At 71.5% G+C, this 55877-nt stretch carries 55 protein-coding genes (2 of these 55 running past the window's edge); 29 read left to right on the top strand and 26 right to left on the bottom strand.

Annotated features, from left to right (window positions below; all coding sequences use genetic code 11):
* Window positions 1–1001, bottom strand: partial view of a helix-turn-helix domain-containing protein gene (locus ACFQO7_RS03180; RefSeq protein ID WP_376804946.1) — the 5' portion only. Its footprint begins 94 nt before the window's first position; 1001 of the gene's 1095 nt are visible here — the first part of the coding sequence; its start codon is at window positions 999–1001; its stop codon lies off the left edge, out of view.
* Between the two features lie 569 nt (window positions 1002–1570).
* Here ACFQO7_RS03180 and ACFQO7_RS03175 point away from each other — a divergent pair.
* Window positions 1571–2809, top strand: a complete 1239-nt coding sequence (locus ACFQO7_RS03175) for an MFS transporter (RefSeq protein WP_376804945.1) — start codon at window positions 1571–1573, stop codon at window positions 2807–2809.
* Between the two features lie 100 nt (window positions 2810–2909).
* Here the strand turns inward: ACFQO7_RS03175 and ACFQO7_RS03170 are convergent, their stop codons facing one another.
* The 3 genes from ACFQO7_RS03170 to ACFQO7_RS03160 all read right to left on the bottom strand — a co-directional run bounded on the left by ACFQO7_RS03170 (window position 2910) and on the right by ACFQO7_RS03160 (window position 5293).
* Window positions 2910–3344: a DoxX family protein gene (locus ACFQO7_RS03170; RefSeq protein WP_376804944.1), complete on the bottom strand. Its 435-nt coding sequence runs from the start codon at window positions 3342–3344 to the stop codon at window positions 2910–2912.
* A 105-nt stretch (window positions 3345–3449) separates the two neighbouring features.
* The gene (locus tag ACFQO7_RS03165) at window positions 3450–4697 is read right to left on the bottom strand and encodes an MFS transporter (RefSeq protein ID WP_376804943.1); all 1248 of its coding nucleotides are present in this window, start codon (window positions 4695–4697) and stop codon (window positions 3450–3452) included.
* Between the two features lie 20 nt (window positions 4698–4717).
* The gene (locus ACFQO7_RS03160) at window positions 4718–5293 is read right to left on the bottom strand and encodes a helix-turn-helix domain-containing protein (protein ID WP_376804942.1); all 576 of its coding nucleotides are present in this window, start codon (window positions 5291–5293) and stop codon (window positions 4718–4720) included.
* 264 nt (window positions 5294–5557) lie between these two features.
* On the opposite strand from ACFQO7_RS03160, the gene ACFQO7_RS03155 reads away from it, so the two are divergent.
* Window positions 5558–8158 carry a proprotein convertase P-domain-containing protein gene (locus ACFQO7_RS03155; protein WP_376804941.1) on the top strand — a complete coding sequence of 867 codons (2601 nt, stop codon included), beginning with the start codon at window positions 5558–5560 and terminating at the stop codon, window positions 8156–8158.
* Between the two features lie 52 nt (window positions 8159–8210).
* On the opposite strand, the gene ACFQO7_RS03150 is transcribed toward ACFQO7_RS03155, so the two are convergent.
* Window positions 8211–9122 carry a UTP--glucose-1-phosphate uridylyltransferase gene (locus ACFQO7_RS03150; protein ID WP_376804940.1) on the bottom strand — a complete coding sequence of 304 codons (912 nt, stop codon included), beginning with the start codon at window positions 9120–9122 and terminating at the stop codon, window positions 8211–8213.
* A 133-nt stretch (window positions 9123–9255) separates the two neighbouring features.
* Here ACFQO7_RS03150 and ACFQO7_RS03145 point away from each other — a divergent pair, with 133 nt between their 5' ends.
* Window positions 9256–10440 (top strand): pyridoxal phosphate-dependent aminotransferase, encoded by a 1185-nt coding sequence (locus ACFQO7_RS03145; RefSeq protein WP_376804939.1) that lies wholly within the window; start codon window positions 9256–9258, stop codon window positions 10438–10440.
* A gap of 9 nt (window positions 10441–10449) precedes the next feature.
* On the opposite strand, the gene ACFQO7_RS03140 is transcribed toward ACFQO7_RS03145, so the two are convergent.
* The gene (locus ACFQO7_RS03140; RefSeq protein ID WP_376804938.1) at window positions 10450–11529 is read right to left on the bottom strand and encodes a calcium:cation antiporter; all 1080 of its coding nucleotides are present in this window, start codon (window positions 11527–11529) and stop codon (window positions 10450–10452) included.
* 98 nt (window positions 11530–11627) lie between these two features.
* Between ACFQO7_RS03140 and ACFQO7_RS03135 the strand changes: the two genes are divergently transcribed.
* Complete coding sequence (locus tag ACFQO7_RS03135; RefSeq protein WP_376804937.1) at window positions 11628–12689, top strand: hypothetical protein; 1062 nt, start codon at window positions 11628–11630, stop codon at window positions 12687–12689.
* Window positions 12690–12698: 9 nt separating this feature from the next.
* On the opposite strand, the gene ACFQO7_RS03130 is transcribed toward ACFQO7_RS03135, so the two are convergent.
* Window positions 12699–13787, bottom strand: a complete 1089-nt coding sequence (locus tag ACFQO7_RS03130) for a winged helix DNA-binding domain-containing protein (RefSeq protein ID WP_376804936.1) — start codon at window positions 13785–13787, stop codon at window positions 12699–12701.
* A 69-nt stretch (window positions 13788–13856) separates the two neighbouring features.
* Here ACFQO7_RS03130 and ACFQO7_RS03125 point away from each other — a divergent pair, with 69 nt between their 5' ends.
* On the top strand, window positions 13857–14954 hold the full coding sequence (locus tag ACFQO7_RS03125) for a M20 family metallopeptidase (RefSeq protein WP_376804935.1): 1098 nt from the start codon (window positions 13857–13859) through the stop codon (window positions 14952–14954).
* A gap of 45 nt (window positions 14955–14999) precedes the next feature.
* Window positions 15000–15206 carry an RNA-binding S4 domain-containing protein gene (locus ACFQO7_RS03120; RefSeq protein ID WP_376804934.1) on the top strand — a complete coding sequence of 69 codons (207 nt, stop codon included), beginning with the start codon at window positions 15000–15002 and terminating at the stop codon, window positions 15204–15206.
* On the opposite strand, the gene ACFQO7_RS03115 is transcribed toward ACFQO7_RS03120, so the two are convergent.
* Entirely contained in the window at window positions 15175–15873 is a 699-nt protein-coding gene (locus ACFQO7_RS03115) for a DUF4184 family protein (protein ID WP_376804933.1), read from the bottom strand. The genes ACFQO7_RS03120 and ACFQO7_RS03115 overlap by 32 nt on opposite strands.
* 84 nt (window positions 15874–15957) lie before the next feature.
* Between ACFQO7_RS03115 and ACFQO7_RS03110 the strand changes: the two genes are divergently transcribed.
* Window positions 15958–16857, top strand: a complete 900-nt coding sequence (locus tag ACFQO7_RS03110; protein WP_376804932.1) for a GNAT family N-acetyltransferase — start codon at window positions 15958–15960, stop codon at window positions 16855–16857.
* Window positions 16858–16923: 66 nt separating this feature from the next.
* Here ACFQO7_RS03110 and ACFQO7_RS03105 read toward each other — a convergent pair whose 3' ends face one another.
* The 3 genes from ACFQO7_RS03105 to ACFQO7_RS03095 are packed head-to-tail and all read right to left on the bottom strand — an operon-like array spanning window position 16924 to window position 18553.
* Entirely contained in the window at window positions 16924–17691 is a 768-nt protein-coding gene (locus ACFQO7_RS03105; protein WP_376804931.1) for a DUF899 domain-containing protein, read from the bottom strand.
* Entirely contained in the window at window positions 17691–18107 is a 417-nt protein-coding gene (locus ACFQO7_RS03100; protein ID WP_376804930.1) for an ArsR/SmtB family transcription factor, read from the bottom strand. Before ACFQO7_RS03100 ends, ACFQO7_RS03105 begins: the two co-directional genes overlap by 1 nt.
* Window positions 18104–18553, bottom strand: a complete 450-nt coding sequence (locus ACFQO7_RS03095; protein WP_376804929.1) for an SRPBCC domain-containing protein — start codon at window positions 18551–18553, stop codon at window positions 18104–18106. Before ACFQO7_RS03095 ends, ACFQO7_RS03100 begins: the two co-directional genes overlap by 4 nt.
* Before the next feature lie 122 nt (window positions 18554–18675).
* On the opposite strand from ACFQO7_RS03095, the gene ACFQO7_RS03090 reads away from it, so the two are divergent.
* Entirely contained in the window at window positions 18676–19068 is a 393-nt protein-coding gene (locus ACFQO7_RS03090; protein ID WP_376804928.1) for a hypothetical protein, read from the top strand.
* A 118-nt stretch (window positions 19069–19186) separates the two neighbouring features.
* Here ACFQO7_RS03090 and ACFQO7_RS03085 read toward each other — a convergent pair whose 3' ends face one another.
* Window positions 19187–19900 carry an NRDE family protein gene (locus ACFQO7_RS03085; RefSeq protein WP_376804927.1) on the bottom strand — a complete coding sequence of 238 codons (714 nt, stop codon included), beginning with the start codon at window positions 19898–19900 and terminating at the stop codon, window positions 19187–19189.
* A 141-nt stretch (window positions 19901–20041) separates the two neighbouring features.
* On the opposite strand from ACFQO7_RS03085, the gene ACFQO7_RS03080 reads away from it, so the two are divergent.
* A complete protein-coding gene (locus tag ACFQO7_RS03080) occupies window positions 20042–20629 on the top strand; it encodes a hypothetical protein (RefSeq protein ID WP_376804926.1) in 588 nt (195 codons plus the stop codon).
* A gap of 206 nt (window positions 20630–20835) precedes the next feature.
* Window positions 20836–21393: a hypothetical protein gene (locus tag ACFQO7_RS03075; protein ID WP_376804925.1), complete on the top strand. Its 558-nt coding sequence runs from the start codon at window positions 20836–20838 to the stop codon at window positions 21391–21393.
* A gap of 4 nt (window positions 21394–21397) precedes the next feature.
* On the opposite strand, the gene ACFQO7_RS03070 is transcribed toward ACFQO7_RS03075, so the two are convergent.
* Window positions 21398–22057 (bottom strand): dienelactone hydrolase family protein, encoded by a 660-nt coding sequence (locus tag ACFQO7_RS03070; protein WP_376804924.1) that lies wholly within the window; start codon window positions 22055–22057, stop codon window positions 21398–21400.
* Between the two features lie 157 nt (window positions 22058–22214).
* Here ACFQO7_RS03070 and ACFQO7_RS03065 point away from each other — a divergent pair, with 157 nt between their 5' ends.
* The gene (locus ACFQO7_RS03065; RefSeq protein ID WP_376804923.1) at window positions 22215–24515 is read left to right on the top strand and encodes an alpha-amylase family glycosyl hydrolase; all 2301 of its coding nucleotides are present in this window, start codon (window positions 22215–22217) and stop codon (window positions 24513–24515) included.
* Window positions 24516–24564: 49 nt separating this feature from the next.
* Here the strand turns inward: ACFQO7_RS03065 and ACFQO7_RS03060 are convergent, their stop codons facing one another.
* Window positions 24565–25521, bottom strand: coding sequence for an endonuclease/exonuclease/phosphatase family protein (locus ACFQO7_RS03060; RefSeq protein ID WP_376804922.1), 957 nt, complete (start codon window positions 25519–25521; stop codon window positions 24565–24567).
* Window positions 25522–25784: 263 nt separating this feature from the next.
* On the opposite strand from ACFQO7_RS03060, the gene ACFQO7_RS03055 reads away from it, so the two are divergent.
* The 10 genes from ACFQO7_RS03055 to ACFQO7_RS03010 all read left to right on the top strand — a co-directional run bounded on the left by ACFQO7_RS03055 (window position 25785) and on the right by ACFQO7_RS03010 (window position 35297).
* Window positions 25785–26786: a hypothetical protein gene (locus ACFQO7_RS03055; RefSeq protein WP_376804921.1), complete on the top strand. Its 1002-nt coding sequence runs from the start codon at window positions 25785–25787 to the stop codon at window positions 26784–26786.
* A 1-nt stretch (window position 26787) separates the two neighbouring features.
* Window positions 26788–29073, top strand: a complete 2286-nt coding sequence (locus ACFQO7_RS03050) for a molybdopterin oxidoreductase family protein (protein ID WP_376804920.1) — start codon at window positions 26788–26790, stop codon at window positions 29071–29073.
* On the top strand, window positions 29070–29723 hold the full coding sequence (locus ACFQO7_RS03045) for a 4Fe-4S dicluster domain-containing protein (protein ID WP_376804919.1): 654 nt from the start codon (window positions 29070–29072) through the stop codon (window positions 29721–29723). Before ACFQO7_RS03050 ends, ACFQO7_RS03045 begins: the two co-directional genes overlap by 4 nt.
* The gene (locus ACFQO7_RS03040; RefSeq protein ID WP_376804918.1) at window positions 29720–30229 is read left to right on the top strand and encodes a QcrA and Rieske domain-containing protein; all 510 of its coding nucleotides are present in this window, start codon (window positions 29720–29722) and stop codon (window positions 30227–30229) included. Before ACFQO7_RS03045 ends, ACFQO7_RS03040 begins: the two co-directional genes overlap by 4 nt.
* Entirely contained in the window at window positions 30226–30528 is a 303-nt protein-coding gene (locus tag ACFQO7_RS03035; protein ID WP_360539996.1) for a DUF6755 family protein, read from the top strand. Before ACFQO7_RS03040 ends, ACFQO7_RS03035 begins: the two co-directional genes overlap by 4 nt.
* Entirely contained in the window at window positions 30525–31757 is a 1233-nt protein-coding gene (locus ACFQO7_RS03030) for a nitrate/nitrite transporter (protein ID WP_376804917.1), read from the top strand. The genes ACFQO7_RS03035 and ACFQO7_RS03030 overlap by 4 nt, the downstream gene beginning before the upstream one ends.
* 139 nt (window positions 31758–31896) lie before the next feature.
* Entirely contained in the window at window positions 31897–32259 is a 363-nt protein-coding gene (locus ACFQO7_RS03025) for an SCP2 sterol-binding domain-containing protein (RefSeq protein ID WP_376804916.1), read from the top strand.
* Window positions 32252–34351, top strand: a complete 2100-nt coding sequence (locus tag ACFQO7_RS03020; RefSeq protein WP_376804915.1) for an amylo-alpha-1,6-glucosidase — start codon at window positions 32252–32254, stop codon at window positions 34349–34351. Before ACFQO7_RS03025 ends, ACFQO7_RS03020 begins: the two co-directional genes overlap by 8 nt.
* A 114-nt stretch (window positions 34352–34465) precedes the next feature.
* A complete protein-coding gene (locus ACFQO7_RS03015) occupies window positions 34466–34915 on the top strand; it encodes a DUF6325 family protein (protein WP_376804914.1) in 450 nt (149 codons plus the stop codon).
* Between the two features lie 22 nt (window positions 34916–34937).
* Window positions 34938–35297 (top strand): SHOCT domain-containing protein, encoded by a 360-nt coding sequence (locus ACFQO7_RS03010; RefSeq protein WP_376804913.1) that lies wholly within the window; start codon window positions 34938–34940, stop codon window positions 35295–35297.
* A gap of 91 nt (window positions 35298–35388) precedes the next feature.
* Here ACFQO7_RS03010 and ACFQO7_RS03005 read toward each other — a convergent pair whose 3' ends face one another.
* The 7 genes from ACFQO7_RS03005 to ACFQO7_RS02975 form a co-directional block, all read right to left on the bottom strand.
* Complete coding sequence (locus ACFQO7_RS03005; RefSeq protein WP_376804912.1) at window positions 35389–36606, bottom strand: cation:proton antiporter domain-containing protein; 1218 nt, start codon at window positions 36604–36606, stop codon at window positions 35389–35391.
* 97 nt (window positions 36607–36703) lie between these two features.
* Window positions 36704–37816, bottom strand: coding sequence for an acyltransferase family protein (locus ACFQO7_RS03000; RefSeq protein WP_376804911.1), 1113 nt, complete (start codon window positions 37814–37816; stop codon window positions 36704–36706).
* Window positions 37817–38048: 232 nt separating this feature from the next.
* A complete protein-coding gene (locus tag ACFQO7_RS02995; protein WP_376804910.1) occupies window positions 38049–38678 on the bottom strand; it encodes a DUF899 domain-containing protein in 630 nt (209 codons plus the stop codon).
* A 48-nt stretch (window positions 38679–38726) separates the two neighbouring features.
* The gene (locus tag ACFQO7_RS02990) at window positions 38727–39191 is read right to left on the bottom strand and encodes a universal stress protein (RefSeq protein ID WP_376804909.1); all 465 of its coding nucleotides are present in this window, start codon (window positions 39189–39191) and stop codon (window positions 38727–38729) included.
* 49 nt (window positions 39192–39240) lie between these two features.
* Entirely contained in the window at window positions 39241–39513 is a 273-nt protein-coding gene (locus ACFQO7_RS02985; protein ID WP_360539979.1) for a DUF1876 domain-containing protein, read from the bottom strand.
* Complete coding sequence (locus tag ACFQO7_RS02980; protein WP_376804908.1) at window positions 39510–40097, bottom strand: phosphoribosyltransferase; 588 nt, start codon at window positions 40095–40097, stop codon at window positions 39510–39512. Before ACFQO7_RS02980 ends, ACFQO7_RS02985 begins: the two co-directional genes overlap by 4 nt.
* Window positions 39979–41880 carry a SulP family inorganic anion transporter gene (locus ACFQO7_RS02975; RefSeq protein ID WP_376804907.1) on the bottom strand — a complete coding sequence of 634 codons (1902 nt, stop codon included), beginning with the start codon at window positions 41878–41880 and terminating at the stop codon, window positions 39979–39981. The genes ACFQO7_RS02980 and ACFQO7_RS02975 overlap by 119 nt, the downstream gene beginning before the upstream one ends.
* A gap of 140 nt (window positions 41881–42020) precedes the next feature.
* Between ACFQO7_RS02975 and ACFQO7_RS02970 the strand changes: the two genes are divergently transcribed.
* The gene (locus ACFQO7_RS02970) at window positions 42021–42665 is read left to right on the top strand and encodes a hypothetical protein (RefSeq protein WP_376804906.1); all 645 of its coding nucleotides are present in this window, start codon (window positions 42021–42023) and stop codon (window positions 42663–42665) included.
* 193 nt (window positions 42666–42858) lie between these two features.
* Here the strand turns inward: ACFQO7_RS02970 and ACFQO7_RS02965 are convergent, their stop codons facing one another.
* On the bottom strand, window positions 42859–43782 hold the full coding sequence (locus ACFQO7_RS02965; RefSeq protein ID WP_376804905.1) for a universal stress protein: 924 nt from the start codon (window positions 43780–43782) through the stop codon (window positions 42859–42861).
* 4 nt (window positions 43783–43786) lie between these two features.
* The gene (locus ACFQO7_RS02960) at window positions 43787–46186 is read right to left on the bottom strand and encodes a phosphoketolase family protein (protein ID WP_376804904.1); all 2400 of its coding nucleotides are present in this window, start codon (window positions 46184–46186) and stop codon (window positions 43787–43789) included.
* Window positions 46187–46380: 194 nt separating this feature from the next.
* Between ACFQO7_RS02960 and ACFQO7_RS02955 the strand changes: the two genes are divergently transcribed.
* The 6 genes from ACFQO7_RS02955 to ACFQO7_RS02930 all read left to right on the top strand — a co-directional run bounded on the left by ACFQO7_RS02955 (window position 46381) and on the right by ACFQO7_RS02930 (window position 52133).
* Window positions 46381–46908 (top strand): (2Fe-2S)-binding protein, encoded by a 528-nt coding sequence (locus ACFQO7_RS02955; RefSeq protein ID WP_376804903.1) that lies wholly within the window; start codon window positions 46381–46383, stop codon window positions 46906–46908.
* Window positions 46895–47890, top strand: a complete 996-nt coding sequence (locus ACFQO7_RS02950; RefSeq protein WP_376804902.1) for an FAD binding domain-containing protein — start codon at window positions 46895–46897, stop codon at window positions 47888–47890. Before ACFQO7_RS02955 ends, ACFQO7_RS02950 begins: the two co-directional genes overlap by 14 nt.
* Window positions 47887–50118, top strand: a complete 2232-nt coding sequence (locus ACFQO7_RS02945; RefSeq protein WP_376804901.1) for a xanthine dehydrogenase family protein molybdopterin-binding subunit — start codon at window positions 47887–47889, stop codon at window positions 50116–50118. The genes ACFQO7_RS02950 and ACFQO7_RS02945 overlap by 4 nt, the downstream gene beginning before the upstream one ends.
* A 13-nt stretch (window positions 50119–50131) precedes the next feature.
* Window positions 50132–50713, top strand: coding sequence for a putative antibiotic biosynthesis monooxygenase (locus tag ACFQO7_RS02940; protein WP_376804900.1), 582 nt, complete (start codon window positions 50132–50134; stop codon window positions 50711–50713).
* Between the two features lie 156 nt (window positions 50714–50869).
* Window positions 50870–51814: a TolB-like translocation protein gene (locus tag ACFQO7_RS02935; RefSeq protein ID WP_376804899.1), complete on the top strand. Its 945-nt coding sequence runs from the start codon at window positions 50870–50872 to the stop codon at window positions 51812–51814.
* Window positions 51815–51908: 94 nt separating this feature from the next.
* Window positions 51909–52133, top strand: a complete 225-nt coding sequence (locus ACFQO7_RS02930) for a hypothetical protein (protein WP_376804898.1) — start codon at window positions 51909–51911, stop codon at window positions 52131–52133.
* 73 nt (window positions 52134–52206) lie between these two features.
* Here the strand turns inward: ACFQO7_RS02930 and ACFQO7_RS02925 are convergent, their stop codons facing one another.
* Entirely contained in the window at window positions 52207–53397 is a 1191-nt protein-coding gene (locus ACFQO7_RS02925; protein ID WP_376804897.1) for an FAD-dependent monooxygenase, read from the bottom strand.
* A gap of 169 nt (window positions 53398–53566) precedes the next feature.
* Between ACFQO7_RS02925 and ACFQO7_RS02920 the strand changes: the two genes are divergently transcribed.
* A complete protein-coding gene (locus ACFQO7_RS02920; RefSeq protein WP_376804896.1) occupies window positions 53567–54481 on the top strand; it encodes a GntR family transcriptional regulator in 915 nt (304 codons plus the stop codon).
* 86 nt (window positions 54482–54567) lie between these two features.
* Here ACFQO7_RS02920 and ACFQO7_RS02915 read toward each other — a convergent pair whose 3' ends face one another.
* A complete protein-coding gene (locus ACFQO7_RS02915; protein WP_376804895.1) occupies window positions 54568–55575 on the bottom strand; it encodes a hypothetical protein in 1008 nt (335 codons plus the stop codon).
* A gap of 244 nt (window positions 55576–55819) precedes the next feature.
* On the bottom strand, window positions 55820–55877 hold the final stretch of the coding sequence (locus ACFQO7_RS02910) for an MFS transporter (protein WP_376804894.1). 1136 nt of this gene lie beyond the right edge of the window; only the last 58 of its 1194 coding nucleotides appear in the window; its start codon lies off the right edge, out of view; the stop codon is at window positions 55820–55822.

The following is a 55877-nucleotide window of genomic DNA, read 5'->3' as shown; positions in this document are numbered from 1 at the left end:
TGCCCACGACGATAAAGGCTGCGGGCTGCGACAGGATCATCTCGCAACAGTCCCGGCCGCGCCGCCAGCAACGCCCACAGGGTATGGATCGACAGGTCCACGAAGTGGCGGCGGCCATCCACCCGCTCGACCAGGTGTCTGAGCAGCCGATGTCCTCGCCACCCGAGCCCGGCGTCCATCATGAAGCGGTCATCGTTCTGCCGGGGTGAGACTTCGCCGATCCAGTATGCCTCGTAGTTCAGCCCGGCAAGCTCGCAGCGGTCGTCCCCCTGCGTCGCGGCGATGAAGTGCCGCAACGGTTCCGGATCCCCGTGCCGCGCCTTCGACGCGGCCGCCGAGCGCGCCTCTGCCCAAAGGAGTGACCAACCGCTCCCGCCGGGCACTACGCTCCTCCGGGTGTCCGGTTCGGTTGCCCCGGACCTGTCGTGCAGTGCGCCGAGGAAGCGCGCCTGCCTGCGAAGCAGCACATCCGACAAGCCCGAGCCGCTCGACCACTCCTGCATCGACCGCAGGTTTCTAGCGAGTATGTCGATCTCTGGCCGGTCCAGGGACGGACTCTCGGCCACGGGCCCCCGCCGCCGTGGCCCGGCGCGCTCGGCAGATCGCAGCGGGTCGGGCACCCTCCCGGTGACGGGCCACTCGATCATCTCCATGACTGATCGAGTCATCACGACCCAGCCGACCGGGTGTTGGGGCAGGTTCTCGCGACGAAGATCAGGCAGCAGCAGGCTGGCGAGAAGGTAGTCCGCGAGGGCGGCGTCGTCCAGGAGACCGAGGAGCTCAGCCTTCGCACCGAGTACCGCGAGTCGATGCCTCAATCCCGTCGACTGCTCCACCGACAGCGCGGTGAGCGAACGCCGGCCGCTCTCCCAGCCTTGCACCGTTCCCCGGTCCACCGCGAGGCGCTCCGCGAGTGCGTCCTGGCTCAGCAGCAGTGACTCCCTGATGAGTTTGACCACGTACCCGGAGATCACGGCGCGACGCCGCCGTCGATCGGGCATGCCCCCTCCACAACGCATACCGGTGGTCGGCCTTCTCCGTGGCGACAGGCACGCCGTCGAGCAGAAGCAGCGTGACAACGCCTACCACTGGTCAGTCCTATGCAGACTGCCCGCTGACTAGCGTGTATGTCAACTAACTCGTCATATGTACACGACCTGCGGAGGCAGCCATTTCTGCGACGATTGCGGAGGAACAGTTCCGCCAGTACGCGCACGCTCAGGCCGCATACGGCCGACACCTGCTGACTGTGCACCGCCGCGAGCCGACCGGGTGCTGCGTTTCCTGTGGACGGGTCCATCCGTGCGACGAGCGCGTGCGGGGCGGGCAGCTCATCGCACATTTCGAGGATTGGTCAGGCGACGAGTCGCCACTCGTACGCCCCTATGTCGCTCCCTGACTCGGCGCGTACCGGAGACCGGCGGGCGCGTGCGCCATGGCTCGCACCCCACGTGCACGCGTCCGCCCCCTCTTGTCCGCACGCGCTGCGCGGGCGGATGACGCCGGCGCGTGACGCGGAGCACGCAAAACGGGTGCACACAGGTCCGCGCATGCGGGCTAACCTGCCCACGTGCTGACCCGGATGATCAAACTGCTGCCCGACCACCCCGCCACCCGTGCGCTCGTGTTCAGCACACTCGCCGGGTCGACGTCGCGCGGCCTGTTCATCACGATCAGCGTCATCTTCTTCACGCGCTCGGTGGGGTTGTCCGCCGGGCAGGTCGGGCTCGGGCTGACCATCGCCGCCGTGGTCGGGCTGATCGCCGGAGTGCCCGCCGGGCACCTCGCGGACCGGGTCGGCCCGCGCCGGGTCATGGTCGCCTTCGGGGCGGCCCGGGCGACGCTCATGCTCGGCTACCTGGCTGTGCACGACTTCCCGGGCTTCGTGCTGGTCGCGGCCGGGGTGCAGGTGCTGGAGACGGGCTTCGGCGCCGCGAACGGGGCACTCATCGCGGGCTCGATCCCCGCCGAGCACCGGGTGCGCACCCGCGCCATGCTGCGTGCGGTCACCAACGTGGGCTGGGGCGTCGGCGCGCTGATCGCCGGAGTGGCGCTGAAGTACGACACCCGGGCTGCCTACATCGCCATCATCGTCGTCTGCGCGGCACTCGCACTGATGGCGTCGTCGCTGGTCATGCGGGTACCACCGGTCGCGCCGCAGCCCCGTCGCGCTTCGGGCCCCGCGCTGATCGTGCTCCGGGACCGGCCGTACCTCGCGCTCGCGGCGCTCAACGGGGTGCTGTGCATCCACTACGGCATGCTCAACGTGGCCGTGCCGCTGTGGGTGGTCGAACGCACGAACGCGCCGGCCTGGGTCGTCGCCATGCTGGGCCTGCTGAACGCCACGGTCGTGGTGCTGTTCCAGATCCGCGCCAGCCGGGGCACCGCCACCGCCGAGGGGGCCGCCGTCGCGCAGCGGACGTCGGGACTTCTGCTGCTCGGTGCCTGCCTGCTCTACAGCCTCGCCGCCGGGCAGAGCGCCTGGATCGCCGTCGCTGTGCTCGTCGCGGCCGCGCTCGTGCACGTGCTCGGCGAGCTGCGCCAGGCGGCAGGCTCGTGGGGCATCTCGTTCGACCTCGCGCCGGACCACGCCCAGGGGCAGTACCAGGGCATGTACGGCACCGGGTTCTCGCTGGCGGGCGTGGTCGCGCCCGCCCTGCTGGCCACGGTCGTCGTCGGCTGGGGATGGCCCGGCTGGCTGCTGTTCGGCCTGGTCTTCGCGGCCAGCGGAGCCGCCGTGCCCGCAGCCGTGCGCTGGGCGCGGCGGGCCCGCGCGCAAGCCGCGACACCGGAACCGGCCCTCGTCTGAACCTGCCGTGACCAGGCTATCCGGCAGGACGAAGTTAGGAAGGGCACCTTCACATCGCTCCGCGATTTAGAAGGTGCCCTTCCTAACGCTTCGCCCGGGGTCAGGAGGCGGTGGCCAAGGGCGCCGGTGGTGCCGGGTCGCGGCGGCGTAGGAGGGCGTCGAGGGAGAAGGCGCCGGGACCGAGCACCGCGATGACGAGGAACGACCAGCAGAACAGGGCGGCAGCCTCGCCGCCGTTGTTCAGTGGGAGCAGGCCCTGGGTCTGGTGCACGACGAAGTACGCGTACGCCATGGAGCCGGAGCAGAGCAGGGCGGCCGGCCGCGTCGCCAGGCCCGTGATCACGAGGATGCCGCCGGCAAGCTGGATGAGCGCCGCCCACCAGCCGGGCCAGGCGGCGAACTCGACGGCATGGCCGGAGCCGCGGTTGCCGCCGAACACACCGAACAGTGAGGCCGCGCCGTGGAACGCGAACAGCAGGCCGAGCACGACCCGGAACAGGGTCAGGGTCACGGCGGCGAATCGGGCAGAGGACATGAAGGTCTCCTCAGGGAGAGATCTGATGTCGTTGCCCGGACGCGTCCAAGATTAGATCGATTGATTCCCACATCGCAATGTCCGTCCCAGTGGGCGGGCACCGGATCAGAGGCTTCTCATCCGCGGGATCGGCGAGGCGAGCAGCCAGAGCACACCGGCCAGCGCACCGATCGTGGCGATCCAGAGCGTCTCGCGTACGCCCAGGGCGGTGCCCAGCGCGCCGCCGATGACCGCGCCGATCGGGCGGATGCCGTAGTTGATGGTGCGGTGTGCGCCCGTCACGCGGGCGCGCAGCTCGTCGGGGATGACGCTGGCCTGCAGCGAGCCGCCGGCGGTGTCCAGCAGCATGACGCCGAGGCCGGAGAAGAACTCGGCGCAGAACACCATCGTCAGCACCAGCCAGTGCGGTCCCTGAGCCAGCGGGATGAGGATCAGCGGGGCCGGGAACAGCAGGTAGCCGAAGACGTAAAGCGGCCCGACGCCGAAGCGCTCGGCCACCCGCCGCGCGACGGCCGCGCCGATCAGCGCGCCGACGGCCGCGAGGCCCAGCCCGAGGCCCAGCACGTCGGGGGTGATGTGCAGTTCGGTGGTGACGTACAGGATGACCAGCGCGAGGTACATGAAGTTGAACAGGTTGAGGGTGCTGCTCGCGCTGACGGCCGCCCGCATGACCGGGTGGCGGGCGATGAACGACAGACCCTCACGCAGTCCGAGGCCGCGCCGGGCGGTCGGCGTCGGTTCGACGACCTCCACGCGGGCGATCATGACAGCGGAGAACAGGAACGACACGGCGTCCAGCAGCAGCGCGAACGGCGCGCCGACCAGGCGCACCAGCACGCCGCCGACGCTCGCCCCGGCCACCGACGAGAACGCCCGTGAGCCGTTGAGCAGCGCGTTGGCGGGCAGGAAGTCCTCGCGCGGCACCAGCGAGACGAACAGGGTCGTGCGGCACACCTCGAACAGCACGCTGAACGTGCCGACGGTGAACGCGACCAGGTAGAGCTGGGTCATGGTGAGCGCGTCGAGCAGGTACAGCACCGGCACGGCCAGCAGCGCGACCGCGCGGGCGACGTCGGCGGCGACCATGATGGTCCGCTTGTACGGCCGGCGGTCGGCCCAACCGCCGAACAGCAGCGAGAACAGCAGGTTCGGGGCGAGTGCGGCAGCGGTCAGCCAGCCCATCTCGGCGGGGCCGGCCTGCGCGACGAGCACCGCGAACAACGGCAGCGCCAGTTCGGTGATCTGGTCGCCGAGCAGGGAGACGCTCTGCCCGGTCCAGTAGCGCCGGAACGGGGTCTGCCGCAGCAGCGGGGGCAGCCAGCGGCGGGTGGCGGGGGTGGCGGTGGCGGTCATGGGGGTGTGCGCCTCCGGGGTCAGGGCTGGTTGTCGATGGTGGTCACGTAGTAGCTGACGTGGACCAAACGTGCGCCGGGTGGCCGCTGGGACGGGTCGGTCTGGCGGGGCCGGTACGCCTCGAAGAGGGCCTCGATGCGCTGGGACAGTTCGCCGAGTTCGTCGGCGGTGAGGTAGGCCAGGTCGTCACCGGGGCCGGTGACGGCGCGCCACTCCGACGGGTCGTCGGCACGGCCCGCGAGCCAGGTCATGGCGCGTTCGTAGAACCGGCGGATGATCACCGCGTCGAGCTGGTCGACGGCGGCGCGGGTCTCGGCGTCGTCGGAATCGCGGCCCCACCGGGTCATCAGGGCGGTGGCCCGCCACGGCCGCTCCCGGGCGTCGGCCCCCTCGACCCGTTCGACCAGGCCGTACTTGGCGAGCTGGCGCAGGTGGAAGGAGCAGTTGGGCACGTTCTCGCCCAGCCGGTGCGCGGCCTGGGTGGCGGTCATCGGGCCCTCCCGCCGCAGCAGGCCGACCAGCGAGATGCGCAGCGGATGGGCGTACGCCCGCATGGCGACGGGGTCGGTGAGGTCCACCACGGGTTGGTCGGTCACATGCTAAAGATAGCTTTAGAAAGCTTTCTCTACAATCTTGGGACGCCACTCCCCCGCTGTCACCTACCGGACACGCGATCCGCCGGCCGCGCCGAGTCGATCACGCGATGACGAGACAGCACCCCTTACCGCCCGTCCGACCGGCGTCGGCGAAAGTTCTTTCATCGACAGATAGGGATGCAAAAGACTTCCAAAGTTCTCCCCACTTCTATATATATGGCTTTCAGTGACTACCGTCACACTCCACTGAGTCGGGGAGGACTCGTGAAAAGAACCCTCGCGACCGGCAGTGTCGCCCTACTCGTGGGCGCCATGCTGTCGGTGTCGGCAACCTCCGGCAGTGCCGCGCCCAGCGGCCCCTCGTCACCCACCGGCGTTGCGGCCGCCGAACGCGCGCTCGCCGAGCACCCGGCGGACGTGCGCGCCGCCGGCGGCGACGCCTACCGCATCGACCGCACCATCAGCGACAGCAGCGGCACCCACGTGCGCTACGCCCGCACGTTCCAGGGCCTGCGGGTGTACGGCGGCGACTTCGTCGTGCACACCGGCGCCAACGGCGTCTACAAGGGATCGTCGGTCGGCCTGGAGGCCCCGCTGACCCTGTCGACCACCCCGAAGGTCACCGCCGCCAAGGCCGCGCAGGCCGCGCGCAGCCGCTTCGCCGGCACCGTCGCCACGGTCGGCTCCCCCGAGCTGTTCGTCGACGCCAGCAGCGGCAAGGGCAAGCTGGCCTGGGAGACCGTCGTCAGCGGCATGGGCCCGGACAAGCAGACCCCGTCGGAGCTGCACGTCATCACCGACGCGGTCACCGGCGCGTACCTCGGCTCGTTCGACGAGATCATGATGGTCAACGGCACCGGCAACAGCATCTACTCGGGCGCCGTCACCGTCGACACGACCCTGTCGGGCTCGACGTACTCGATGATCGACCCGTCGCACGGCAACGGCCGCACCTGCGACATGAACAACGGCTCCTCGACCTGCACCACCTTCACCGACGCGGACAACGTGTGGGGTGACGGCACCAACGCCAACCGGCAGTCCGCCGGTGTGGACGCGCACTTCGGCGCGGCGGCGACGTTCGACTACTTCAAGAACGTCCACGGCCGCAACGGCATCTTCGGCAACGGCCAGGGCGTGCCCAGCCGGGTCCACTACGGCAACGCGTACGTCAACGCGTTCTGGGACGGCGCGCAGATGACCTACGGCGACGGCTCGGGCAACAGCCGCCCGCTGGTGTCGCTGGACGTCGCGGGCCACGAGATGAGCCACGGCGTCACCGAGGCCCTGGCGGGCCTGGTCTACTCGGGTGAGTCCGGCGGTCTCAACGAGGCCACCTCGGACATCTTCGGCAACATGGTCGAGTTCTACGCCAACGCCCCCTCCGACCCGGGCGACTACCAGGTCGGCGAGAAGATCAACATCAACGGCAACGGGACCCCGCTGCGCTACATGTACAACCCGTCGCTGGACGGCGCGTCGCACTCCTGCTGGTCGACCTCGACCAACAGCGTCGACGTGCACTACAGCTCGGGTCCGGGCAACCACTTCTTCTTCAACCTGGCCGAGGGCACCGGCGCGACCGCGTACGGCACCAGCACCCCGTGCGGCTCGGCTCCGGCCGTCGTCGGCATCGGCCGCACCAAGGCCGAGAAGATCTGGTACCGCGCGCTGGACGTGTACTTCACCTCCAGCACCCGCTACGTGAACACGTCCACCCCGGCCAACACCTCGCGCGCCTACACGCTGTCCGCGGCGACCGACCTCTACGGCCTGTGCTCGCTGGAGTACAAGACCGTCCAGGCAGCCTGGACCTCGGTCAACGTGGCCGGCAACGACGCCGCCTGCCCCGCCGGCAACGACTTCTCGCTCGCGGCCGCACCCGGCTCGGGCTCGGTCAACCCCGGCAGCTCGGTGAGCAGCACGATCACCGCCACGCTGACCAACGGCAGCGCGCAGACGGTCAACCTGACCGCGAGCGGCCTGCCCAGCGGCGCGACCGCGTCGTTCAGCCCGTCCTCGATCAACTCGGCGGGCGGCACGTCGACGCTGACCATCGCCACCGGCTCGACCACCCCGCCGGGGACGTACGCGGTGACCATCACCGGAACCGGCACCGGCTCGACCCGGACCACGACGTTCAACCTGACCGTCAACGGCCCGCCCGGCTGCTCCGGCACCAACTCCACCGACGTGGCGGTCCCCGACAACACGACCGTCGAGTCCTCGATCACGATCTCGGGCTGCGCCGGCAACGCCGGCTCGGCCAGCACGGTCGCGGTCAACATCCTGCACACCTACATCGGTGACCTGATCGTGAACCTGGTCGCGCCCGACGGCAGCGCGTACCTGCTGCACAACCGGACCGGCGGCAGCGCCGACAACATCAACCAGACCTACACGGTCAACCTGTCCGGCGAGGCCGCCAACGGCACCTGGAAGCTGCGGGTGCAGGACGCGGCGTCGGCCGACACGGGCACCATCGACACGTGGACGCTGAACCTGGTCGGCGGCACCCCGCCGCCGTGCTCGGGCACCAACGGCACCGACGTGAGCATCCCGGACAACACCACCGTCAACAGCCCGATCACGATCGCGGGCTGCTCGGGCAACGCGTCGGCGACCTCCACGGTCGCGGTGGCCATCGTGCACACCTACATCGGTGACCTGATCGTCACCCTGGTCGCGCCGGACGGCAGCACCTACGTCCTGCACAACCGGAGCGGCGGCAGCGCCGACAACATCAACCAGACCTACACCGTCAACCTGTCGACCGAGGTGAAGAACGGCACCTGGAACCTGCGGGTCCAGGACGCCGCGTCGGCCGACACCGGCTACATCAACACCTGGACCCTGACCCTCTAGAGTCCGCCCGACAGCGAGGGGCCCCGGCGCACCCGGGGCCCCTCGCCCGTGTTCAGAGGGCCGGGTTCGCGGGGGCGTCCAGCTCGGCGGCCATGCCGCGCAGCAGCGGGCCGTACTCCGGGTGCGCCAGGGCGGTGGCCATCTGGGCGACCAGGTAATCGGCCGGGTTGCCGGTGTCGTACCAGCGACCCGAGATGACCTGCCCGTACACGGCACGGGTCGCGGCGTACGCGTTGATCGCGTCGGTCAGGTAGACCTCGCCGGTGCGGCGCTCGTACCAGCGCTGGGTCTGCTCGCGCAGCTCGTCGATGATGCCCGGGGTGACGACGTAGCCGCCGATCGCCGCGAACGCCGACGGGGCGTCCTTCGGCTTCGGCTTCTCCATCAGGCCCGTGATGCGCATCAGGCCGCCGTCGAGGTCCTCCTTGACCACCGGCACCCCGTAGCGCTGGGAGTGCTCCGGGTCCATCGGCATCAGCGCCAGGACCGGGCAGTTCGTCGCCTCGTACGCGCGGATCAGCTGCTGGGCGCGGGGCACCTCGGCGACGAACACGTCGTCGGGCCACAGCACGAGCATCGGCTCGTCGTCGAAGTTGCGGGCCGCGTTGAGCACCGGCGTGCCGTTGCCGTACGGGCCGTGCTGGTCGAGGTAGGTGATGTGGCCCTGCTGCGCCAGCTCGGCGATCTCCTCGACGGCGTCGGCATACGCCGTCTTGCCGTCCGCGCGCAGCTGCTCCACCAGTGCCGGGTTGGGCCGGAAGTGGTCCTGGATGAGCGACTTGCCGCCCGAGATCACGATCGTGATGTCGGTGATGCCGGAGGCCACCAGCTCGCGCACGGTGTGCTCGATCACCGGCTTGTCACCGACGGGCAGCATCTCCTTCGGGATCGCCTTGGTCAGGGGCAGCAGCCGGGAGCCGAGCCCCGCGGCGGGGATCACGGCCCTGCGGATGGTCGAAGGCATGAGAGTTTCTCCAGGTCAGGAAGTAGCTCAGCGGTACACCCGACGCTAACAGGAGACCAGGTCGATGAGGCGCGACGCGCGTGTGAGGTGATCCGATCGGCGGCCGTCGGCGGGTGTGGGTGAGGATGAGGGCATGACTGGTGGGGTTTCCGGGGGCGATCCGCTCGTGGAGCGGATGCGGCCGTTCGGTACGACGATCTTCGCGACGATGTCGGCGCTCGCGGTGAAGACCGGGGCGGTCAACCTCGGGCAGGGCTTCCCCGACACGGACGGGCCCACGGAGATGCTGGACGCGGCCGCCGCGGCGCTGCGCGCCGGGTTCAACCAGTACCCGCCGGGGCCGGGTATGCCGGTGCTGCGCGAGGCCGTCGCCGCGCACCAGCGCCGCTTCTGGGGGCTGGAGTACGACCCGGACGGCGAGGTCGTCGTCACCGCCGGGGCCACCGAGGCGATCGCGGCGGCGATCCTCGCCCTGTGCGAGCCGGGCGACGAGGTCGTCTGCTTCGAGCCCTACTACGACTCGTACGCCGCGAGCATCGCGCTGGCCCGCGCGACCCGCCGCCCGGTGACGCTGCGGCCCGGCCCCGACGGGCGCTACGCGTTCGACCCCGACCAGCTGCGCGCGGCGTTCGGGCCGCGCACCAGGCTCGTGCTGCTCAACTCGCCGCACAACCCGACCGGCAAGGTGTTCACCCGCGACGAATTGCAGCTGGTCGCCGACCTGTGCCAGGAGTTCGGCGCGTACGCCGTCACCGACGAGGTCTACGAGCACCTGGTCTTCGACGACGCCGGTTCGCCGCACGTCCCGCTGGCGTCGCTGCCCGGGATGCGCGAACGCACCCTGCGCATCTCGTCGGCCGGCAAGACGTTCTCCTGCACCGGCTGGAAGATCGGCTGGGCCAGCGGCCCGGCGTCGCTGGTCTCGGCGGTGCTGCGGGTCAAGCAGTTCCTCACCTTCGTCAACGCCGGGCCGCTGCAACCCGCCGTCGCGGTCGCCCTGAACCTGCCCGACGCGTACTTCACCGGTTTCACGACCGGGCTGCAGTCCCAGCGTGACCAGCTGCGCGCCGGGCTCGCCGACGCCGGGTTCGGCGTGCTCCAGGCCGAGGGCACCTACTTCATCACCACCGACATCCGCCCGCTCGGCGGCACCGACGGCGTCGAGTTCTGCCTCGGGCTGCCTGAGCGCAGCGGCGTCGTCGCGATCCCGTCCCAGGTCTTCTACGACGACAAGGACGCCGGCCGCCACCTGATCCGCTTCGCCTTCTGCAAACGCCCCGAGGTCATCGCCGACGCCGTCACCCGCCTCAAGCCCTGACCCGCGCCGCTACGGGACGAAGGAGAGGAAGAGGAAGACACCGAAGATCGTCATGTGGACCATGCCCTGCATCAGGGTCGCCCGGCCGGGCGCGACGGTCAGGGTGGTGACCACGACGGTGATGGCCAGCAGCACCATGTCCTTGGGCGTGAGGCCGAGGACCAGGGTGTCCTTGAGCCAGATGGAGGCCACCGCGATCGCGGGGATGGTCAGGCCGATGCTGGCCACGGCCGACCCGAGGGCCAGGTTGAAGCTCGTCTGGATCTTGTTGCGAGCGGCGGCCCGGACAGCGGCGGCGGTCTCGGGGAGCAGCACCAGCAGGGCGATCACGACGCCCACCACGGCCCGCGGCGCGCCCGCCACGGCCACCACGTGCTCGATCGCCGGGGACTCGACCTTGGCCAGGCCGACCACGGCGACCAGGCACAGCAGCAGCATGAGCAGGCTGACGGCGGCGGCCTTGCGGCCGGGCGGGACGCCGTGGTCGTCGCCGTCGGTCTCCAGCGGCAGGAAGTAGTGGCGGTGCCGGATCGTCTGCACGAAGACGAACGCCGCGTACAGCACCAGGGAGGCGGTGCCGGCGAAGGCGAGCTGCGGCCCGGAGTACGTCGGCCCGGGACTGCTGGTGGTGAACGACGGCAGCACGAGGGCCAGCGCGGCGACGGTGCTGAGCGTGGCCAGCGTGGCGGTGACGCCTTCGACGTGGAACTCGACCTCGCGGTGGCGCAGCCCGCCGACCAGCAGGCACAGTCCCATCACGCCGTTGCACACGATCATGAAGGCGGCGAAGACGGTGTCCCTGGCCAGCGTGGACGGTCCGGGTGGGGCCGACGTCATCAGCATGATGATCAGTCCGACCTCGATGGCGGTGACCGCGACGGCGAGGATGAGCGTGCCGAACGGCTCGCCGACGTGGTGCGCGACGACCTCGGCGTGGTGCACGGCGACCACGACGGCGGCGACCAGCGCGATCCCGACGATCACCAGCCCCACGCCGCCGACCTTGTGCCCCCAGGCCGCCACGAGCACGATCACGCATATCGGCGGAATCAGCGCCCACCACGACAGCGCGCGTGCGGCTTTGAGCATGTACCGAGGTTACGCGGACAAACCTCACCTACCGGCCATAATCCCTGCAACAGGGCGGTGGCTGTGCCCGCGCCGCGGGCCGGCACTAGATTCTGCGCGTGCTCTCCCGATCTCTCGCCGTCGTATCGTTGCGCTTGACCGCCCTGGCCGCCGTGCTCGGACTCGCCGCCTGCGGCGGCACCGCCCCGGGCGCGGCCGGACCGTCCGATCCGGCCTTCGTGCTGCCCTCCGGCACCGCGACGCCGTCGGCGGCCGTGAGCCCGAGTGCGGTCGCGTCGGCCACCCCCACCGCCGGACCGTGCGGGGTCTTCCCCGCGAGCAGCGTGTGGCGTGCCGACGTGTCGAAGCTGCCCGTGCACCGCTCCTCGGGCGCGCTGGTGAACAGCATCGGCGCGGGCGCGCACATGCACCCCGACTTCGGTTCGGGCCTGTGGGAGGGCGCGCCGATCGGCATCCCCGTCACGGCCGTCAAGCCCGGCCAGAAGACCGTCAGGGTCAGCTTCGAGTACGCGGGCGAGAGCGACAAGGGCCCCTACCCCATCCCGGCCGACGCGAAGGTCGAGGGCGGACGCGGCAGCGACGGCGACCGGCACGTGATCCTGTACGACGCCGCGGCCTGCAAGGTGTACGAGCTGTACGCGGCGTACCCGGCCGGCGCGGGCTGGCGGGCCGGGTCCGGCGCGATCTACGACCTGCGCTCCAACAAGCTGCGCCCCGCGGGCTGGACCTCGGCCGACGCCGCGGGACTGTCCATCTTCGCCGGGCTGGTCCGCTACGAGGAGGTCGCCGCCGGGCGCATCACGCACGCGCTGCGCATCACCGTGCCCCGTTCCCGCAACAGCTACGTGTGGCCCGCCCGGCACGCCGCGTCCAGCTCGTCGGACGCCGACCTGCCGCCGATGGGCCTGCGGCTGCGCCTGAAGGCGAGCGTCGACACGTCGAAGATGCCCAAGCAGGCCCGGATCATCGCCGAGGCGATGAAGAGGTACGGCGTGATCGTCGCCGACAACGGCTCGCCCTGGTACCTGTCCGGCGCGCCGGACGACCGCTGGTCCAACGACGCGCTGCGCGCGCTCAAGAATTTGCAGGGCTCCGACTTCGAGGCCGTCGACACGTCCGGGCTGATGGCCGACAAGAACTCCGGCGCGGTCCGCGGGTAACCCGGCCGGTCAGAGGACCGTCGCGGTGACCGTGGCGGGCAGGCCCAGGAAGCGGCCGTGGTGGTCGGCGGCGGCCTGCACCGCGGCGGCCCGGTCGGGGTCGAGCGGGGCGTAGACCAGCGCCTCGATCGCGACTTCGGCGCGGCCGACGGTGCGTTTCCAGTGCCCGGCGACCTGGCTGTCGACGATCAGCACGCCGTTGTAGACGGGACGGTCCCAGCGCTGCCCGCCGCCCACGCCCGCGAGGTTGAGCAGGTGCTTGCTCTCGGTGTAGCCGACGATGTACTCGTCGTAGCCCTGGAGCAGGTGCGCCACGGGTCCGTCCGCGGGGACCGGCAGCATGGGCTCCCCGGCGTACCAGTAGGTCAGCCCGTCGACTTCCACGCTGCGCACCTGGTCGCGGACCATGTCCAGGCCGCGGCGGATCTCGGCCTGGGTGAGGCTGGACCACCAGCGGAAGTCCTTCACGGTGGCCGGGCCGTGGCTGCTGAAGTAACGCAGGGTCAGCTCCGCCAGCGCGGCGTCCGGGTCGAGCACCCGGGCCTGCGGCGCCCGCTCGGCCAGCAGCGCGTACGTGTGCTGCTTGCCCTTCATCGCGCCGCTGCAGATCAGGCCGTTGAGTTCGGCGTTCATCAGGATGTACGCCATCCGGAAGCCCTCGGTGCCGATGCCCGCCGCCTGGACCAGCGCGGTCAGCTCCTTGCGGGTCAGCTGCGCGCCGGTCAGCGCCTCGGTCAGCAGCGCGTCGCAGCGGGCGCGTTGCTGCTCGTCGAGGCCGAGCTGCCGGTAGTAGTACGCGTTGAGCTGGTGCACCCGCGGGCCGGTCAGCGCCAGCACCCAGCCGATGTCCTCCGGGGTGACGAAATGCCAGGTCGGGCGCAGCACGTGGGTCCGCAGCAGCGCGCCGTCGGCGAAGTCGCGGTGCACGCGGTCTTCGCGCGCGGCCGTGATGCGCTCGCCGAGCGACCAGGTCGCCGGGCCGTAGTCCTGCGACTGCACCGCGCCGAGCCGGCCGACCACGTCCCCGGGCTCGGCGTCGACGGGGGCGTGCAGGCCGAGGTTGTGCATCCGCCACGAGGCAAGAGCAAGTGCGTCCATCACCGCCGATCCTAACCGCGCCGTACGACACGGTCGCCCTCGTGCGGTGTCGTACGGCAGGATGGCGGGGTGGAGCTGGAAGTCTTTCTGCGTACGGCCGAGACGCTGCTCGCCGTGCCGTCGACCGCCGACCGCGCCGACCAGCTGCACCGCGCGCTGGACCTGGTCCTCGACACGGTCGGGCCGGGGTTCGCCGTGGAGCGGTTCGAGTCCGCGGGCAAGCCGAGCGCGCTGCTCTACCACGACACCGGTGCGGGCCGGCCGGAGTTCCGGGTGATCCTCAACGGGCACCTGGACGTGGTGCCCGCCACGCCCGACCAGTTCATCCCGCGCCGCGAGGACGACCGCCTGTACGCCCGCGGCGCGCAGGACATGAAGATCTCGGCGTTGGTGATGGCGCAGGTGTTCGCCGAGCTCGCGCCGACCCTGCCGTACCCGCTGGGGTTGCAGCTGGTCACCGACGAGGAGATCGGCGGGCGCAACGGCACCCTGCACCAGCTGGAGCAGGGGGTCACCGGGCAGTTCGTGGTGATCGGCGAGTTCAGCGGTCTGGAGATCGTCACCGACTCGAAGGGCATCGCGCAGGCGCGGCTCACCGCGACCGGCCGCGCGGCGCACAGCGCGTACCCGTGGCAGGGCGACAACGCGCTGCTGCGGCTGACGGGCGCGATCGCGGCGCTGCACGCGGCCTACCCGCTGCCGACCGCGGAGGCGTGGGCCACGACGGTGAACCTGGCCCGCCTGGACACCCCGAACACCGCGTTCAACCAGGTTCCGGCGCTGGCCGAGGCCTGGCTGGACATCCGGTTCCCGCCCGGCGAGCCCGGCTTCGACGGGCGGACCGCCGAACAGATCGCCGCGCACCTGGGCGAGATCTGCGGGCCTGGTGTCACGGTGGCGGTCGAGCACGCCGACGCCCCGCACCACGCCGACCGGGACTCACCCGAGGTGCGCGCCCTGCAGGAGGCGGCGCGGGCCCAGGGCTACCCGGCCGGGTTCCTGCGCAAGCACGGGGCCGCCGACGGGCGTTTCTACTCCCAGCGCGGCGTCGACGCGGTGATCTTCGGCATCGGCGGCGCGGGCCTGCACGGCCCCGAGGAGTACGCCGACCTGACCTCGATCGTGCCGTACCACCGGGCCCTGCACACGTTCCTCACCTCGATCTGACGGCCGGCGGACATCGACGGAACGGCGCTGGGAGAAGATGGCAGCGTGACCGACGTACCGATCCGTGATGACATGATCCGCCTGGGCCAGTTCCTGAAGCTCGCCTCCGTGATCGACACCGGTGGCGAGGCCAAGCTGCGCATCGCCGCCGGTGAGGTGACCGTGAACGGCGAGGTGGAGGTGCGCCGCGGCCGCCAGCTGCACCGCGGCGACGTCGTCGTCATCGACGGGGAACGCCTGCGCGTGGCCTGAGCTTGGTCGCCGCGGCCGCCGCCGCGAGCCCGAGCGCGAGTCCGAGCAGCAGGCGTGCGCCCGTGGTGTGCAGCAGGAACGCCCCGGGCAGCTGTGCTGCGACCGCCGCCGAGGCCGCGGTGACGACCGCGGCGACCGGCCAGAACACTCCTGGGCGCACCGGCCGGGCCGGTGGTGCGCCGTGCCAGGCGCGCAGCAGCCGGTGGCGGCCGACCTGCACGGCCAGTGCCAGTGCCGCGAGCGCGCCGCCCGCGGTGGAGGCCAGGTCGAGCACCGGCGCCGGCTCGGTGACGTGGTCCCAGACCAGGTGGCTCGCTGCGGCGAGCAGCGCCGACACCGCGCTGACCGCGAGCGCGGGCCGGGTCGCGCCGAGCACGCCGTAGTCGCGCAGCGCCAGCGCGGCGGGCCGAGAGGGCAGGTGCGCGGCGACCACCGGCGCGGCCCGACGCACCAGCAACGCCCCGGCCAGCGTCACCGGCAGGCAGAACAGGAACAGGCCCGGCCACCGGTGCGACAGCGGGAAGACCGGCAGGCCCGACCCGTCGAGGGCGTACGCGAGGTCGGGTGAGGCCGCGCCGACGGTCAGCGCGACACCGTCGAACCAGCGGGGACGCCACAGTTTCAGCGGCAGGGGCAGCGCGGCGTGCGAGGGGAACGTCAGCGGCACCGCCGCAGGCTAACCGGTGGCTTCCCGTCCCGCCGACCCGTAATTGGATTTGTGGATCATGGTGGGCGGGGTCAGGATGGCGGGATGAGAATCCGTGCCGCCCTGCCCGACGACGCCCCGGCGGTGGTCGCCTTACGCGCGATCGTGTACCCGTACCTGGTGCGCGGGGTCGTCTCCACCCGGCAGATGATCGCCGAACCGCCCGCCGGCGACTGGACCGCGTTCGTGGTCGAGGACGGTGGCCGGATCGTGGGCTGGGCCTCGGCGTTCCGGAACGTCAGCTCGTCCGAGACCGGCTTCGGCGAGATCTCGCTGCTGCACGTGCACCCCGACCACCGCCGCCGCGGCGCGGGCACGCTGCTGTTCGACACCGCCGCCCGGCACCTGTCCGGGCTCGGCGTGCAGCGGGTGCGCACCTGGGCGCAGGCGGACTCGCTGGATTTCGCGCGCGGCCGCGGATTCACCCCGAGCCGCGACCTGCGCTACTCGATGCTGGAGACCCGGCTCGCGCCGCCCCCGCCCGCCGCGCCGGACGGCGTCACCATCGTCCCGCTGTCGGAACTGGACGAGCGGGAGCTCTACACCGCCTACGTCGCGGCCAGCTCCGACGAGCCCGGCGACATCCCCTCGGACGCGATCTCGTTCGACGACTGGTGCTACGAGGTGTGGAACAACCTCGGCCTGGACAAGGACGCCAGCGTCGCGGCCGTCGACGGCGCCGAAATCGTGGCGTTCACGCTGGTCAAGCGCGACGGGGAGCGGATGTGGTCGGACATGACCGCGACACTGCCCGAGCACCGCGGCCGCGGCCTGGCCCGGCTGGCCAAGACCGTGGCGCTGCAGCGGGCCGCCGCCGGTGGTGTGACGGTCGCGTACACCTCCAACGACGAGTCGAACGCGCCGATGCTCACCGTCAACGCCCGCCTGGGCTACCAGCCGGTCGCCGCCCAGTGGTCCTGCCTGGGCGTCCTCCAAGGTTCGTAGGCGCACGACGCGGTCGTGCCGGTGACGAGCACCCGGCACGACCGCGTCCCCCCGTTGCGCCTCAGGTCAGTTCTTGTCGTACTCGTCGTGCCGCCGCCACCAGAAGCCCTGCTCGTTGCGTCCGAGCGGGGCGCGGTCGAGCCACTGGTACATGCCCCACAGCGCGTCCACGCCGCGCTCGTAGGTCGAGTACGTGTGGTAGACGACGCCGTCGTCCAGCACGAACGCGCTCATGCCGGGGCCCTGCTGCCGGTAGGTCGGCCAGTCCACGCCGACCGACGCCGAGATCTGCGTCATCATCGGGTGCAGGTCGGTCACGCCGATCGGGGTCACCTCCATCGCGCGGAAGTTGTACTCGACCGTGCCCGTCCGCCACTCCTGCTCGGTGTGCGTGACGTGGTAGTCGTGGTTGAAGTCGCCGCCGAAGGACGACGCCCACGGGAAGCTCCACCCCATGCGCTTCCTGTAGTCCTGGAGTTTCGCCAGCGGGGCCTGCGACACGGCGCACAGGGTCACGTCGTGGTTGGCCAGGTGCACCACCGAGCCGTCGAAGCCGTCGGCGATCGCCGAGCAGGACGGGCAGCCCGCCTCGTACTCGGGGCCGAACATGAAGTGGTACACGAGCAGCTGCGAGCGCCCCGCGAACAGGTCGGCCAGCGAGGCGTCGCCGTCGTCGGTCGCGAAGCGGTACTCCTTGTCCACGCGTACCCACGGCAGGTCCTGGCGCTGCCGCGCCACCTCGTCGCTGCGCCGGGTCAACTCCTTCTCCGCGGCCAGCAGCTCCAGCCGGGCCGCGAGCCACTCCTGCCTGGTGCCTGTCCTGTGGTCGATCATCATTGCTCACCTCTTCTGTCGTCAGTGGTGCGATTGGTGGTGGCCGCCGCGGTCGCCTCCCCTGCGGTCGCTTCGTGCTCCGCCGCTTCGGCGAGGCGTTTGATGGTCGCCAGGCGGCGGTCCCAGTCGGAGGCGAGCGCCGCCATCCACCGGGCCGTCGCGGTCAGCGCCGCCGGGCGCACCGCGTACCGCACCTCGCGCCCGGCGCGGCGGCCGGTGACCAGGCCGGCCGTGTCCAGCACGGCGAGGTGCTTGACGATGGCCTGTCGCGAGATCGGGAGGTGCTCGGCGAGCGTCGTCGCGGTCGGCTCGCCCAGCACGGCGAGCAGGTCGAGCAGCTGCCGCCGGGTCGGGTCGGCGAGGGCCGCCAGTACGGCGTCGACCGGCGAGACGTCGCCGTGGTGCTGGTCTGTCACACGGAGGATTCTTCCGCCCGTGCCTTGAGCGCCTCCAGCTCCAGCGGCCAGCCGCCCGAGTTGTCCCGGTGCGCACCACTGCGCTGCTCCTCGGGCGCGGCCAGCGCCGCGAAGCCGCTCTCCACCACACGCAGGCGGGTCTTCTTCGCACCTTCGGCGGTCAGCGTGAACTCGACCAGGGTGCTGTTGTCGTCGCGCAACTCCTCGCCCGGGAAGGCACTGGCCCAGCGGTACGCGAGGTAGTGCGGCGGGTCGACCTTCTCCACCCGGACCGGGAAGTCGCCGTGGTGCGGGTTCTTCGCGACCATCGACTCCCCCGCCACGGCGACGGTGCCGGGCAGGCTCGCCTTGTCGGCCACCCAGAACCCGGGCTGGGCGACCAGCGTCCAGACCCGCTCCAGGGGTGCCTCGATCAGGGTCTCGCGCTCGATGCGGTCCTCGCTCATGAACAGACTCCTTCAACGCTGTCGATTGTCGTGCAACTCCAGAGTTGCACACCGCGATTCGAGGCGCAACCCCAGGGTTGCACATGTTCCCGGTGTCGCCCGCCGCCCCTACACTCCCCGCCATGATCGAACGTCCCTCCGCCGCATGGCGGCAAGAAGTGCTGGAGCAGCGGCAGGCAGTCGCCGCGGGCACGCTGTCCCCCGACGACGCCTACGCCGAGCACCTGTGGCCACTGGAGTTCATCGACGCGGTCGAGGCCGCGCTCGCCGCGTACGAGGCCGAGATCGCTGCACTGCGCGACCCGTCCGACGACGACCTGTTCGCCGCAGCGGAGCGGGTCGTGCTCGCCCTCAACGACGCCGACGAGGAGCACGGCCGCATCGAGACCGGCGAGCGCGAGGAGCTGATCGAGTACATCGAGGCCGTCATCACCCACACCGGCGTCGACGTGCCGACCCTGTGCGCCCGCCGAGGCGAGGACCGCGAAGCCCTGACCGGAGCCCGGGACTGGTAACCGCCGCGCGGTCGCCGAAGATCGCGACGATCTTGCGCGAACTGTTGCCGATTTGCCCGCTACAAGCGTTTCAACCCCACAGTTCGCGCAAGATCGTCGTGATCAGGGGCGGTGGGGGCTAGGCGATGCGAGTGAGGGGCGCGTGGCCGGGTTCGTCAGGGACGGGTGCGAAGTCGTAGCGGACCAGGTCCGGGCTGAGGGCGAGCAGGGTGATCGAGCTGGAGCCGTAGCGCAGGTCGTCGCCGAAGGTGTGGCGCAGGATCAGGGCGCGTGGGTCGGTGCGGTCGATGCCCTCACCTGCGGCCAGGGACGGCCAGGTGCCCCAGTTGACGGCGGGGTCCGGGCGTGGCGTGGCGCGCAGTGCGGCCAGGAGGTGTGCGGCGCGCGGCTCGGCAGGGTCGTCGCCGCTGTTGACGATCACCGTGTAGCCCTCCGGCAGGGCCGTCTCGGTGCGGGTGTCGCCGTCCCAGCCGAGCATCACCGCACCGGTGAGATCAGCGGTGATCAGGTAGAACGGGTCGAAGGTGCGCAGGTCGGCGGGGATCGGCTGCCCGGCGGCGGCAAGCAGTGGCAGCTCACCCCGGGAGCGGCGGCCGTGCTCCGGCGCGAGCCGTCCCCGGCCGTTGAGCACGAACGCGGCCCGGCGGGCGGCCGGATCCACGGCCAGCCAGGTGCCCCCGGCGACCAGGTCGATTCCGCCCAGCAGCCCGGGGTGGCGCGGCCAGTGCTCGGCCGGCGGTTCCCACGGGCGCATCAGCAGCTCGTCCCGTACGGCCAGCACCAGTATCGGCACCGGGGACGACGGCTCGAAACTGACGGCGACCGTACACATGATCGGCACTATATGCCCGACGACACGGCAGATTGCCGTGCAGGTGGGTGAGGGTGCCGGCGCGGGTCGTCATTGTCCGCGGTACCTCGAACTTGATGGGGATAGTTACGATCGCCGAATGCGACGAGAAGGCAGGGTCTGATGTCCATGGTCGAGGGACCAGCTCAGGCACGCCGCAGGGCGTTCTCTCACGCAGTCGCAGCAACCACTGGCGTGATGCTGGCAGGTGGTGCGGTGTGGTTGCTCGGGCTCGGTTCAGTCGACCCGGCGAGGAACGATCCGGCCGACTGCGTCACCGACGGCTGTCTCAGCGTGGCCGACCTGACCGGGCCACCCGGTGAGCTTCCCGCAGCCGATCGAGTGACGGCCGTGTTCTCCGGGTCGATTGTGGGTTCCTGGACGCTGAGCGACGGGCCGGCCGCGATGACCCTTCCCGCGAACACCACGTCGTTCAACTATTCTCTGGTAGCAGCCTGCCTGGGCAATGGCACGCTGTTCGTCACAGCCTCAGCCGACGATGGCAGCGGCGTGAAGTTGACCGTCCCCTGTGATGGACATATGCCACCCGGCGCATCGTTCCCAGGCACGATCTCCGAGGGAGGAGTGTCTCGACAGGCGACTGCGGGGCCCTTCCGTGTCGTCGCGTACGTGGAAGGGCGAGTGGAGCAAGCGGAGTTCTTCGCACTTAAGCATGTCGCATCACCCAGCGGCGCAGAACTTTCTCATTAGGCTCCCCGCCCTGGCGGTGGCTCCACTGGACATGGAAAACCGTGGCTGGGTGTGCTCGCCAAGCCGTAAGTTCCATGACGCCTGTGTCCTCGTTGATCAGGTTGGTGGCGGGAGTCGATCTCGAACCGCCGCGGGGCACTCCGACCGGCGGCCGGTGAGCAGGGAGCAACGCGTGGTGCCGCGACGGCGGGCTCTACATTGGTCGCATGTGGGTGTGGAACGCGCTCAGTTTCCTGGGCGGCGTGCTGGCGGTGTCGTTGACCGCGTACGTCTCGCTGGCCGTCAACCGCCGGAAGATGGACGGTGAGACCCTGGCGCGCTGGGAGGCGGTGCTCTTCGAGAAGAGCGCCCAGCTCGCCGAAGCCGCCCGGAGCCTGCGGCACCACGCCGAACGGTACGCCGCCAGCGCCGACCAGGACGCCCGCCGGGATCGCGTCAACGACGCGCAGGAGCGGCTGCGCATCGCCATGGAGCAGCTGCGGCTCGTCGGCAACCGGCGGGTGCAGATCGCGGCGCGGGTGGTCGTGCACCACGCCTACGCGGTGGCCATGCTCGGGGTGGACGACCGCGATCCGCGGGCGGACCAGTACCCGGACACTCCGCCGGCCGCCCGGCTCAACGACGCCCTCCAGGAGTTCTACCGGGCGGTGCGACAGCAACTGCGGGCCGCCGATCCCGAGGACGTGCTACACGAGGACGATTTCGACGGTATCGCCGCCGGGCTGCGGCCACTGACGCCCGAGCAGCGCTCCACAACGGTATGAGACGTCAGCGCACGTAGCGCACCAGCCAGTCGCGGGCCAGCACGGCGGCCTGCTGCAGCGTGCCGGGCTCCTGGAACAGGTGGGTGGCGCCGGGGACGATCTCGACGGCGTGCTCGCAGGTGAGCTGGGCGGCGGCGCGTTCGTTGAGTTCGAGCACGGTGTGGTCGAGGCCGCCGACGATGAGCAGGGTCGGCGCGCGTACCTCGGCCAGGTGAACGCCGGCCAGGTCGGGGCGGCCGCCGCGGGACACGACCGCGGCCACGTCGGCATTGCCGTTCGAGGCGGCCCACAGGGCGGCGGCCGCGCCGGTGCTGGCCCCGAACAGGCCCACCGGCAGGCCCTGCGCCGTAGGCCGGGTGCGCAGCCAGGCCAGCACCTCGCTGAGCCGCCCGGCGAGCAGCCCGATGTCGAACACGTTGCCCCGGTCGTTCTCCTCTGACTCGTTGAGCAGGTCGAACAGGAGCGTGCCGAGGCCCGCGTCGCGCAGGAAGCGGGCGACGTACTGGTTGCGGGGGCTGTGCCGGCTGCTGCCGCTGCCGTGCACGAACACGACGAGCCCGGCTGCCTGCGGGGGTATGGCCAGGTGGGCCGAGAGTGCGGCTCCGTTCACGGGGATGACGACCTCGGCCGCTGTTCCGTTGTCTCCGGACGTGACTTCGTCCACCTCTCCATCCTTGCTCGCCCGGCGGCCCGCCGCTCGTGTTGGCGGCAGTTGGCGCATCTTTTACGGGCCTGAAACTTGCACGTAACCTAGGTCACACTTTGCAAGAAGTTTCAGTCGCCGCTCCCCCGGCACCACCCCCGCTCCGGGAAGGAAGACCATGCGTCGCCTATGGAGGTCCGTGCTCGCCGCCGCGCTGGTGGCAGCCGGGTTGTCCCTCGTCTCCCCCACCGCCCCCGCCCAGGCCGGGATCGACACCCAGACCCTGGGCGGCCGTTACTCCGGCAGCAACGTGAACTTCCGGGTGTACTCGTCCCGGGCGACCCGCATCGCGGTCTACGTCTACTCCGCCGCCACCGGCGCCCAGGAGAAGGCGTCCTACCTGCTCACCAAGGGCACCGGGGACGTCTGGGCGACCACGGTCAGCGTGGCGACACTCCAGGCGGCCGGGGTCACCGGCACCGTCTACTACGGCTACCGGGCCTGGGGTCCGAACTGGCCGTACAGCGCGAGCTGGACGAAGGGCTCGACGGCCGGGTTCGTCGCCGACGTGGACGCCGCCGGCAACCGGTTCAACCCGAACAAGCTGCTGCTGGACCCGTACGCGCGGGAGATGAGCCACGACACCGCGCTGCCCGACGGGGTGGCGAGCGACTACTCGTCCGGCCCGGCCAAGCGGGCCGTGGACACCGGCACGATCGCGCCCAAGGGCATGGTGCTGGCCGCGGACGGCACGAGCTTCGGCACCAAGCCGACCCGGGCCTTCAAGGACGACATCGTGTACGAGGTGCACCTGCGCGGCCTGACCAAGGCCGACCCGTCCATCGCGGCGGCCGAGCGGGGCACCTACAAGGCGGCCGGGCAGAAGGCGGCGTACCTGGCCTCGCTCGGGGTCACGGCGGTGGAGTTCCTCCCGCTTCAGGAGACGCAGAACGACAGCAACGACGCCAACCCGAGCAGCACCACCGGTGACAACTACTGGGGGTACATGACGGAGAACTACTTCGCCCCGGACCGGCGCTACTCCTACGACAAGACCCCCGGCGGGCCGACGCGCGAGTTCAAGGCCATGGTGAAGGCGTTCCACGACGCCGGGATCAAGGTGCTGGTCGACGTCGTCTACAACCACACCGCCGAGGGCGGCGCGATCGGGGACAAGAACACATACCACATCTTCTCCTGGCGAGGGCTGGACAACCCGGCGTACTACTCGCTGACCTCGGACATGCAGGGGTCGATCGACAACACCGGGCTGGGCCACAACTTCAACACCCGCAACCCGGCCGCGCAGAACCTGATCGTCGACTCGGTCGCGTACTGGAAGAACACCCTCGGCGTGGACGGCTACCGGTTCGACCTGGCGTCGGTGCTGGGCAACACGTGCCAGCACGGGTGCTTCAACTACAGCCGCACCGACGCGAACACCGCACTCAACCGCTTGACCACCGAGATGCCCGCCCGCCCGGCGGGCGGGGGCTCCGGCGTGGACTGGATCGCCGAGCCGTGGGCCATCGGCTCGGGCACCTACCAGGTGGGCAACTTCCCGGCGGCGTGGTCGGAGTGGAACGGCATCTACCGCGACTCGCTGCGCCGCGACCAGAACAAGCTGGGCGTGGACGCGGTGACCCCGAGCGAGCTGGCGACCCGCTTCGCCGGGTCGTCGGACCTGTACGGCGACGACGGCCGCCGCCCGTGGCACTCGGTCAACTTCATGGTGGCCCACGACGGGTTCACGCAGAAGGACCTGTACTCGTGCAACGGCAAGAACAACGGGCAGGCGTGGCCGTTCGGGCCGTCGGACGGCGGCAGCGACGACAACATCTCCTGGGACCAGGGCGGGGTCGCGGCCGACCAGCGCAAGGCGGCCCGCAACGCGTTCGCGTTCCTGATGTTGTCGGGCGGCACGCCGATGATGACCGGCGGCGACGAGACGCTGCGGTCGGTCAACTGCAACAACAACCCGTACAACGTCGACTCGTCGGCGAACTGGCTGGACTGGTCGCTGACCACGGACGAGACGAACTTCAAGACGTACACGTCGCGGCTGGCCGCGTTCCGCAAGGCGCACCCGGCGCTGCGGCCGGTGAACTTCTACACCGCGTCCGACGGCAACGGCAACGGCATGGGGCAGCTGGAGTGGTTCACCCCGGCCGGGGTCGCGCCGGACGGGGCGTACTGGGGCAACGCGAACAACCACGCGCTGGCCTGGCGCATCGACGGCACGGAGTTCGGCGACAGTGCGAGCGCGCTGTACACCGCCTACAACGGCTGGTCGGGCGACGTGGTGTTCACGCTGCCCGCGCCGCCCGCCGGAAAGCAGTGGTACCGGGTCACCGACACCGCCCCGTGGGCAGAGGGCGCGGACCAGGTCGCCGCGCCGGGCGCGGAGGCGGTCATCGGCGGGGCCGGGACGGCGTACACGCTGCGTGCCCGTGCGGTGCTGCTGCTCATCGCGAAGTGACGCGGCGCGGGGTCCCGTCCCGGCGAGGACGGGACCCCGCCGCGCGAGGTCAGCCGGCCGGGAACGCGAACGACGCCGTGACCGCCCGGTGATCCGTCCCCGGTGCGCGTTGCACGCCCGCGTCGGTGGCGGTCAGGCCACGGTAGAGAACCTGGTCGGGGCGCAGCACGGGCAGCGCGGACGGCCAGGTCAGGCCGAAACCCCAGCCGGCGTCGGCCTGGGCGTCGCGCAGCAGCGCCGACAGCGGGGCGAAGGCGCGGTCCTCGGCCGAGGTGTTGAGGTCGCCGAGGACCAGCACGCGGCTCGCGTCGTCGGCGCGCACCGCGTCGGCGAGGGCCTGGATGTTGCGGTCGCGGCTCGCGGTCTCGTTGAGGCGGGCCGAGCGCAGGTGGGCGACGTAGACCGCGACGTCGCCCCGGGGCGTCTCGACCACCGCCCGCAGCCCGCGGATCCAGCCCGTCTCGCTGTCGAGGCTGCTCACCCGCGTGATCGGATGCTTGCTGAGCAGGCCGACGGTGCCCTTGACCGCGTGCTGGGGGTAGGTCTTGCGCAGCCGCCCGGCGGCCGCCGTGATGGCGCCGTCGGCGGACTCCTGCAGCGCGATGAGGTCGGGCCCCTCGGCGGCCAGCGCCTGGACGGTCGCGGCCGGGTCGGGGTTGTCCGCGTAGAGGTTCTGCGAGACGACCCGCAGCTCGGCGGGCCCGCCCTGCGGCGGCAGCAGCGCGCCGCCGAACTGCGCGGCCCAGACGGCCGCGGGCAGCGCGACGGCGAGCAGCGCCGCCCGGGCGCGGGCCGCCAGCGCGAACAGCGCCAGCACGGGCACGGCGAGGCCGAACAGGGGCGTGACGGAGTCCAGCAGGCTGCCGACGCTGTAGACGTTGGGCACCAGGCGGTGCCCGGCGAGCACGGCCGCCAGCAGGAGCGCGGCCATGACGACCATGGCCGCGAGCCACGGATGGCCCGGTTTGCGGGTACGGGGGGCCACCTTCGCCAGCTGAGTCGTCACTGTGCGTACGCTACCGGCCGGACGCGCCGATTCCCTTGCCTGCCACGGATTCTGCCGTGTGACAAGTATCCATCCGCGATTAACGGTGCCTTAACACAGCTCCCGGTATGCAGGGAGGCGGACAGGCCACCTCGCCGATCGATCGTCGACCACGCGCCCGCCAGGCTGCGCCGTCACCGAACGTGACCAAGGTTCGGGCATCTGTGCCAGTAAGTCCGATAAACCTCATACGGTGGAATTGTCGATTACATAGCATCGGCTGCATGAGGCCCGTGCTCGTCGGCATCGTCACCGCCCTGGTGCTCTGCGCGGCGATCTACCTCGGCAGCAGGCGGCTGCACCACTTCGACTCGGCCCTGGTCCCGTACGCCATCGCCAGCGTGTTCCTCGCCTTCGGCATCGCCTACCGCTACACGGTGTGGATCTCCTCCCCCGGCGCGCGGCGGCTGTTCCGGAAGGGCTGGGGCGCGGCGCTGTCCTGGCGCAACCTGCGCCGCACGCCGACCGCGCTGCCCCGCATGATCGCCACCTACCTGGGCTTCCAGAAGTTCCTCGGCGCGCGCTCGCGGGCCCGCTGGGCGGCGCATCAACTGATCTTCTGGGGCTGCCTGCTGGCGGCGGCGATCACCTTCCCGCTGTCCTGGGGCTGGTTCACCTTCACGTCGAACACCGGGGCCGGCCCGGAGTACACCATGAACATCTGGGGCTTCCGAATCGTCGACTTCAACGCCCTGTCGCTGCTCGGGTGGGTGCTGTTCCACGGGCTCGACCTCGCCGCGGTGCTGGTCATCGCGGGTACGACGTACTTCCTGATCCGGCGGATGCGCGACCGGGAGGCGAGCACCGGCCAGCGGTTCGGCTACGACCTGGCGCCGCTGCTCGCCCTGATCATCATCTCGGTGACGGGGCTGCTCCTGACGTTCTCCAGCGTCGCGCTGCACGGCGGCGGCTACGAGTTCCTGGCCGTGCTGCACATGGCCGCGGTCGTGCTGACCCTGCTGTACCTGCCGTTCGGCAAGTTCTTCCACATCGCCCAGCGGCCGGCCGCGGTCGGCATGCAGCTGTTCAAGTACACCGAGCACGGCGAGATCCGGCACTGCCGCAACTGCGGCGAGCCGATCGACACCACGGCGTACGTGGACAACCTGCGCGCCACCATGCGCGACCTGAAGCTGGACTTCGACGGCCTGGCCGAGGTGTGCCCGCGGTGCAAGCGGCTGCGGCGTGGGCAGGCTTACCGCACGAGCGTGAAGCCGGGGTTCTGACGTGACCATCCCCCTCGACCCGAACATCACCCCGCCGGGCACCGGGCGGTTCCGCGACGCGGGCGGGCTGCCCGCCGACCGCTGGCGGGCGATCCGGGGCGAGGAGCGGCTCGTGCCGACGCACTGCTGCTTCTGCGGCGTGCAGTGCGGCATGTACCTGCGGGTCCACGACGGCAAGGTGTTCGGGGTGGAGCCGCGCGACCACGACATCAACCGGATGCGGCTGTGCCCGAAGGGTCTGAACGCGTACCAGCAGGTCAACCACCCCGACCGGCTGACCGCGCCGCTGTATCGCCAGAGCCGCGCCGACGACCTGCGGCCGGTCTCCTGGGAGCAGGCCCTCGACGTGACGGCCGAGCAGATCCAGCGCATCCAGGCCGAGCACGGGCGGGACGCGTTCGGCATGCTCGGCGGGGCGAGCCTGTTCACCGAGAAGACGTACCTGGTGGGCAAGTTCGCGCGGGTGGCGCTGCGCACCCGGCACGTGGACTACAACGGCCGGCTGTGCATGGTCAGCGCGGCCGGGGCGAACAAGCTGTCGTTCGGCATCGACCGGGCCGCGAACCCGTTCGCGGACTGCCTGCTCACCGACTGCCTGCTGATCGCCGGCTCCAACGTGGGCGAGTGCTTCCCGGTCATGACGCAGTACCTGTGGGGCGCGCGGGACCGCGGCGCGAAGCTGATCGTGGTCGACCCGCGCGAGACCAGCATCGCGCGGACCGCCGACCTCCACGTGGCGCTGCGGCCGGGCACCGACGCGGCCTTCTTCAACGCCGTGCTGCACGTGGTCGTCACCGAGGGCCTGACCGATGAGGCATTCCTCGCCGAGCACACCACCGGGTGGGACGAGGTGCGGACGGCGGCCGCCGAATACCCGCCCGAGCGGGCCGCCGAGATCTGCGGCATCCCCGCCGAGCAGGTCACGCAGGTGGCGCGCATGTTCGCCACCGCACCGAAGGCGATGGCCTGGCACGCGCGCGGGATCGAGCACCACACCCAGGGCGTGGAGAACTGCCTCACCGTGATCAACCTGTGTGTGGCCACCGGCAACCTCGGCAAACCCGGGGCCGGCTACGGCACCATCACCGGGCAGGGCAACGGGCAGGGCGGGCGTGAGCACGGCCAGAAGTCGGACATGCTGCCGGGCGGGCGGTCCATCAGCGACCCGGTGCACCGGATGCAGGTCGCCAACATCTGGGGCATCGAGGTGGACGACCTGCCGCAGGCGGGCACGTCGATGATGGAGATGGTGCACCAGATGAGCCGCGGCGAGATCCGCGGCCTGTTCGGGCTGTGCAACAACCCGTTCGTGTCGCTGCCCAACTACGCCGTGGTCAAGGCGGGCTACGACGCGCTGGACTTCCACGCCCAGTGCGACTTCTTCCTGTCCGAGACCGCGGCCAACGCGCACCTGGTGCTGCCGGTGACGAGCTGGGCCGAGGACGACGGGGTGATGGCCAACGCCGAGGCCCGGGTGGTGCGCCACCGCAAGGCGCAGGAGCCGCTGCCCGGGGTGCGCACCGACACCTGGGTGCTGTGCGAGCTGGCGCGGCGGCTCGGCGTCGGGGACAAGTTCGACTTCGCGGGGTCCGAGCAGGTGTTCGAGGAGCTGCGGATCGCGTCGCGGGGCACGGTCAACGACTACTACGGCATCACGTACGCGCGGCTCGACGAGACGGGCGGCATCGCCTGGCCCTGCCCCGACCTGGACCATCCGGGCACGCCACGGCTGTTCGAGGGCGGGCGCACGTACCACGCCGACGGCAAGGTACATATGCAGGCGGTGCGCTGGCACCCGCCCGCCGACCCGTACGACGACACGTACCCGATGACGCTGACCACGGGTCGGACGGTGGCGCACTTCCTGTCGGGCAACCAGACCCGGCGGCTGGGCGGGCTGGTCGAGCAGACGCCGCGGCCGTGGGTGGAGGTGCACCCGTCGCACGGGTTCGGCAACGGCGATGCGGTCACCGTGGTCACCCGGCGCGGCTCGGCGACGTTCCCGGCGCTGGTCACCGAGGCGATCCGGCCCGACACCGTGTTCGTGCCGTACCACTGGCCGTACCCGGTCGCGGCCAACGAGCTGACCATCGACGCGCTCGACCCGCGCTCGAAGATCCCCGAGTACAAGGTGTGCGCGTGCCGGGTCGAACCCGCGACGGCGGTCACGCCGGTGCCCGCGCCGCCGATGCCGCCGGGGCGCGAGGCGTACGCCGACGCGCAGCGGGCCCGCGCCGAGCAGCTGCCGCCCACGTCGTCGCAGGGAAGGGGGACGTCACAGCCATGATGGGACGCACCATCGTGATCGACCCCGGCCGGTGCATCGGCTGCCAGGCGTGTGTGTCGGCGTGCCGGGAGTGCGACTCGCACCGCGGCAAGTCGATGATCCATCTGGACTACCTGGACCAGGGCGGCAGCGTCGCGTCCAGCCCGACGGTGTGCATGCACTGCGAGGACCCGGTCGCGCCGTGCGCGCAGGTGTGCCCGGCCGAGGCGATCCTGGTGACGCCGGACGGGGTGGTGCACGACGCGGACAAGAGCCGCTGCATCGGCTGCGGCAACTGCGTCAACGCCTGCCCGATGGGCGTGCCGAAGATCGACCTGGCGGCGAAGCTCCAGTTCAAGTGCAACCTGTGCTACGACCGGACGTCGTATGGCCTGGCCCCGATGTGCGCCACGGTCTGCCCCACCGGGTCCATCTTCTACGGCACCCTCGAAGAGCTGCGCACCGAGCGGCCCGGCGTCGAGGTCGCCAGCACGTTCGACTTCGACGGCTCGATCATCTCGACGGGCGTGGCGATGGTGGTCCCCAAGGGACGGCCGGTCGACGAGCCGCTGCCCGGCGGGGCCGGCGAGCACGCCCGGGTCACCGGCAGCCCGCAACCGGCCGGGCACCTGGAGCCGTCAGCGGACAACGTGCTCGGGGAACCGCTGTGAGCGTTGACGAGCACGAGGTCGCGGCGCTGCGGGAGCGGATCGCGGCCGACTCGCTGACCAGTCGGCGCGACTACCTGCGGCTGGCCGTGACCATGTCGGGCGGGCTCGCGGCGGGCGGCGTGGCGGTCGCGGCGGGGATCTTCCACCGGCACGGCGAGGGGGTCGCGTCGCCGCAGCTGGTCGCCACGGCCCTGGCACCCGGCGAGTCGGTGGCGTTCAGCTACCCGGGTGAGGAGGACCGGGCGGTCGCGCTGCGGATGGCCGACGGGACGCTGTGCGCGTACTCCTCGATCTGCACGCACCTGGCCTGCGGGGTGCTGTGGCGGGCCGACCGCGGCGAGCAGGGCGAGCTGTACTGCCCCTGCCACGAGGGCGTGTTCGATCCGCGGACCGGCGCGGTCGCCGCCGGGCCGCCGCCGCGCCCGCTGCCGCGGGTGCTGCTGGAGGAGCGCGACGGCGGCATCTGGGCCGTGGGCACCCTGGAATCCGGCGAGGAGCAGCCATGACCGACGCTCGATATCCGCAGATCAAACCCACCAGCGGGTACGGCGACCCGCGCATCCGCAGCACCGGCCCGGGACCGGGCGCGGGCGGCGAGACCGACCCGGAACGCTCGTCGATGCTGTCCGGGCGGCTGGCGCTGGTGCTGTCCATCCTCGTCGGCCAGCTGTGGGCGATCGGGGTCGGGCTCAACGCCTGGATGATGGGGAACACCGCGGTCGCCTGGTGGGCGGCCGCGTTCGGGGTGGCCTCGTTCCTCGTCGCGCTGTGGGCGTGGCGGCTGGGCGAACGGCGCGACCGGTGACCGCCCCGGCGCAGCGGGCGCCCCGGGGCGCCTACGTCAACCTGATCCTCGCCGCGCTGGGTTTCCTGCTGACCGCGTGGGCGTGGGGCCTGATCTCGCCCCTGTCCGCGTTCTACAAGCAGCACCTCGGGCTGTCGTCGGTGCAGCAGTCGGTCCTGGTCGCAGTGCCGGTGCTGGTCGGCTCGCTGGGCCGGATACCGGTCGGCGCGCTGACCGACCTGCTCGGCGCGCGGGTGATGCTGCCCGCGCTGGCGTTCCTGACCATCATCCCGGTGCTGCTGCTGACCGTGGCCGGCGACTCGTACCCGGCGATGCTGGCCGTAGGGTTCCTGCTGGGCGTCGGCGGAACGCCGTTCGCGGCGGCGATCCCGCACGGCAACGGCTGGTTCCCGCCGACGAAACGAGGCATGGCGCTGGGCGTCATCGGCATGGGCATGGGCGGCACCGCGATCGCCGCGCTGCTGACCAAGCCGATGCGCGAGATCGGCCCGAACGCGCAGTTCTACCTGTGCGCGGTGGTGCTCGCGGTCTACGGAGTCGTGGCGTGGCTGGTGTTGCGCGATCCGCCTGGCCGCACGGTGCCCGCCGAGCCGTTCGCGCGCCGGTTCACCGAGGCCGCCCGCCAGCCGATGACCTGGCCACTGGCCGCCCTGTACGCGGTCACCTTCGGCGGGTACGTGTCGTTCGCCGTCTACCTGGTCACCTACCTGCAGAGCCAGTACGGCCTGGAGCAGGGCGACGCCTCGCTCAAGGCCGCGGGCTTCACGCTCGTCGCGGTGCTGTTCCGGCCGCCCGGCGGCTGGCTGGCCGACCGGGTCGGCGCCGCGAAGGTGCTGAGCCTGTGCCTGGCCGTGCTCGCGATGATGGCGGCCTGGCAGTCGTTCGCCCCACCGCTGTACCCGTGGGCGACCATCACGTTCCTGATCATGGCAGCCATGCTGGGGTCCGGCGCGGGCGCGGTGTTCGCGCTGCTCGCGCAGGTGGTGCCGCGGCCGAAGGTGGGTGCGGTGACGGGCATCGTCGGCGCGACGGGCGGGCTCGGCGGGTTCGTGCCGCCGCTGGTGATGGGCGCCGTCTACGGTGCCACCGGTCGCTACACCATCGGCCTGCTACTGCTGGCCCTGGTGGCGCTGGCCGCGCTCGCCTACATCTGGACCCAACGCAACCGTCGGCCTCCCGTGGACGCGACGGCCCGGTCAGCGGCACAGCCGAGTCAGAAAACGCGATAAAACCTCCTGGAAGAGGCGTCGCGGATACGCTCAAAACGCATACCCACGGGTCCGTGCGGTCCAGGACGACCTGATGAGGCCATGACTGCTCATCGCTGCCCACCACGTCAGGGACCCATCCCTCGCAAGGAGATGGTCTATGCCCACGGCGACCGATCAGTTCTTCGCCGCCCTCGCCCATCGCGGCGAGGAGCCGTTGTTACGGCGCAACTCAGGCATCATCCGTTTCGAGATCGGCTCGAAAGGCAAGGTCCAGCGCTGGTTCGTCGGGGTTGATCACGGCCGGCTCACGGTGTCCAAACGCCATCAGAAGGCCGACTGCGCGGTCCTGGCCGACACCGATGTGTTCGAGAACATCATCACCGGCACGGACAACGCCTTCGCCGCCATGCTGCGTGGCGCGCTGGAGGCCGACGGCGATCTGGAACTGCTGCAGCTGTTCCAGCGCGTCTTCCACGGCCCGGTGCAGTCCACGCACCCGGCGGTGACCGACCATGCCTGAGCAGGTACGCATCCTCAACGGCAACACCTTCGTCGTCAGCGACGAGCGGGGCGACATCGAGGCGTCCCGCACCGACCCGTCCGGACTGTTCGCCTGGGACACCCGCTTCCTGTCCACCTGGGTGCTCACCGTCGACGGCGAGCGGCTGGGCACCCTGTCCATCGACGACCTGCAGTACTTCGAAACCAGGTTCTTCCTCGCCCCCGGCGGCGGCACCGTCTACATCGACGCGAAGTTGTCCGTGATGCGCCAGCGCACCGTCACCGAAGGCTTCCGGGAACGGCTCGCGGTGCTCAACCACGGCGAGAAGGCCGTCGAGCTGACCGTGCGCATGGAGGCGGGCAGCGACTTCTCCGACCTGTTCGACGTCAAGAACGACGAGGGCAAGAAGGGCGAGCTGTACCGCAGCGTCGAGCGCAACCGCCTGGTCTTCGGCTACCGCCGGGACACCTTCCATCGGGCCACCGAGATCACCGCCGAGCCGCGCGCGGAGCTGGACGAGCACGGGCTCACCTTCAGGCTACGGATCGAGCCGCAGTCCCACTGGACGTGCGAGTTGAACGTGACGCCGATCCTGATCGGCCGCGGCGGCAAGCGCACCCGGCTCGGCGGCCCCAAGGCGGCCGCGGACATGGGCGAAGACCTGGACCGCTGGCTGGAGGGCGCACCGAAGCTGGAGTGCGAGTGGGGGCCGCTGCGGCAGACTTACCGGCGCAGCCTGATCGACCTGGCGGCACTGCGCTTCTCCCCGCTGACCTCGGGCGGGCGCAGCCTGCCCGCGGCGGGACTGCCCTGGTTCATGACCATGTTCGGCCGGGACAGCATCTTCACCAGCCTGCAGTCGCTGCCGTTCGTGCCGGAGCTGGCCGCGACCACGCTGCGGGAACTGGCGGCCCGCCAGGGCAGCCGGTTCGACGACTTCCGCGACGAGGACCCGGGCCGCATCCTGCACGAGATCCGCTACGGCGAGTCGGCGGCGTTCCAGGAGCAGCCGCACAGCCCGTACTACGGCAACGCCGACGCGACCGCGCTGTTCGTGGTGCTGCTCGACGAGTACGAGCGCTGGACCGGCGACAAGGCCCTGGTGCGCGACCTGGAGCTGGAGGCCCGCGCCGCGCTGCGCTGGGTCGACGAGTACGCCGACCTGCTCGGCAACGGCTACGTCTGGTACCAGCGGCGCAACGAGCAGTCGGGCCTGGAGAACCAGTGCTGGAAGGACTCCTGGGACTCCATCTCCTACCGCGACGGCAGCCTGCCCGGCTTCCCGCGCGCCACCTGCGAGCTGCAAGGCTACGCCTACGATGCCCGGATGCGCGGGGCGCGCCTGGCCCGGCTGATCTGGAAGGACCCCGACTACGCGAACAGGCTGGAGAAGCAGGCCGCCGACCTCAAGCGCCGGTTCAACCGCGACTACTGGGTCGCCGACGGCGAGTACTACGCCCTCGCCCTGGACGCCGAGGGCAGGCAGGTCGACGTGCTCACCTCGAACATCGGCCACCTGCTGTGGAGCGGCATCGTGCCGCAGTCGCGCGCCCGCGCGCTGGCCCGGCACCTGATGGGGCCGCGGCTGTTCTCCGGCTGGGGCGTGCGCACCCTGGCGCTGGGCGAGAAGCGGTACAACCCGATCGGCTACCACGTCGGCACGGTGTGGCCGTTCGACTGCTCGTTCATCGCCTGGGGCCTGCGCCGATACGGCTTCAAGAGGGAGGCGGCGCAGATCGCGGCCGGCATCCTCGACGCCGCCGAGTACTTCGACGGGCGGCTGCCGGAGGCGTTCGGCGGCTACCCGCGCGAGGCCACCAAGTACCCGGTGCAGTATCCGACGGCGTGCAGCCCGCAGGCCTGGTCGACGGGCGCTCCCCTGCTGCTGCTGCGGACCATGCTGGGCCTGCAGCCGCTGGAGGACAGCCTGGTCGTCGACGCGGCGCTGCCCGCGGGCATCGGGCAGATCGAGCTGCTGGGCATCCCCGGCCGCTGGGGCCGAGTCGACGCGTTCGGCCGCGGGCTGCTGCGCACCGACCGGCAGAGCCGGATGCGACCCGAACTCGGCACCACCGCCGCCAAGCGGAAGAGGTCCGCCGCGGTGGTGTGACCGGACGGGTCCGGCCGCCTTGACGAATCACGCTCGCCGCGCGCCGGCCCATGCCTACGATGCAGGCACGGGCGCGGGGCGGGCGGTCACATCGCTGCTTGGGAGGCATACCGCATGAGCAAGACCGACGACGTGAGCGAGTTCGAGGAGATGGGGCCGATCGACTACGTGGTCATCGAGTTCCCCGGCAACCGGATGACCGGAGAGGGCATCCCGCTCCTGCTGGACCTCGTCGACCGCGGCGTCATCCGCATTCTCGACCTGGCCTTCATCCGCAAGGACACCGACGGCACCGTCACCGCCGTGGCCGTCGAGGACATGGACGCCATGGGCGCCCGCGAGTTCGCGGTGTTCCAGGGCGCGGCCTCCGGGCTGCTGGACCGGGACGACCTGAGCGAGGCCGCCAACGCGATCGAGCCGGGCAACTCGGCGGGCGTGATCGTGTACGAGAACACCTGGGCGGCGCCGCTGGCCCGTGCCTGGCGCCGCGGCGGGGCGCAGATGGTCGCCGGCGGCCGCATCCCGGTGCAGGCGCTGCTGGCCGCCGCCGAGTCCGGCGCGTAGCGCAGAAACGGGGGATGTGATCATGGGACTGCTTCGAGGAGTGGCGCGCACGGCCGTGGTGGCCGGGACGGCGACCGCGGTGTCCAACCGCGTGTCGCGCCGGCAGGCCGGCCGGTGGGCGGCCCAGGAGGACGAGCAGGCGGCGCAGCAGCAGGCGTACGCCGATCAGGCCGCGTACCAGCAGCAGCTGGCGGCGCAGCAGCAGATGGCGCAGCAGCAGGCCTACCAGCAGCAGGTGGCGCAGCAGCAGGCGGCGGCACCGGCCGGGCAGCCGATGGACGCGAAACTCACGCAGTTGAAGACGCTCGCCGACCTCAAGGCGTCGGGCGTGCTGACCGACGCCGAGTTCGAACAGCAGAAGGCGGCCATCCTCGCCGGCTGACCCGCCACCCGCGTCCATGATCGTCCGATTTGCCTGGCACCTGGGCGTATCCGGCTTCAAGATACGCACACCTGCCCGGCAAGTGGGACGATCATGTGCGTGGGGGCGGCGCGGACGCCGGTGCGATGCTCCAGCGCTCGGCGATGGGGATCGCCGACAAGCCGTGGGCGAGCACGCTCAGCAGCACCGTGGCCATGATGAGGCTGATCGCCAGCTGCGCCGAGACGCCGGTGAGCTGCTGCACGCCGACCAGCGCGAAGATCACGCTGGGCAGCCCGCGCGGGCCGAGCCAGGACAGCAGCCACACCTCGCGCGGGTAGCGGCGCAGCCCGACCAGGCTCAGCGCGACCGGCAGCATCCGCACCACGGTCAGGCTCAGCACCGCGTACAGCAGGACGCGCCAGCTCAGCACGTCGGACAGGGCGTGCGGGATCAGCGAGCCGAAGGCGAACCAGACCCCCGCCGCCAGCAGCGCGACCCCGTCGTGCGTGGTCTGCAGGTGCCGCTCGGGCAGGTGCCGGTCGACGGCGCGGACCGCCAGGCCCGCGAGGAACGCCGCCACGATGCCGTTGCCGTGCAGCGCGTGGGTCGCTTCGAAGACCAGCACCCCGACGGCGAGGTAGGCCAGGCGCTCGGCTCTCGCCGCGCTCCACCCCCGGTGCCGGGCCCAGCGCAGCAGCAGGCCCGCGCCCGCGCCCGCGGCGATGCCCGCGACCAGTGCGATCAGCAGCTCGACGACGGTGTGGCCGAGCACCGTGCCGGGGGTGCGCTCGGTGCCCGCCGCCGCGGCCGCCGCGGCGAAGAACACGACCAGCGGGGCGGCCAGGCCGTCGTTGAGACCGCTCTCGACGGTCACGGCGGTGCGCAGGTCGTGCGGGATGCGCTCGTCGCGCACGAGCATGGTCGCCAGGCTCGCGTCCGTGGCGGTCAGCGCCGCCGCGACCATGGCGATGACCCAGATGTTCGCCTGCGGGAACAGTGCCAGGCCGGTGGCGAGACCGGCGAGCACCGTCAGCGGAAACGCCACGAGCAACAGGCGCAGCGGCAGGTGGCCGGCCGACCACAGGCGGCGCAGGCTGATCTCGGTGGCGTCGCCGAACAGGATCAGGGCCAGCGTCAGCTGGAGCACGTGCTGCACGGCCGGCGCGGACACGTCCACGTCGACGAGCGGGTCGTCGCCGCCGGCCACCAGCAGGCCGGCCAGCAGCAGCGCGATCGGGAGGGTGACGCTGTACCGCGCCGCGCGGGCCGACACCGCCGCCCAGGCGATGAGGACGACGGCCAGGGCGATCAGCCCGTACACGCGCACCGCACGGCATCACTGGGTGATTTGCCCGGGAATGTCACCGATTCATTGTGTCACCGGTCGGGCGTCCGCCAGGGCCGCCGCCGGAGACCGGGCGGACTCAGGGCCGGGCGACGGGGATCTCCATGGTCACGTCGGCCGGGGACGGGGCCTGCGCCTGCGGCGCCACGGCGGGCCGGGCGGCCGGGCCACGGCGGCCGAGGTCCTTGAACCGCAGCGCGGGCTTCTCGACCAGGAACCAGCTCGCCGCCGCGAACGGCACGACCGCCACCAGGGTCGCGGCGATGTAGCCGACCACGCCCCACGCCGTGGCCCCGGCCATGGCGAGCAGCTGCTGCAGCGGGAAGGCGTAGATGTACACGCCGTAGGAGATGTCGTTGCGCCGCCCGACCTTGTGCAGCGGCAGCCGCGCGCCCAGGTACATGGTCAGGTAGCCCAGCGGCAGCGCGGCGAACGCCTTCACGGTCTCGGTCGCCCACAGCACGCCGAGCACGGCGGTCGCCGCGACGGCCAGCCACCACACCGACGGGATCACGTCGGCGTACCGCTTGAGCACCGCTCCGGCCAGGAAGAAGCTACCGAGCCGGAAGCTCATCCCGACGATGCCGGGCACGTCCGCGTCGGTGAACTCGAAGACCGCGGTCCCCGCGGCGAGCACGGCGAACACGGCGAGGGTCACCCAGCGCTCGCGGCGCGCGTACCCGAACGACAGCAGCACGCCGACGCCCACGTAGCAGGCGAACTCGTACATCAGCGTCCACAGCGACAGGTTCCAGGTCGCGTCGTAGGGCGCGCCTACCAGCGTGTGCTGGATCTTCTGCTGGACCTCGACCAGGGTCGCGTTCGCGAACACGTACCGCAGCGCCGACACCGGGTCCCAGGACGCTCCCGCATCGAAGGCCAGCGACATCGGGGCGAGCACGAACGCGGTGACCGCCAGCGCCGCCCAGTAGCCGGGGTAGATGCGCACCACGCGGTTCCACAGGAACTGCCGCATGTCCAGCCGCAGTCGGCTGCCGGTGATCAGCCAGCCGGAGATCGCGAAGAACCCGGCCACCGCCCAGCCGCCGATCTCCAGGTCGCCCCACTTGTAGGGGTCGCGCCACCCGGCCACCTGCGGCGCGTGGGACACGATCACCGCGGCGGCGAGCAGCAGCCGCAGGGCGTTGAGGGAGTTCTTGCGCGGGTCGATCGCGGCGGACAGTGGCGTCACGGACGCAGACTCTAACGTGCGGCGTCGGGCGCACGCCATCGGCCGTTCACCGCCGGCGACACCGTCCGACCCGGTCTGTGCCCGCTGTCGTCCGCCGCGTCACCAGGGCGGATCTCCTTGCCGGGCACCGCGGTCCGGGGCGCGGCGCGCGGACCGGGGCGACGGGAACCCGTCACTGCAGACGAGCGGCAGCCGTCCGGCAGGGACGGCCGCCGCCTCGGATCTCCGGCGTTCAGCCGTACGTCGGGTGCTGCGGCCAGCCGTCCGGGGAGTCCTCCCAGTCCTGCATACGGCCGTACGGGGCCAGGTCCATGATGCTGGCGGCGAAGTTCAGCCGGTCCACGCCGCGGGCGGTCGTGCTGTAGGTGCGGTAGACGTCGTCGCCGTCGCGCAGGAACACGCTGAGCATGAACCCGCCGCCCGCGCCGCAGTCGTCGGAGAACGACGTGCCGTGCGACGACACGAACGGCAGCGTCCAGCCGCGCTCGGCCTTGTACGCCTCGATCTGGGCCAGCGGCATGTTGGACACGGTCTGCCAGGTGATGCCGCGGGCGGCCAGCAGGGGCAGCGCGTGCATCGGCACGTTGTCGGTGAACCAGGTGCAGCCGGGGCAGTAGTGCTGGGGCCCGCGGTCCATGAACTGGTACACCACCAGCTCGCCGCGGCCGTCGAACAGGTCGAGCAGGCTCCGGTCGCCCTCGGGCGTGTCGAAGACGTACGGCCGGTCGAACTTCACCATCGGCAGGCGGCGACGTCGGGCGGCCAGCGCGTCCTGTGCGCGGGTCAGCTCCTTCTCCGCCTTGAGCAGGTCGTCACGGGCCTGCTGCCACTGCTCGGCGCTCACGATCGTCGGTTTGTCCATACCCGTCATAGTGCCTGGCCCGTCCGACACGTTTGCGCCGATCCCGGGTCAGCCGGCCGGGTCGGGGACGGCCAGTTCGGCGGCGTGGGGCAGTTCGTGGCCGACCGGCACGACCACGACCGGGCAGTTGGCCTTGCCGATGCACTCCTCGCTGACCGAGCCGAGCACCGTGTGCATCAGCCGGCTGGTGCCGTGGCTGCCGAGCACGAGCAGGTCGGCGTCGGCGGCCGCGGCGGCGAGCACGTCGGCGGGCCGCCCCTCGACCACCTCCCCGGCGATGGCGACACCCTCGCGCTGGAACGAGGGCAGCGCGCCGAGTTCCCGGTCGAGCATGTCGCCGGCGAGGTCGCGGGCTCGGCTGGCGATGACGTCGTCGTCGGTCTCGTCCCACCGCCAGGCCGCCACGGCCTGCACGGTGCCGCCGCGGCCGGCCGCCTCGTGCACCGCCCAGCGCAGCGCGCGCCGGCCGCCCTCGGAACCGTCGACCCCGACCACGATCCGGAAGTTCGTCATGCCGCGCCCCCTACCCCTCGACCGGTCGGCGCTAACGCGCCATGGCGTGTCAGTGTGTGAGCCGCACCTTTTCCCGGGTCGCCCGCTGGATGTCACCGGCGGCGACGACCAGCAGGCGGTGGCCGAGGTCGGACAGCGCCCGCGCCACGGCGAGCTCGTCGCCGATCTCGGGGATGTCCCGGTCGTCCGGGTTGAGTTTGGCCCGCCCGACGCCGATCAGCCGGTCGCCGACCTCGTCGTCGAGCATTCTGGCCTCGGCGTAGGTGCGTCCTTCGTCCTCGCCGACGAACACCTCGATGTTCCAGCGCTTCAGCACGGTCATTGCGGGTGCCCCCCTTCCAGGATGTGCGCCGAGCCCTCCAGCAGGGCCACGACCTCCTCGTCCGAGGTCTGCCGGAAGTCGGCGTAGCGTTCACCGACCGCCATGAACAGGTCCGGGGTCTCCACGCAGACCACCTCGTCGGCGACCGTACGCAGCTCGGCGGCGGTGTCCGCGGCGGCCACCGGCACCGCCAGCACCACCCGGGACGCGCCCCGGGCGCGGGCGATCTCGCAGGCGGCGCGGGCGGTGGCGCCGGTGGCGACGCCGTCGTCGACGATCACGACCGTGCGCTCGGCGAGCGACTCGGCGTCGCGGCCGTGCCGGAAGCGCTGCACCCGGCGCTCCAGCTCGGCCCGTTCGGCCTGTTCGACCCGGTCGAGGGCGGCCGGGCTGATCCCGATCGCGTCCAGCACGCCCGGGTTGAGCACCCGTACGCCGTCCTCACCGATCGCGCCCATGGCCACCTCAGGCTGGGACGGCACGCCGAGCTTGCGCACCACGAGCACGTCGAGCGGGGCGTTCAGGGCGCGGGCGACCTCCACCGCGACGACCACGCCGCCGCGGGGCAGCCCGAGCACGACCACGTCGGCGTCGTGGAGCCAGGTCAGCAGCTGCGCCAGGCGGTGCCCGGCGTCCGTGCGGTTCTGGAACATGGCGGCCCCCTCCCCCACCATGGTCGTCCCCCGGAAGCCTTCCTGACCAGGACTTTCGTGACTCAGACGAGGTCTGCGGATGTTCGGCGCGGAATGCGGCGACGGCGGTGGGCAGGGTGTGGAAGATCCGGTCGCGGCCGACCGACTCGGCCAGGCCGAATGACACCATTTCGTCCATCAGTTCCTGTTTGACGTGGGCCATACCGAACACGATGCCGCGCTGGGTCAGCTCGTTGCGCAGCTCCTCGACCGCCTCCATGGCAGTGATGTCGACCTCGACGATCGCCTCGGCGTTCAGTACGAACCACTTCACGTCGGGGGCCTGGCCGACCGCGGCCAGGGCGCGGCGGCGCAGGTCCTGGGCGTTGGCGAAGAACAGCGGCGAGTCGTACCGGTAGATCATCAGGCCGGGCACGGTGCGCGCCTGCGGGTAGTCCTCGACGTCGTGCATGCCGGCCACCCCTGGCACGATGCCGAGCACGGCGTCGTGCGGGCGGGCGACCCGGGCCAGCATCTCGGCGACCGACAGCGCCACCGCGGCCAGCACGCCGTAGAGGATGTCGAACAGCAGCACCCCGGCGAACGCGGCGAGCGCCAGCAGCAGCTCGCTGCGCCGGAACGCGGCGAGCTTGCGGAAGCCGGGCAGGTCGATCAGGCGCAGCGCGGCGTACACGATGATCGCGCCCAGGGCGGCGGTCGGGAACGCCGACAGCACCGGGCTGGCGAACAGCAGCGTGCAGATCACCAGTACCAGGGCGGTCAGCGAGTACACCTGGCTGCGCGCGCCCGCGGCGTCGGCCAGCGCGGTGCGGCTGCCGCTGCTGCTGACCGGGAAGCCGCGCAGCACGCCCGACCCGAGGTTGGCCACGCCGAGGGCGAGCAGTTCCTGGTCGGCGTCGACCTCCTGGCGGTGCCGGGCGGCGAACGCGCGGGCGGTGAGCATGTTGTCGGTGTAGCCGACGAGCATCACGCCCACGGCGGGCAGCAGCAGGTCGGCGAAGTCGGTCAGGTCGGGCCACGCGAGCGGCGGCAGCCCCGACGGGATCTTGCCGATCGTCGCGATGCCGTAGTCCTGCAGGCCGAAAAGCGCGGTCGCCCCGGTGGCCAGCAGCACCGCCAGCAGCGGGCCGGGCAGCTTCGGGAACTGCCGCTGGACCAGGTAGAGGAACGCCAGCACGAGTGCGCCGAGCACGGCCGTGGCCAGGTGGATCTGCCCCATGCCCTTGATGAACGACCACATCTCGCCGAGCAGCGTGCCGCCGTCGACCGGGACGCCGGTCAGCCGCTCCAGCTGGCCGATGATCATGATGATGGCGACGCCCGCCATGTAGCCGACGAGGATCGGCTTGGACAGCAGGTCGGCCACGAAACCGAGCCGGATCGCCCAGCAGACCAGGCAGAGCAGGCCGACGATGACGGCCAGGCCCGCCGCCAGGGCCGCGTACCGGCCGGGGTCGCCCGCCGCGAGCGGGGCGATCACAGTGGCCGTCATGAGCGCGGTGGTCGACTCGGGGCCGACCGACAGCTGCCGTGACGAACCGAGCAGGGCGTACAGCGCCAGCGCGGGCAGAGCGGCCCACAGTCCCGCCACAGGCGGCAGGCCGGCGAGGCCGGAGTACGCCATCACCTGCGGGATGAGGTACGCCGCGACGGTAGCCCCGGCGAGCACGTCCCCGCGCAGCCAGCCGCGGTCGTACGCCCGCAGCGTCACCACACCGGGCGCCTGCGGAATCCATCGTGGTCTGTCGGCCATGGTCACTTTTACCGCATGGCATCTCTGCGCGAAACCCCGCCGCCGCGACCCGGACATGATCGGCTACCGTCGGGCGGTCCTACAACGACGGAGGTGCCCCGATGGGCGGCCGGTCCTACATGCTCGCGACCCGGATGCCGATGTCGCGCGACGGCTTCGACGCGTGGCTGTCCACGCCGCTGCCGGACCTCGGCGCGATCGCGAACCCGGACGAGATGTGGCGCGGCTGGGCGCCTGACGACGTCACGCCCGACTGGGGCCTGACCGAGATCGCCGGCTCGCCGGCCGCCGTCGCGACCTACCGCGCGAACCGGACCCGGACCCCGCTGGAGCTGCTCGCGGCGCGGGCCGCCGGTGGATACACGCTCGCCCGCCACCACGAGGGCGCGCTGGAGGTCTACCTGTACGACTACCACCCCGACCACTACGGCACGCAGACCGACCTGCTCATGCTCGCCGGGGCCGGCCGGTTCGCCTGCGGCGACGCCGAGGTCCCGGTCCTGTACTGGGGCGGTGACGTCCACCCCGGCCTGCCCTTCGACGACGGCTCGGTGCTGTCGGTGCTGCTCGTGGGCGACACGGGCGCGCGGTTCAGCGCCGCGTACCCGTTCGCGGCGCTGGTCGAGGGCCTGCGTCCGGTGGAGGAGGCGTTCCTCGGCGCGGTCGTCGACCCCGACGGCGACGATCCCGGCTGGGACTCCTCCAGCGTGCTGGACCCGGCGATCGCCGTGCGGGCAGGTAGCTGAGTCACCCCGCTGCGCCGGTCCGGCATGTGGGGCGAGGCGTGACCACCTCGACCGTCTCCCGCCGGTTCGGTGCGGGCGGATCGCGCACCAAGGTCCACCAACTTGCCAGGCACCTGGGCGAATGGCAGGTCAAGATACGCACGTGCGCCAGGCAAGTCGGATGATCAAGGACGGTGCGCGACGCGGCGGCGGGTCAGGCGCCGCCGCGGGGCACGACCAGGACCGGGCAGTGGGCGTGGTGCAGGACCTGGTGGCTGACCGAGCCGAGCAGCAGGCCGGTGAAGCCGCCGCGGCCGTGCGCGCCGACGACCACGAGCTGGGCCTGCTTGCTGAGGTCCACCAGCACCTTCGCGGGCTTGCCGCGCAGCAGGTGCTCGCGCACCGTCACGTCGGGGTGGTTCTTGCGCTGCTCGGCCAGGGCCTCCTCCAGCTGGTGGCCCTCCTCCTCGGCGACGGTGGCGCTGTCGTGCTTGTGGTCGTGGTGCTCGCCGTGCGCGTGCCCACCGGCGCGGGTCCAGGTGTGCACGGCGGTCAGCTCGGCCTTGCGCATCTCGGCCTGGGTGAACGCGGCCTCGACGGTTGGGGCCGAGTCCGGTGAGCCGTCCGCGCCGACGACGACCGGCCCGCTGTCGCGTTCGTCGCCGCGTACGACGAGCACCGGGGTGCGCCCGTGCGCGGTGCACTGCACCGCCACCGAGCCGACCAGCAGGCCCGTGAAGCCGCCGAGGCCGCGGTCGCCGATGACGAGCAGTTCGGCGTCGTGGGCGGCGCGCAGCAGCACCGGCGACGGCGCGCCGGTGACCAGGTCCGTGAGCACCGAGACGGACGGGTCGGTCTGGGCCGCCACGGCGGCGGCGTCGGCGAGCAGGCGTTCGGCGTCGTGGCGCAGGCCGCCCTCGTGCGGCCCGGCCTCCGACGGGCCCATCTTGACGTGCATGAGCGGCCAGATGAACGCGTGCACGATACGCAGCGGCAGGTGGCGCCAGGCGGCTTCGCGGGTGGCCAGGCGCACCGCGGTCAGTGACGACGGCGAGCCGTCGACGCCGACCACGACGGGGCGGGCGCCGCCGTCCTCGGTGTTCATCGCGGGACCGGCGCCTGCGTCGAGGCTGTTCATCGGCTCAGGCCCGCCCCGGCCAGGTCCAGTCGGTGATGTCGGGGGCGTCCTGGCCGTAGGCGCGGGTGTGGTCGCGGGCCCGCTGGCGGGCGTCGGTCATGTACTGGCGCAGCCCCGCCGCGGTGACACCGAGCCCCGGCACCCGGTCGATGACGTCGATGACGAGCCGGAACCGGTCCAGGTCGTTGAGCATCACCATGTCGAACGGCGTGGTGGTGGTGCCCTCCTCCTTGTACCCGCGCACGTGCATGTTGTGGTGGTTGCGGCGTTTGTAGGTGAGCCGGTGGATCAGGCTCGGGTAGCCGTGGTAGGCGAACACGACCGGCCGGTCGACGGTGAAGATGGCGTCGAACTGCGGGTCGGGCAGGCCGTGCGGATGTTCGGTCTCAGGTTGCAGCCGCATCAGGTCGACCACGTTGACCACGCGCACCCGCAGCGTCGGCAGGTAGCGCTGGAGCAGGTCGACGGCGGCCATGGTCTCCAGCGTCGGCACGTCGCCCGCGCAGGCCATCACCACGTCGGGCACGCCCCCGGCGTCGTTGCCCGCCCAGGCCCAGATGCCCAGGCCGCGGCGGCAGTGCAAGGCCGCGTCGGTCATGTTCAGCCAGGACGGCTGCGGCTGCTTGCCGGCCACCACCACGTTGACGTAGTTCCGGCTGCGCAGGCAGTGGTCCATCGTGGACAGCAGCGTGTTCGTGTCCGGCGGCAGGTAGATCCGGGTGATCTCGGCCTTCTTGTTGACCATGTGGTCGATGAAGCCCGGGTCCTGGTGCGAGAAGCCGTTGTGGTCCTGCCGCCAGACGTGGCTGGACAGCAGGTACGTCAGCGACGCGACGGGCCGCCGCCACTCGATGCCGCGGGTCACCTTGAGCCACTTGGCGTGCTGGTTGACCATCGAGTCGACGACGTGGATGAACGCCTCGTAGCTGGTCAGCAGGCCGTGCCGGCCGGTGAGCAGGTAGCCCTCCAGCAGGCCCTGGCACAGGTGCTCCGACAGCACCTCGATGACCCGGCCGGTCGGGGCGAGGTGGTCGTCGCCGTCGAAGATGCGCGCATCGAACTCGCGGTCGGTCACCTCGAACACCGCGCCGAGCCGGTTGGAGTTGACCTCGTCGGGGCCGAACAGCCGGAACCGGTCGGGGTTGGACCGGATCACGTCGCGCAGCCAGACGCCCAGCACCCGGGTCGCCTCGGCCTGCGGGACGCCGGGCTGGGGCACGTCCACGGCGTACCCGCGGATGTCGGGCAGGACCAGGTCGCGCAGCAGCAGGCCGCCGTTGGTGTGCGGGTTGGCGCTCATCCGCCGCGAGCCGCGCGGGGCCAGTGGCGCGAGGAAGCCCATCGGCGCGCCGGTGGCGTCGAACAGCTCCTCCGGCCGGTACGAGCGCATCCACTGCTCCAGCTCGGCCAGGTGCGCAGGGTTGTCGCGCACGCCGGACAGCGGCACCTGGTGCGCCCGGAAGGTGCCCTCGACGGGCACGCCGTCGACGACCTTCGGGCCGGTCCAGCCCTTGGGGGTGCGCAGCACGATCATCGGCCAGCGCGGCCGCTGCCCGTCGGAGCCCTGGCGGGCGTGCGACTGGATCGCGGCGATCTCGTCAAGGGCCAGGTCGAGGGCGTACGCCAGCTCGTGGTGCACCCGCACCGGGTCGCTGCCGGACACCAGGATCGGGTGGTAGCCGTACCCGTGCAGCATCGACATCAGGTCGGCCTCGGGGATGCGGGCCAGCACCGTCGGGTTGGCGATCTTGTAGCCGTTGAGGTGCAGGATCGGCAGCACCGCGCCGTCGCTGACCGGGTTGAGGAACGTGTTGGCCAGCCAGCTGCACGCCAGCGGCCCGGTCTCGGCCTCCCCGTCGCCGATCACGCAGGCGACCAGCAGCCCGGGGTTGTCCAGCGCCGCGCCGTACGCGTGCATCAGCGAGTAGCCCAGCTCCCCGCCTTCGTGGATCGAGCCGGGCACCTCCGCCGCGACGTGGCTGGGGATGCCGCCCGGGAACGAGAACTGGCGGAACAGCCGGCCCATGCCGAACTCGCTGCGGTCCACGCTCGGATACAGCTCGCTGTAGGTGCCCTCGAGCCAGGTGTTCGCCACGATCGCGGGGCCGCCGTGGCCCGGACCGCAGATGAAGATCGCGTTGAGGTCCCGGTTGGTGATGGTCCGGTTGAGGTGCGCCCAGAGCATGTTCAGACCCGGGCTGGTCCCCCAGTGGCCCAGCAGCCGGGGCTTGATGTGCTCCGGCCGCAGCGGCTCGCGCAGCAGCGGGTTGGCCATCAGGTAGATCTGGCCCACGGTCAGGTAGTTGGCCGCCCGCCACCAGGCGTCGAGCCTGCTCAGGTCGTCGTCGCGCAGATGCGTCACACCGGCGGTGTGCCCGGCGCCCGGTCGCTCTGTCACCGTCATGTGCCGATCCTCGCGCGCCGGAAGCCGCCGCGCAGGCATATTGTCCGCTTTCCCGGCGCGTCTTCGCAGCTCAGCCGCGGACCTCGGCGGGAGTGACCGAGACCCGCCGACGGGTGGCCGAACTATCCGCATTCGCCCTGGTATGACCACCGGGCTGCTATAGCGTGGCCTGAAGTGCGGGAAGAGGAGCAGCGATGGTGGCTTCCCATCTGCCGGACGCCGTGCAGGGACCGGGCCGGGTCGACGTGGTGCTCAACGTCAACGGCGCCACGCACGTGGTGCGCATCGAGCCGCGGGTCAGCCTGCTGGACTGCCTGCGCGACCACATGAACCTGACCGGCGCCAAGAAGGGCTGCAATCAGGGCGCGTGCGGCGCGTGCACGGTGTGGGTCGACAAGCGGCGCGTGGTGGCCTGCCTGACCCTGGCCATCGCCTGCGAGGGCCGGGAGGTCACGACCATCGAGGGCATGGCCGAGAACGGCAGCCTGCATCCGATGCAGAAGGCGTTCCTGTCCGAGGACGCCCTCCAGTGCGGCTACTGCACCCCCGGGCAGATCATGTCGGCGGTGGCGCTGCTGGCCGAGGGGCACGCCGGCTCCGACGCCGAGATCAGCGAGTGGATGAGCGGCAACATCTGCCGCTGCGCGGCGTACCCGAACATCCGCACGGCGATCCGCGACGTGCGCGACGGCGTGGGAGGTGTGGGCCGTGCGACCGGTTAGCTACTCGCGCGTGTCGGACGTGGCCACCGCCATCGCCACCGTCGCCGCCGACCCGACCAGCGCGTACCTGGCCGGCGGCACCACGAAGATCGACATGCTGCGCATCTACGCCGAGCCGTCGCAGCGCCTGGTCGACATCAACGACCTGCCCATCGACCACATCGAGGTGCAGCCCGACGGCGCGGTGCGCCTGGGCGGCCTGGCCCGGATGAACGACGTCGCGCTGTCGCCGGTCGTGGTGGACCGCTTCCCGATGCTGTCCGAGGCGCTGCTGCTCGGCGCGTCGGCGCAGCTGCGCAACATGGCCTCGATGGGCGGCAACATGCTCCAGCGGGTGCGCTGCTCGTACTTCCGCGACGCCGAGGCCGGCTGCAACAAGCGCGCACCGGGCACCGGGTGCAGCGCGATCGCCGGGGTCAACCGCGGGCACGCCGTGCTGGGCACCAGCCCGCACTGCATCGCCACGCACCCCTCGGACGCGGCGGTGGCGCTGGTCGCGCTCGACGCGATGATCCACTTCCAGAACTCCGGCGGCCACCACGCCGTCGCGATCGACGACTTCTTCCTGCTGCCCGGCGACACGCCCGAGCGCGAGCACCCGCTCAACCACGGCGACCTGATCACCGCGATCGAGGTCCCCGCGCTGCCGGCCGCCCGCAACTCGCTCTACCTGAAGGTGCGCGACCGGGAGTCGTACGAGTTCGCGCTCGCCTCGGCGGCCTGCGCGCTCACGGTCACCGACGGCACGGTCGCCGAGGTGCGGCTGGCGCTGGGCGGGGTGGCCACCAAGCCGTGGCGGGCCCGCAGGGCCGAGCACGTGCTGCGCGGCGCGCCCGCGACCCGGGAGACGTTCACGCGGGCCGCGGAGGCGGAACTGGCCGACGCGGTGCCGCAGGCCATGAACGCCTTCAAGATCGAGCTGGCCAAGCGCACCATCGTCCGGGCGCTGGAGACGCTCACCGCGCGAGGAGGAGCCGCATGAGCACCGCGATCGGGCGTCCGCTGGACCGGGTCGACGGGCACGCGAAGGTCACCGGCGCGGGCCGCTACTCGGCGGAGGTCGCGCTGCCCGGCCTGGCGCACGCCGTGCTGGTCACCTCACGGGTGCCCAGCGGCCGGGTGGAGCTGCTCGACACGTACGACGCCGAGCGGGCCGAGGGCGTGCTCGCCGTGCTGCACCACCTGAACCTGCCCAAGGGCGGCTCGGTCCCGCCGCTGCTGCCGTCGCTGTTCGGGGCGGCCGCGTCCGGGCAGACGTTCTTCCCGATGCAGGACGAGGTCATCCACTACGCGGGGCAGCACCTGGCCATGGTCGTCGCCGAGACGCTCGACCAGGCCGAGCACGCGGCCCGGCTGGTGCGCGTCACGTACCAGGAGACGGCGTCGATCACCACTGTGGAGCAGGGACGCGACCGGGCGTACGAGGCGGAGAAGATCTTCGCGGGGTTCATGCCCGGCCGGATGACGCGCGGGGACGTGGCGGCCGCGCTCGACCGCGCACAGGTGACCGTGGAGAACACGTACCACTGCGCTGCCAACCACCACAACCCGATCGAGTGCTCGGCGACGACCGCGGTGTGGGAGGGTGACCGGCTCACCCTGTACGACTCCACCCAGGGCCCCAACGCGACCCTGCACACCGTCGCCGAGCTGCTCAACGTGATGCCGTCGCACATCCGGGTGGTCACCGACTATGTCGGCGGCAGCTTCGGCTGCAAGGCGATGATCTGGGACCACCCGGCGCTGGCCGCGCTCGCCGCGCGGGCCGTGCACCGCCCGGTGCGCCTGGCGCTGTCACGCGAGCAGATGTTCAGCTCCGTCGGGCACCGCGAGGAGCAGGAGCAGCGGCTGACGCTGGGCGCCGACCGCGACGGGCGGCTGACCGCGATCCGCCACCACAAGCTGTCCCCCACCTCGCACTTCGACGACTGGGCCGAGCCGTCGCTGAGCGTGGCGTCGCAGATGTACGCCTGCCCGAACTACGAGGGCGTCTACAGCCTGATCAAGGCGAACACCATGACGCCGACGTTCACCCGCTGCCCCGGTGAGGCGTCGGGCATGTTCGTCATGGAGACGGCGATGGACGAGCTGGCCGAGAAGCTCGACCTCGACCCCCTCGAACTGCGGCTGCGCAACTACGCCGAGACCGAGCCGATGACCGGGCACCCGTGGTCCAGCAAGGGCCTGCGCGACTGCTACCGGCGCGGCGCGGAGCTGGCCCGCTGGTCCGAACGCGACCCGCGGCCGGGCGCCGTACGCGACGGGAACTGGCTGCTCGGCTGGGGCATGGCCAGCTCCGGCTACCCGGTGACGCCGCCCGGCGGGCCGCAGCGCGCCCGCGCCCGCATCTTCGCCGACGGCAGCGCCGTGGTGCAGTCCAGCTTCGCCGACTTCGGCACCGGCTCGGCGACCGCGATGACCCAGGTCGCCGCCGACGGCCTGGGCCTGCCGCTGGAGCGGGTACGGGTCCAGTACGGCGACAGCGACCTGCCCAACACCGCCGCCGCCGTCGGCTCGGCGGGGGCCGGCATGGTCAGCGCCGCCGTGCACATCGCCGCGACCGCGCTGCGCGACCAGCTGATCGCCCAGGCCGTCGCCGACGAGCGCTCGCCGCTGCACGGCGCGGACCCGAGGCAGGTCGTGGTCGGCGACGGCCGGATGGCGCTGCGGGACCGGCCCGGCATCGGCGAGACGTACGCAGAGCTGCTGCAGCGCTCGTTCATGGCCGACGCGGAGGCGCTGGGCACGTGGAACCCGCCCGGCATGGACACCCCGTACGGCACGATGACGTTCGGCGCGCAGTTCGCGCAGGTGGCCGTCGACCCCGAGCTCGGCCTGTGCCGGGTGCGGCAGCTGATCGGGGTGTTCGACCCGGGCCGGGTGCTCAACCGCAAGACCGCGCACAGCCAGCTGATGGGCGGCATGCTGTGGGGCATGAGCCACGCCCTGCTGGAGGGCACGATCATGGGCCCGGACGGCCGCTGGGCCAACGCCAGCCTCGGCGAGTACCTGGTCCCGGTCAACGCCGACGCCCCTGACGTGCTCATCGAGACGATCGAGACCACGGACACGGTGGTGAACCCGCTGGGCGTCAAGGGCGTCGGCGAGGTCGGCATGGTCGGCACCGCCGCCGCGATCGCCAACGCGATCTGGCACGCCACCGGCCGCCGGCACCACCGGCTGCCCATCACCATCGAAGACCTGCTGTAGCCGAGCGCCGCCGGTGACCGAGCCCGCTCCCGTACCCGACGACGAACCCGTCTCGGTGCTGTTCACCTGGGCTGTGGTGCCCGGCCGGGAGCCCGACTTCGAACGTTGGCTGGAAGAGGTCAACGCGGCGTCCTCGCGTTTCCCCGGGCACCAGGGCGTGACCTGGCTGCGCCCGCGGGAGACCCGGCTTGGCGACAAGCCGATCTACCACTGCGTGCTGCGCTTCCGCAACGGCCGGGACTTGAGTCGGTGGCTGACCTCCCCGGAGCGGGAGGTGGTCGTGCGCCATCTGGCCGGCATCGCCGAGGAGGCCGAGCCCCGGGAGACCACCACCGGCATGGAGACCTGGTTCAGCCTGCCGGGCCGCCCGGTGCTGCCCCCGCCCCGGTGGAAGATGGCGATCGTGTCGTTCCTCGGGGTGTACCCGTGCGTGCTGGTCTTCCAGCTGCTGGGTGCGGAGCATCTGAGCGAGCTGCCGCTGCCGATGGTGGTACGCGCCGCGATCCTGCCGATGCTGCTGGCGCCGATCCTGACCTACCTGGTCATGCCCTGGCTGAGCCAGACCCTGCGCGGCTTCCTGTACGACCGCCGCTGACCCGGCCCGGAGGGCGCGCGGCAGGCGACGACGGGCTGCGGCGTGATCGCGGTCGCCCTATCCTGGCCCACGACACGGGGTCGGACTGCGCAGGCGGTCGGCACCGTCCCCATCGGAGCAGCGGGCGCGAGCCGTCCCGACCACGAAGGAAGTCGCATGACCAGCCGACCACGGCACACCCGGCGTAAGGCGATCATCGGCGCACTGCTGTCGGCGGCCGCCGCCGCGACAGCGCTGTCCGGCTGCGGCGCGCCGCCCCCGGGCGCGACGCCCGCACCGGCCGGGCCGACCCCGTCGCTGTCCACCCTGGGCGAGACGCCGCAGCAACTCGCGGGTGGCTGGCAGGTCGTCGCCGCGGGTGACCGGGTGCTCGACCGCACCCGCAACGCCTACGTCGCACTGACCATGCCGCGCGGCGGCGTGATCGACCCGACCGGCAGCCGGTATGCCACCGACAGCGGGCAGCTGAGCATCGTCGAGGTCGCGGGAGGCAAGACGACCAAGGTCGACCGGGTGGTGCGGCTGGGCTCCCCCGTCGATCCCTGGTCGGCCGACGGGGCCAGACTCGTCGCCACGATCAACCGCAAGGACCCGTACGCGGTGGGCTTCGCGGTGATCGACGCGGCCACCGGGAAGTTCACCGAACACTGGCTCGACCGTACCAAGTACGACTGCAGCAACTGCGCCTTCGTCTTCACCCGCGACGGCAAGGAGGTCGCCATGGCGATCCCGGACCGCTCGCAGGGCGAGGCCGCCGAGCTGGTACGCAGCGTGCAGCTGTTCGACGCCGGGACCGGCGCGCCGACCCGGTCGCTGCCGGTCAAGGCGATGCCGCAGAGTCCGTTCGCCTGGTCACCGGACGGGCGGCAGGTCGTCGCCAACCCCGACATCCTCAAGGAAGGCGACCAGGTGCTGGTCGACACCACCACCGGCGAGGCCAGGCCGTTCCCGTACCCGGCGGTCTGGGCCACGGCCGACACGCTGCTGGCCAAGTTCGACGACGGCGTGCTGACGCTGCGCCCCGACGGGACCGTCGTCGCCGACGCGAGCCTCGCCGCCCCGCTGAGCGCCCCGCTCGTGCTCGGACCGCCCGCCTCCTGACCGCCGTCACCGAGGGTTTCCACGATCGCACGGAAACAGGCTGTTTCGGACGTCCGCCACGGGGTAGGTGCGACCCGATGGAGAGGAGCACGAGATGAGCTGGGCCGACAAGCCGAACTGGAACGACACGTCGCGGCGGGCCGGCACGGCCGACTTCGACGGCGACATCGCCGTCCTGCGTCAGCGGGGCCGACACCTCATCGCGGAGCTCGTCCGGCTGTCCCGGCAGCTGGCGGACCTGCAGAAGGCGATCAGGTCCCGCCACGGGGCGGGCGGCGGATCGCGGGGCAGCAGCGTCTCCGGCGGCGAGCCGCGCTGACCTGGACCTGGGCCGTGTCCTCACCGAACGCCGGTCGTCCCGGGAGCCGCGCGGGCTCCCGGGACGACCGGTGTCAGTAGGCCTTCAGCGTGACCGCGTCGGCCTTGCCGGCCTGGATCTGCAGCAGCCGGGAGAACGGGCGGCGGGTCATCACCCGGGTGCTGACGTCGCGCAGCCGGATCGCGGCCGCCGACATCGGCAGCATGCCGTTGACCCCGCCGGGCGGCAGCTTCTGGCACTGCTCGACATAACCGCGCATCTGCTCCTCGTACGCGGCGAACGCGGGCACGTGCTCGCCGCCCGCCGCGGCCAGCTCGCCGGCGAGCACGTACGCGCCGACCAGAGACAGGCTGGTGCCCAGGCCGCTGATCGGTGAGGCGCAGTAGCCCGCGTCGCCGAGCAGCGCGACCCGGCCGGAGGTCCAGTGCGGCATGCGGACCTGGCCGACGACGTCGAAGTAGAAGTCGGGGGCGTCCCACATCGCGTCGAGCATGGCCGGCACGCGCCAGCCGTCGCCCGCGTACACCTGGGCCAGCAGCCGCTTCTGCCCTTCGACGTCGCGCGGGTCGACGGCGTGCCCGGCCGAGCGGAAGGTCAGCATCGCCTTGGCGGTGCGCTCGTTCTCCGGCCGGATGCCCGCGCAGCGCCCGCCGGGCACGCCGTGCATGAGGAACCAGTGCGGGTCGAGGTCGGGCTGCGCGGGCATGGTGAAGTACGCGGTGTACGCGCCGAGCTGCTTGATGAACCGCTGCTCCGGCCCGAAGGCCAGCCCGCGGACCCCGGAGTGCACCCCGTCGGCGCCGACGACCAGGTCGTAGACCTCGGCGCGGCCGCTGCGGAACTCGACCTTGACGCCGTCCGCGCCGTCGGCGAGCGCGGTGATCCGGTCGCCGAAGCGGTACTCGACGTCGCTCCTGGTCAGGTCGTGGAGGATGTCGGCGAGGTCGCCGCGCAGGATCTCGTACTCGGCGACGATGGCTTCGCCGCCCGCCAGCGTCGCGGGCATCTCTGAGGTCCGGCGGCCGTTCGCGTCGACCCAGGCGAAGCCCTCCTCGTGCACCCGGGCGCGGGTGATCGCGGGCATGACGCCCATCCGCGCGCAGACGTCCTTGGCGACGCCGCGGATGTCGACCGCGTGCCCGCCGGGCCGGATGCCGGGCGCGCGCTCCACCACGGTCACCGCGAAGCCGTGCCGGTGCAGCCAGTACGCCAGCGCCGGCCCGGCGATGCTCGCACCCGAGATCAGTACGGTGTTCTTCCTCATCGGTCTCTCCCCAGTCTCTGTGTACGCTGTACGCGTCGTTGAGAACACCGTAGAGAGGCAGGGCATTGAGCTGCAACAAGGCAGTCAGTGTACTAGTACGCGACCTAGTACACCGGGCGAGGTGGGCGGGGTGAGCGCCCACGAAGACGGGTCTGGTGTACTAGTACGCGTGAGTACCGAAGCGCCGTTCCGGCAGATCGTCGGGCAGATCCGGGCCCAGATCGACGGCGGGCAGCTACGCCCCGGCGACCGGATCCCCTCGGCCCGCCAGATCACCGCCGAGTGGGGCGTGGCGATCGCCACCGCCACCAAGGTGCTGGCCACGCTGCGCGCCGAAGGGCTGGTCGAGGCGGTGCGCGGGGTCGGCACCGTGGTCGCCGAGCGCGACGAGCCCGCCGCACCCGCCCGGCGTGAACGCCGGGCGCGCCCGGCCGCCGCAGAACCGACCCGCGAGCAGGTGGTGCGCCACGCGATGGCGGTGGCCGACGCCGAAGGCCTGGAGGCGGTGTCCATGCGCCGGCTGGCGACCGAGTTCGGGCTGGCCACGATGAGCCTCTACCGCTTCGTGCGCGGCAAGGACGACCTCGTCCGGTTGATGATCGACGCCGCGTTCGCCGAGGCGCCGCTGCCCGCCGTACCCCCCAAGGGTGTGCACGCGCAGCTCACCCTGGTCAACCGCCAGCTGTGGGGCATCTTCCGCCGGCACCACTGGCTCGCCCCGGCGATGTCGATCACCAGACCGGAGCTGGCCCCGCACGGCATCAAGTACACCGAGTTCGCGCTTGCCGCGCTCGCCCCGCTCGGCCTGTCCGTCACCGAGATGATGCACATCCACCTGGCCGTGTTCGCGTTCGTCCGCGGCCTGGCCATGGGCTTCGCCACCGAGGCGCAGGCCGCCCAGCACACCGGCATGACCAGCGACGAGTGGATGGACCGCCAGGGCCAGGCCTTCGACGACCTGGTCGGCTCCGGCCGCTTCCCGATGGTGGGCCGCGTCGCCGAGATCCCCGACTTCGAACTAGCCCTCGACGCCGTCTTCGACTACGGCCTGCCCCGCTTCCTGCAGGGCATCCTGCCGACGTGATGGGAAGGGCACCTTGCACAACGCATGGCGATGTGCCGAGCTGCTGCTCGTCTCGCTGGCGCGAGCCGACGATGCCCTTCCTTGCCTCAGGACTGGTAGGGGTTGGACGTGTAGGTGCGGGAGAGGGTGCCGGGGATGGTGAAGTACTCGACCGCGAGCTTCGCCGGGTCGGTGGCGAGCTGGCCGCGGCCGGGCAGGTCGTTGCCGTCGTCCCAGCCCCACGGCGCGTTGGCCGAGTTGGTGGTGCAGTCGTAGGTGCCCGCGCCGCAGTCGCCGGAGTCGTCCCCGGCGAACGTGCCAGCGCTCGCGAACAGGCTGCTGTTGGCGCGCTGCGCCCACAGCCCGCCCGCCGCGAAGATGTCGATCAGCTGGTATCGCACGTCGCGGTCGTCGCCGCTGCTCGGCGTCTCGGCGACGGTGGACGGGTAGTACACGATGCCGTCTCCGTTGATGTTGTACTGCGGGTACGCCTTCAGCCCGTGGCCCTTGGCCTCCTGCGCGGTGACCGGGTGCGCGAAGCCGTCGTGCGGCGAGGACTGCAGCTGCAGGGTGCCGTCGACGCTCTCCCGGCCGCTGGACCAGGTGCTGCCGGACGGGGTGTAGGAGAAGAAGTCGGTGTGGGCGACCGTGACCGCCGCGCGCAGCACGCCGTAGTCGGAGCCGTCGCGCTCGACGACCAGCAGCACGCCTTCGCCGTCGTTCTCGTGCTCGGTCTCGAAGAACGGGTGGTCGGTCCAGTCCCGTGGGTGGAAGAAGAGGTAGGTCAGGTACCAGTGGGTGCTGGTCTCCACGACGGAGTAGTAGGCGTGCGCGGCCAGGGACACCCCGGCCTGGCCGGTGCGGTCCCAGTTGTTGCGGCCGTTGAGGTCGCCGTCGAAGTCGACCTTCGTGATGTAGTCCGACCTGCCGCTCAGCGCGTGGCTGCCGGTGGCGTCGACGTCCTGGTAGTGGATCGGCGCCCAGCGTAACGCCAGTTGCGCCCGGGTCACCGCCGCGCCGGCGGGCGCCGGAACGGCCAGGCCCGCGGTCGTGAGCGCGGCCGTCAGCACAGCCACCACCAGGGATCGCCCGGTGGTCCTGAACCTGTCGAGCATGAGTGCTCTCCCTGCATCCGTGTCGATAGATGGATGCAGATGCTATGCGCAACGGCGGCCGTCGCATATGGCCGCGCGGCGAATCGCCGGTGGACGGTGATCGAAGATCTCACCCGTGCGCGGGCAGGTCCCACCGGCGGCCTTCACATCAATTCTGATGTGGGCACATCAAAATAGATGTGCCCACACGCCGAGACATCACTCCCGGCGGGGCCAGGTACAGCCCAGCGCCAGAGCCTGCCGTTCAGGCGGGTTCGGCGGCGACCTCCGGCGCGTCGTCGCCCGGCAGCCAGCGCACCGCG

Source organism: Catellatospora aurea (assembly GCF_042663325.1).
GTDB lineage: Bacteria > Actinomycetota > Actinomycetes > Mycobacteriales > Micromonosporaceae > Catellatospora > Catellatospora aurea.
The sequence above is the reverse complement of the archived record's forward strand: the minus strand, read 5'-3'. Positions and strand labels throughout refer to the sequence as shown.

Coding starts and splice junctions, on each gene's coding strand:
- ACFQO7_RS03170 (WP_376804944.1), bottom strand. CDS start 3,344: ATGTCCTCTGCCCGATTCGCCGCCGTGACCCTGACCCTGTTCCGGGTC.
- ACFQO7_RS03165 (WP_376804943.1), bottom strand. CDS start 4,697: ATGACCGCCACCGCCACCCCCGCCACCCGCCGCTGGCTGCCCCCGCTG.
- ACFQO7_RS03150 (WP_376804940.1), bottom strand. CDS start 9,122: ATGCCTTCGACCATCCGCAGGGCCGTGATCCCCGCCGCGGGGCTCGGC.
- ACFQO7_RS03145 (WP_376804939.1), top strand. CDS start 9,256: ATGACTGGTGGGGTTTCCGGGGGCGATCCGCTCGTGGAGCGGATGCGG.
- ACFQO7_RS03140 (WP_376804938.1), bottom strand. CDS start 11,529: ATGCTCAAAGCCGCACGCGCGCTGTCGTGGTGGGCGCTGATTCCGCCG.
- ACFQO7_RS03130 (WP_376804936.1), bottom strand. CDS start 13,787: ATGGACGCACTTGCTCTTGCCTCGTGGCGGATGCACAACCTCGGCCTG.
- ACFQO7_RS03110 (WP_376804932.1), top strand. CDS start 15,958: ATGAGAATCCGTGCCGCCCTGCCCGACGACGCCCCGGCGGTGGTCGCC.
- ACFQO7_RS03105 (WP_376804931.1), bottom strand. CDS start 17,691: ATGATCGACCACAGGACAGGCACCAGGCAGGAGTGGCTCGCGGCCCGG.
- ACFQO7_RS03095 (WP_376804929.1), bottom strand. CDS start 18,553: ATGAGCGAGGACCGCATCGAGCGCGAGACCCTGATCGAGGCACCCCTG.
- ACFQO7_RS03090 (WP_376804928.1), top strand. CDS start 18,676: ATGATCGAACGTCCCTCCGCCGCATGGCGGCAAGAAGTGCTGGAGCAG.
- ACFQO7_RS03085 (WP_376804927.1), bottom strand. CDS start 19,900: ATGTGTACGGTCGCCGTCAGTTTCGAGCCGTCGTCCCCGGTGCCGATA.
- ACFQO7_RS03080 (WP_376804926.1), top strand. CDS start 20,042: ATGTCCATGGTCGAGGGACCAGCTCAGGCACGCCGCAGGGCGTTCTCT.
- ACFQO7_RS03075 (WP_376804925.1), top strand. CDS start 20,836: ATGTGGGTGTGGAACGCGCTCAGTTTCCTGGGCGGCGTGCTGGCGGTG.
- ACFQO7_RS03065 (WP_376804923.1), top strand. CDS start 22,215: ATGCGTCGCCTATGGAGGTCCGTGCTCGCCGCCGCGCTGGTGGCAGCC.
- ACFQO7_RS03055 (WP_376804921.1), top strand. CDS start 25,785: ATGAGGCCCGTGCTCGTCGGCATCGTCACCGCCCTGGTGCTCTGCGCG.
- ACFQO7_RS03045 (WP_376804919.1), top strand. CDS start 29,070: ATGATGGGACGCACCATCGTGATCGACCCCGGCCGGTGCATCGGCTGC.
- ACFQO7_RS03035 (WP_360539996.1), top strand. CDS start 30,226: ATGACCGACGCTCGATATCCGCAGATCAAACCCACCAGCGGGTACGGC.
- ACFQO7_RS03025 (WP_376804916.1), top strand. CDS start 31,897: ATGCCCACGGCGACCGATCAGTTCTTCGCCGCCCTCGCCCATCGCGGC.
- ACFQO7_RS03020 (WP_376804915.1), top strand. CDS start 32,252: ATGCCTGAGCAGGTACGCATCCTCAACGGCAACACCTTCGTCGTCAGC.
- ACFQO7_RS03015 (WP_376804914.1), top strand. CDS start 34,466: ATGAGCAAGACCGACGACGTGAGCGAGTTCGAGGAGATGGGGCCGATC.
- ACFQO7_RS03010 (WP_376804913.1), top strand. CDS start 34,938: ATGGGACTGCTTCGAGGAGTGGCGCGCACGGCCGTGGTGGCCGGGACG.
- ACFQO7_RS02995 (WP_376804910.1), bottom strand. CDS start 38,678: ATGGACAAACCGACGATCGTGAGCGCCGAGCAGTGGCAGCAGGCCCGT.
- ACFQO7_RS02990 (WP_376804909.1), bottom strand. CDS start 39,191: ATGACGAACTTCCGGATCGTGGTCGGGGTCGACGGTTCCGAGGGCGGC.
- ACFQO7_RS02985 (WP_360539979.1), bottom strand. CDS start 39,513: ATGACCGTGCTGAAGCGCTGGAACATCGAGGTGTTCGTCGGCGAGGAC.
- ACFQO7_RS02970 (WP_376804906.1), top strand. CDS start 42,021: ATGGGCGGCCGGTCCTACATGCTCGCGACCCGGATGCCGATGTCGCGC.
- ACFQO7_RS02965 (WP_376804905.1), bottom strand. CDS start 43,782: ATGAACAGCCTCGACGCAGGCGCCGGTCCCGCGATGAACACCGAGGAC.
- ACFQO7_RS02960 (WP_376804904.1), bottom strand. CDS start 46,186: ATGACGGTGACAGAGCGACCGGGCGCCGGGCACACCGCCGGTGTGACG.
- ACFQO7_RS02955 (WP_376804903.1), top strand. CDS start 46,381: ATGGTGGCTTCCCATCTGCCGGACGCCGTGCAGGGACCGGGCCGGGTC.
- ACFQO7_RS02945 (WP_376804901.1), top strand. CDS start 47,887: ATGAGCACCGCGATCGGGCGTCCGCTGGACCGGGTCGACGGGCACGCG.
- ACFQO7_RS02935 (WP_376804899.1), top strand. CDS start 50,870: ATGACCAGCCGACCACGGCACACCCGGCGTAAGGCGATCATCGGCGCA.
- ACFQO7_RS02930 (WP_376804898.1), top strand. CDS start 51,909: ATGAGCTGGGCCGACAAGCCGAACTGGAACGACACGTCGCGGCGGGCC.
- ACFQO7_RS02925 (WP_376804897.1), bottom strand. CDS start 53,397: ATGAGGAAGAACACCGTACTGATCTCGGGTGCGAGCATCGCCGGGCCG.
- ACFQO7_RS02915 (WP_376804895.1), bottom strand. CDS start 55,575: ATGCTCGACAGGTTCAGGACCACCGGGCGATCCCTGGTGGTGGCTGTG.